The organism is Streptomyces sp. NPDC059679, assembly GCF_042734105.1.
Taxonomy (GTDB): Bacteria; Actinomycetota; Actinomycetes; order Streptomycetales; family Streptomycetaceae; genus Streptomyces.
In genome coordinates this window covers 1-54626 of sequence record NZ_JBHWES010000065.1, presented here as the reverse complement: position 1 = coordinate 54626, position 54626 = coordinate 1, and the positions used below count along the sequence as shown (strand labels likewise).

Sequence of the window (54626 nt, the reverse complement as noted above, 5' to 3'; positions counted from 1 at the left end):
TCGATCGCCACGACGTCCTTGGGCTCCTCGACCACACAGATGACGGCCGGGTCGCGGCGCGGGTCCTGGCACACCCGGCACTGCTCGGCCTCGGCGACGTTCCCGCACACCGCGCAGAACCGCACCTTGTCCTTGACCTCGGTCAGCGCATGCGCGAGGCGGCGGACATCGGCGGGCTCGGCCTGCAGAATGTGGAAGGCGATGCGCTGCGCGCTCTTGGGACCGACGCCGGGCAGCCTGCCCAATTCGTCGATGAGGTCCTGGACCACGCCTTCGTACACGCCGCTTCCAATCTCGCGCTGACGCGCGGTGGCTTCTCTTCTTACAGACTTCGGTATAAGGCCAGGGTCAGGGTCCTGCACAGACCCTGGACAGACCGGCTACTGCGGAACGGACGGAACGGAAGGCCACGCTCAGAACGGCAGACCCGGCATACCGCCCAGGCCCTGGGCGAGCGGACCGAGCTTCTGCTGCTGCAGCTGCTGCGCGGCGTTGTTCGCATCGCGCACGGCCGCCACGACGAGGTCCGCGAGGGTCTCGGTGTCCTCCGGGTCCACCGCCTTCGGATCGATCACCAGGCCCTGAAGCTCACCGGCGCCGGTCACGGTCGCCTTCACCAAGCCGCCGCCGGCCGAGCCTTCGACAGGGGTCCTGGCCAGTTCCTCCTGCGCCGCGGCAAGGTCCTGCTGCATCTTCTGGGCCTGCTGAAGCAGCTGCTGCATATTGGGCTGGCCACCACCGGGGATCACGAGCTCACTCCTGCGCTGTCGACAGAGTTCTTCTTTCCGATAGCCCGAGCCTACGTGCTCACGGGGCGCCCCGCCCTACACCGTAGGGAGGAGGGCGGACGGCCCCGGAGTACTCAACTCAGGCGCCGCACAGGGCGAGCGATGCGCGCAGGTTCCCCACCCGTACGCGGCTCGTCCCCTGCTGCTCCCCTCCTCGCTCCCTCCTCGTCCTCTCCCCGTTCCTACTCGTTCGCGACCTCTTCAATGACCGTCGCGCCGAGCTCGCGCACGATCAGGTCATGGCCGCTGAGCGCGCTCTCGTCGAGGTCCGGGTCGTCCTCGGCAGGCATGTCGTCCTCGGGCGCGACCGGCGGGGGCTCCGGCTCCCGGTACGCCGACGACTGCGCGGCCGGACCCGCCGACTCGGCCGCCGCCCCGGCGGGGGACGACGACGGACCAGGCGCGGCGGGCGCGGCGGCGGACGCCTGGGCCTGCGGCCGGGGGGCGGGCTGCCGCGGCGGGGCCGCCGGGGCGCCACCGCCCCCGAAGCCACCCGCTCCACCGCCACCGCCTCCGCCGCCGAAGCCGGAGCCGCCGGAACCGCTGAAGCCCCCGGAGCCGCCGGAGCCCCCGGGTCCACCGGCACCGCCGAAGCCACCGCCTCCCGCACCGCCGGGCCCGCCCTGCTGCCCGGCGCCGCCCGACGGATCGACGATCGCCTCGATCCGCCACTGCACGCCGATCGCGTCACTGAGCGCCTGGCGCAGCACGTCCTCGCTGCCACCGCTGACGAAGCTGTCGCGCGCGCCGGCGTTGGAGAAGCCGAGCTGGAGGGTGGTGCCGTCGAAGCCGGTGACGGTCGCGTTCTGACTCAGCAGGATCCAGGTGAAGCGGCGGCGGTTCTTGACCGCCTCCAGAATCTCCGGCCACATCTGCCGCACCTGCATGGCGCCCTGCGCCATGCCCGGCGCGGAGGCGGGGGGCGCACCGGCAGAACCGGGAGAAGGCGCGGAAGGACTGGAAGGCCCGGAAGGGTCCGAAACACCAGAAGAACCAGAAGCACCAGAAGCCCCGGAAGAACCGCCCGAAGGCGCCCCACCCTGCCCCGGAGCGGCGGCCGACGGCCAGCTACCGGGCTGCCGCCCCGCGCCCTGGCCGCCCGAACCGGGGGCCGCGGCGCTAGGCCAGGCCCCGGGCCGCGACGCGGCCGAGGCAGGGCCATCCGTACCGCCGCCCTCCGCCTGCCCTCCGGCGGGACCACCAGTGGTCGCACCGGGCCAGGCACCGGGGCGCTGACCACCGCCGTTCGCCCCCGCGGGCTGGGCGCCCCCGGGCCAAGCTCCGGGCTGCTGTCCCCCACCTCCGGCGTCGGCCGGAGCCACATCCGCACCACCGCCACCACCAGCAGAACCACCAGCGGCAGGACCACCACCCGCCGGACCACCCGGACCGGCCCCCGCTGCGGCCGGAGCCCCGCCCTGACCGGACCCAGCTCCGCCCCCGGCCCCACCCCGGCCGGTCACCGCCGCCCGCGCGGCCGCCGGGCCGGAGGGGCCTGCGGCCGGGGCGTGAGCCTCGGGCCCCGGTACGTACCCCATGGCGGGCCCTTGACCCTCCGCCCCACCGGGGCCTCCGGGCAGACCACCGGCCCCCGCCCCGGGGAAGCCTCCACCCAGACCACCCGCCAGAGCCCCCCGCTCCAGCTTCTCCAGCCGCGCCTGCATCGACCGCTCGTCCCCGAACGCCGCGGGCAGCAGCACCCGCGCACAGATCAGCTCCAGCTGCAGCCGCGGCGAGGTGGCACCGCGCATCTCGGTCAGGCCCTCGTTGACCAGGTCGGCGGCGCGGCTGAGCTCGGCGGCACCGAAGACGGACGCCTGGGCCTGCATCCGCTCGATGACATCGGCCGGGGCGTCGATGAGCCCCTTCTCCGCCGCGTCCGGCACGGCGGCGAGAATCACCAGGTCGCGCAGGCGCTCCAGCAGATCGGCGACAAAGCGCCGGGGGTCGTTGCCCCCCTCGATCACACGGTTGACGACCTCGAACGCGGCCGCACCATCGCTCGCCGCGAAGGCGTCCACGGTCGCGTCGAGCAGCGAGCCGTCCGTATAGCCGAGCAGCGACGTCGCCATGGCATACGTCACACCATCCTCGCCCGCACCCGCGAGCAGCTGGTCCATGACCGACATGGAATCCCGGACCGACCCCGCCCCGGCCCGCACCACCAGTGGCAGCACCCCGTCCTCGACCGGGATCGCCTCTCGCCCGCAGACCTCCGCCAGATAGTCGCGCAGCGTCCCGGGAGGCACCAGCCGGAAGGGGTAGTGGTGCGTACGCGACCGGATGGTGCCGATGACCTTCTCGGGCTCCGTGGTCGCGAAGATGAACTTCAAATGCTCCGGAGGCTCCTCGACCACCTTCAGCAGGGCGTTGAACCCCGCCGAGGTGACCATGTGCGCCTCGTCGATGATGTAGATCTTGTACCGACTGGACGCCGGCCCGAAGAACGCCTTCTCCCGCAGCTCACGCGCGTCGTCCACGCCTCCGTGAGACGCGGCGTCGATCTCGATGACATCGATCGAGCCCGGCCCGTTCCGCGCGAGGTCCTGGCAGGACTGACACTCCCCGCACGGCGCCGGGGTCGGCCCCTTCTCACAGTTCAGACAGCGAGCCAGGATGCGCGCGCTGGTCGTCTTGCCACAGCCGCGCGGACCGCTGAAGAGGTACGCGTGATTGACCCGGTTGTTACGCAGCGCCTGCTGCAGCGGGCCGGTGACATGCTCCTGGCCGATGACCTCGGCGAAGGTCTCGGGGCGGTAGCGGCGGTACAGCGCGAGGGACGACACGCTTACGACGATATCGGTGCCCACCGACATCCGAAGCCGCCCCGCACCCCCTCACCCCCGCCCTCCCCACAACGCAAGGGCCCCCCACGTACCCGCCAGAGCCCACTTACCCTTGCTGCCTTCCGGCCCTGGGGGAGTTCGGTGAGATAGCGCCACGTGAGGGGCTGGCCCCCACCCTAGCGGATGGAGGCCGGTGGGAACGAGTTCGCATCCACTGCTTCTGGTCTTGTATTGTTTCCCGCGGAGGATTCGCCTAGAGGCCTAGGGCGCACGCTTGGAAAGCGTGTTGGGGGCAACCCCTCACGAGTTCGAATCTCGTATCCTCCGCACCCGCCCTACCAGGGCGAACGAAGGGCCCTGCTGATCATTAGTAGGGCCCTTCGTCGTGCCACTCAGCCCTCGTTGTCCTGGTTCTGGTCCACAGGGGGTGTTTCCGGAGCTCCCCAGATGGCACCGGCGATCTTCCGCGCCACGTCCTTGAGCTGGACCCCACTGTGCCGCTCACCATGCTCGTCCCGCACACGTCACCTATGCCGGAGCGTGACCACCGCTGCCACGAGCAGGACCGCGAGCACGATGGCATACCAGGTGAAGAATTGCGGGGCACGGTTCGCGGCCTCCACCGCTCGGACCACCGCGCCGAGGACCTCTCCGTGTGCGATGTTCATCGAGATCGCCTTCTTCTGGGAAAGCGGACCGGTCTAAGTACTCTCACCACCGGGAACGGCGTGACCCATCGCTCTCCCCTGATTTCATTGAACACCCCGAGCCGTGCATCGTCAGGGGCGAGCCGCGCCGACGTCGTGCGGGCCGCGGAAGGTGGCCCGGTAGGCGCTCGGGGAAGACCCCAGGGCGGACTGGAAGTGCTGCCGCAGGTTGGCCGCCGTGCCGAGGCCGGCCTGGGCCGCCACCTGGTCCACCGGCAGGTCGGACTCCTCCAGTAGTTCCCTGGCGCGTTCGACGCGCTGCTGGGTCAGCCATGTCATCGGTGTCGTGCCGACCTCGTCGCGGAAGCGCCGATTGAAGTTCCTGATGCTCATGGCCTGCTGGGACGCCAGGTCGCCCAGTGTGAGGGGCTGGTGCAGCCGCTGTAGGGCCCAGTGGCGGGCAGCCGCGGTGGAGGCGGAGGACGGGTCCGGTACGGGGTGGCGTACGTACTGCGCCTGGCCGCCCTCCCGGTGCGGCGGTACGACGGTGCGGCGGGCGACGTCGCCCGCGACCGCTGTCCCGTAGTCGCGCCGGATCATATGAAGGCACAGGTCGATCCCGGAGGCGCAGCCCGCTGAGGTCAGGACGTCGTCGCCGTCGGTGTAGAGCACGTCCGCGTCCACCTCGACTTCTGGGAACAGGCGCGCGAACTGCTCGGTGTAGCGCCAGTGCGTGGTGGCCGCCCGGCCGTCGAGGAGGCCGGCCGAGGCGAGCACGAAGGCGCCTGTGCAGATCGAGGCCATGCGGGTGCCGGGGCGGATCCGGGTGAACGCCTCGGCGAGCGGCGTCGGCAGCCGCGGATCCGTCTGCTCGTAGTCCTCGTACGAGGACAAAACGATCACCGTGTCGGCTTCGGCCAGCGCCTCGGGGCCGTGGGGCACATTGACGGTGAAGTCTCCGTCCGTCCGTACCGCTTCTGCCCGCAGCCCGCAGGTGGCGACCTCATAGAGCGGCTTCCCGTCGGCCGAGGCGCCCTGTCTGGCCTGCCCGAACAGCTGGTGCACGATGCCCAGCTCGATCGGGAGCATCCTCTGGCGGGCGAAGACGGCGACGTGATGGCGGGTGGGATGGGTGAAGACAGCCATGGCCATATTCTTGCGCAACCGGGCCATCTGGCCACTCGTCGCCCCGCTGAGGTGCGCACAGTCTGGAGAACATGGCTCAGCGGACACAGACCCCACCGGCCGTTCCACAGCCCACGTCATGGCGCCGCCCGCACCGCCCGCACCACGCCTGGATCATCGCCGTCGTCGCGGGCGCGGCCATCGTGACGGCCGGCGCCTTCACCACCGTGCCCGGCCTGCTGGTCACCCCGCTGCACGACCAGTACGCCTGGGACCGCGGCCACATCGCGCTCGCCGCCTCGGTCAACATGATCTTCTTCGGCCTCACCGCACCCTTCGCGGCCGCGCTGATGGACCGCGTCGGCATCCGCCGGGTCGCCGCCGGCGCCATGCTGCTCATCGCCACCGGTGCCCTGCTCACCAACATGATGACCTCGGCCTGGCACCTCGTCCTGTACTGGGGTGTGCTGATCGGCCTCGGCAGCGGTTGCCTCACGATGACCTTCGCGGCACAGATCACCGGCCGCTGGTTCGAGCGGCGGCGCGGTCTGGTCACCGGCGCGCTCAGCGCCTCGAGCCACCTGGGCCAGCTGCTCTTCCTGCCCCTGCTCGCCTGGGCGGTCGACCGCTACGGCTGGCGGCCTCCTGTGGTGACCCTGGCGCTGGTGGCTCTGGCGGTGTCCGCGCTGGTGTGGCTGCTGCTGCGCGACCACCCCGCCGACATCGGCGGGGCGCCCTACGGGGCCAAGGAGTTCGTCCCCAAACCCGCTCCGGCGACCGGGGCGGCGCGCCGGACGGTGACGGTTCTCCTCAGCGCCGCGCGGACCGGGACGTTCTGGCTGCTCGCAGGCATGTACGTCATCTGCGGCGCTTCCACCAACGGCATCATGTGGAGCAACTGGGTCCCCGCCCTCCACGACCACGGCATGCACGCCACCATGGCCGCGTCCCTGCTGTCGCTGATCGGTGTCTTCTCATCCCTGGGGGCGCTCGCGTCCGGCTGGCTCACCGACCGCTTCGATCCGCGCCGCCTCCTGTGCCTGTACTTCGCCGTCCGCGCGCTCACCCTCGTGGCACTGCCCATGGTCCTCTCCTCGACGGTCCGTCCCTCCCTGATCGCCTTCGTGATCGTCTACGGACTCGCCGATGTCGCGACCGTCCCTCCGGTGATCGCCCTCAGCCACCGCGTCTACGGCAACGACGGCCCCATCGTTTTCGGCTGGGTCACCTCTGCCCATCAGCTGGGCGCAAGCGCCTCCGCCTTCCTCGGAGCCACGGCCCGCGATGTGTTCGGCGCGTATGACGTGGTGTGGATCGCACTGAGTGCGGTCTGCGTCGTCGCGGCCCTGCTGGCCATGGTCGTAGCACCGAAGGGATCGAGCATGACGAGTCCTGAAGCGCGTTACGAGTCCTGAAGGGCGGCCAGGGAGCACCGGCGGCGAGTACCGGCTGCGGCGCGGCCACGGTTGTCAGCGCGCAGGCGGACCAGGTCGCGGGTCAGGTCCCGTTCGGCGACGCCTCGGCCGGCCCCATGACCGAGATCGTGCCCTGCGCCACCGCGCACAGGGTCGCGGTGCCCTCCTCGTCGACGGTGGACAGGTCGCAGCGGCATACGACGCGGGTGCGGCCGGCGCGTACGACCCGAGCCTCGGCCCGCAGCAACGCTCCGGCGGCGGGGCGCAGATAGTCGATGGTGAATCCGGCGGTGAGCAGCCGGGCGCCGGCCACTGTGCCCGCGGCGAAGGTCAGGGCGTTGTCCGCGGCGTAGCCGAGTACGCCGCCGTGCAGGAAGCCGTGCTGCTGGCGCAGGTCGTCGCGGATGTCCAGTTCCAGGGTCGCCGCACCCTCGCCGAACGCCACCACGCGGGCGCCGAGCAGGTTGCTGAAGGGCTGGGCCGCCAGCAGCTTCCGTGCGACCGCCAAGTCCAGAGTCTCGTCCACCACACCCGCCACCAGCTGCGTACGGTCGCGGACCGGCGCTGTCTGGCCGCCGCCGGGGTCACCACGGCGCAGCTCGGTGCGCTGTTCGCCGTACGCGATCAGCCGGGCATCACCCAGCGGGAGCTCGCGCACGCCCTGGGGCTGCGGGAGTCCGGCGTCACCGCGCTCGTCGCGCGGCTCGCCAAGGCCGGCCTCGTCGCCAGGCGGGCACACCCGCGCGAGCACCGCGCCGTGGTGCTGGAGCTGACCGACGGCGGGGCCGCCGCCCTCCGGGCCGCCCAGCCGGAAATCGAGCGGTTCAACGGCGAGTTGCGGGGTCTGCTCGGCGATCAGGGGTTCGCCCGGACCGCCGCCGCGCTGCACGCACTCGCCCACTGGGAGTCCTGACCGTCCGGGGCCCGAGGCCGTCAGAGGAGGGGTACGGCCACTCCGTTGAACGTCGTCTCCGGGGTCTGGGGCGAGGTGAAGCGGGCGTTGACGAGATAGAGGCGGTCGGCCCAGCGGGCCACGGTGGTGGGGACGTCGAAGCGGGCGTCCGTGACCGTACGACACAAGGTCGCGGCGGGGGCCTTGGCGTCGAGGTCGTAGACGCTGATGAGGTTCAGCCGGTTCTGCACCACGTACAGTGTGCGGCCGATACGGAGGAGGCCGTCGCCGTTCGCGACGTCGGCCGCGCCGGAGAGCGCGATCTCGGTGGCGTGGCCGTCGGCCAGGTCCACGTGGTAGAGCCTGCCGGGCGAGCTGCTGACGACGATCAGTCCTCGGCCGTCCGGGGTGCCGACAATGCCGTTGGCGTTGTTGACGTTGGGCGTCTGTACCCAGTCGCCGGTCAGGGGCAGGCGGCGGACCTCTCCGGCGCGGCCACGCGGTACGCCGTACAGCACGGCGTCGCGCGAGTCGGTGAACCAGGCGCGGTCGCCGAGCAGGATCACGTCGTTGATGAAGTGGCCGGTGGCGTCGGTCAGTTGGTACGCGGTCACCAGTTCACCGGTGCGCGAGTCGACGATCCGCGCCGACCCTCCGCCGCCTCCTGAGACGTACAGCAGGCCGTCCTCGTCCAGCTTGAGCCCGACGGCCACTGTGCCCGTGGCGCCCTCGTGGATGACTCGGCCCTCTCCGGTGCGCAGATCGGTGCGGTAGACGGCGCCGTTGGCGCGTGAGCCCATGTAGGCGTACGGCCTGCGGCCGATGGTGATCCCCTCGGGCATGAAGCCGTCGGGGAGCCGGAACTCGGTCGGCCACGCGGCCGGGGCGGCGGCGTGCGCTGCCCCGACGCCGGCTGCCGTCGTCGTCGTGAGCGCGGTGGCGGCTGCACCGCGGAGAAGGGTGCGGCGGGACGGCTGGGGGTGGTTCCAGGTCATGGTCCGGGCCTCCGGGAAGGGTGGGGGCATCAGTGACTCGTCAGCGTCAGTGACTCCCTGCACTCTGTGCACTTTGAGCGCTCTGCTTCAACGCCGTTTCAGGTCACCTCGTGCGTAAGATCGGGTGAATCAGCAGGGATACCGACGGGCGAACGGAGGGCGGCCGAAAGCCATGGGCACGGGCGAGGGCGGGCACGGCGGACCCGCCGACAAGCTCGGGCGGCCGACGTCGCGGGATGTCGCCCGGCTCGCCGGGGTGTCCCATACCGCCGTCTCCTTCGTGTTCAACGACCGGGCCGAGGGGAACCTCTCGGCCGCCACCCAGGAGCGCATCCGCCAGGCCGCCGCCCGGCTCGGCTACCGCCCCGACCCCGTCGCGCGCGGTCTGCGGCGCCGCCGCACCGCGGTGATCGGGCTGGTCACGGACGAGATCGCCTCGTCGCCGTTCGCGGGGCGGCTGCTACGCGGGGCCATGGAGACCGCCTGGGACAGCGGGCATCTCGTCCTCACCGTCGACTCCGGCGGCGATCCGGCCAAGGAGGACGCGGCGGTCGCCGAGCTCCTGGACCGGCGGGTGGACGGGATCATCTACGCGGCCATGTCGCTGCGCCGGGTCCGCGTCCCCGAGGGCCTGCACCGCACGCGCTCCGTGCTCGCCAACTGTCTGGCCGAGGACGACTCCCTGCCGGCCGTCATCCCCGCCGAGCGCGCCGGGGGACGTACGGCGGCCCGGCTCCTGCTGGACGAGGGGCACCGCAGGGTCGCGATGGTCGGCGGCCAGGACGACATGGCGTCGGTCGAGCGGCTGCGCGGTTTCCGTGACGCCGTGCGCGCCAAGGGGATCATCGTCCCCAAGGAGTGGGTCCTACGCACCGGAGGCGAGATCTCCGGCGGGTACGAGGGCGCGCTGCGGGTGCTCGACGGGGTGCCCGCCGATCGCCGCCCCACCGGCGTCTTCTGCTACAACGACCGGGTCGCGGCGGGCGTTCTGCACGCCGCCGCCCGGCTGGGGATCGCCGTGCCCGGCGACCTGTCGGTGGTCGGCTACGACGACCAGGAGCACATGGCCGAGTTCCTGGCCCCGCCCCTCACCACGGTCGCGCTGCCGCACCGGGCGATGGGCGAGGCCGTCGCCCGGCTGCTGCTGGAGGCCATCGAGACCGGGCGGACACCGCTGGCCACCACCCGGCGCCTCGCCGGCCCGGTGATCAGCCGTGCGTCGGTGGGACCAGCTCCCACCCCGTGACGGCGGCCGCGGACCCCGCCACGACGAGTTCGCGCACATCGTCCGGGCGCCGGTAGACGCGCTCGGTGACCGTGGCCCGGTCGTCGACGAACAGCTCGAACAGCGAACCGTCGACGAGCACGCGCACCTCCCTCCCCGGCGCCCGCACCATGATCGGCCCCGCCCCCCGGGCCCCGGTGCCGGGCGTCCGGGGCCAGTCACCGCGGTCCAGCGTCACGGTGCCCTCATCCGGGTCCATCCGCACCGTCAGCCGCGCACCCGAGGCGGACCGCAGCAGACTCACGGTCGTCAGGCCGCGGGCCGTGACGGTCAGGTCGTACGCCTCCGGGAGCGGAACCCGGCCCGGTTCGGTGACGAACGGTTCGGCCGCGCGCAGCAGTTCGAGCTCCGGGGCCGGTACGACGCGCAGCGCGCCGTCCGGGTGTACGTCAACGACCCTCGGCGCGGTGAGCACACCGGCCCACCCGGCGCGCTCGACCTCGCCGCGCTCACGGGCCTCCCAGGACCAGCCCCACATCAGGGTCCGGTCCGCCTCCTGGAGCACAGCGGGCGCGTAGAAGTCCCGCCCGTGGTCGAGCCGCCCGCCGGTGCGCGCCTCGAAGCGCAGACCGCCTTGGCCGTCCGTGCACAGACGTCCCGTCAGGTAACCGGTGGCGTACGGCTCTCCGTCCCACAGCGACACCGCCAGCACCCACTCCCCGCCCGCCGTCGCGGATATCTGCGGGCATTCCCAGCCGACCGCCTGGTCGCCGAACGCTTCCGCGGCAACCGGCCCTGTGCCATCCACGAGCACACCGGCGAACCGCCAGTCGGCCAGGTCGTCGCAGTCGTAGAGCAGCACCGACGGGGTCCCGTCGGCGTGGCCCGCGCCGACCAGCGCCCACCGCCGCCCGCCGCACCGGAAGACGAACGGGTCGCGGAACATCACCACGTCCAGGCCGGCGGGCGGCCCGGTCACCACAGGGGTGGGCGACGGCTTCCACTCGGCCAGCGCGTCGTCGTCCGGGTCGGCCGCCCGCGCCAGGCAGATGGTGCCGAGCCCGGTGTGGTGGCGGTCGACGCCGGTGTACACGGCCGTGGGCACGCCGTCGTCGTCGACCACGCACCCGGACCAGCAGCCCGCCTCGTCCGGGCCGCCGGGAGTGGGGGCGAGGGCGATCGGATGGTGCTCCCAGCGGACCAGATCGGGGCTGGAGACATGGCCCCAGTGGACGTTGGCGTGGATCGGGGCGTCGGGGTTGTGCTGGTAGAAGAGGTGGTGGCGGCCTCGCCAGCGAAAGGGACCGTTGGGGTCATTGATCCAGTTGGCGGGCGGACGGACCCTGAAGCGCGGAGCGTCCGGGTCCGGGGACTGAGCGGTGGGGCTCAACGGTTGACTCCTGCGGAGGTGATGCCCTCGCGAAGAGGGCGCTGGCCGACGATGAACACGGCGACGGCGGGGATCATGGAGAGGACGACACCGGCGAGCACCACCGAGACGGAGCCGGTGCCGAGGTTGCCCTGGAGCGAGACCAGGCCCAGCGGCAGGGTGTAGTTCTGGCCTGAGGTCTCGAGGATCAGCGGCCGGAAGAATTCGTTCCAGTGGTAGTTGAAGGCCAGCACGCCGACGATGGCGAGGCCGGGGGCGGCCAGCGGGGCGTACACCGACCGGAAGATCCGCCACGGGCCGCAGCCGTCCAGCATCGCGGCCTCGCCCAGGTCCTTCGGCATCCCCAGGAAGTACTGCCGCATCAGGAAGGTCCCGAAGGCGGTCGGAAAGGCCGGAATGATCAGGCCGAGGAGGGTGTCGGTCAGGCCCATCGACTTGAGCACCAGGAACACCGGCACGATGGTGACCTGGAGCGGCACCATCATGGTCGCCAGCACCAGTCCGAACAGCGGCTTCTTGAAACGGAATTCCAGGCGCGCGAACGCGTACCCCGCCAGGCCCGCCGTGATCATCTGCCCCACCGCGATCAGCGCGGTCACCAGCGTCGAGTTGAGGGCGACCAGCCACACATCGATCTGGTCGAAGACCCCGCGGTACGACTCCGTCGTCGGGTGGGTGGGGATGATCTTCGGTGGCAGGTCGAAGGACTCGGCCGGGGTGCGCAGCGAGGTGGAGACGGTCCAGATGACCGGGCCCAGCGTGAGCAGCGCGCATACGGCCAGCCCGGCGATCCGGGCCCAGGGCGCGAGCGCGTACCGCGCACGGCTCGGGTTCATGGGGGCTTGGCCCGGGGTCGGTCGGCTCGGGGTCGATCGGCTCACGGTCGCTTGGCTCAGGTTCGCTTGGCTCATGGGACTCACCCGGCTCACTGGTAGTGGACGAAGCGCCGGCTGAGCCGGAACTGGAGGGCGGTGACCGCCATGATCAGTACGAACAGCAGCACGCCAACCGCGGACGCCGGGCCGAAGCGCAGCTGCTCGAACGCGGTCTCGTAGATGACCATCACGACCGTTCGGGTCGAGTCACCGGGCCCGCCGTTGGTGAGCACGTACGGCTGCTCGAAGACCTGGAGCGCGTTGATGATGCCGACCACCGACGCGACCAGCAGCGTGGGCGACAGCAACGGCAGCGTGACGGCGAGGTGCTTGCGCAGCCCGGTCGCGCCGTCGAGAGAGGCGGCCTCGTGGATCTCCTTGGGGATGTTGTTGAGGCCGCCGACGAACAGCAGGAACGAGAAGCCGAACTGCTGCCAGACATAGACCAGGATGACCGCCGCCATCGCCCCGTGCTCCGACGTCAGCCATGGCACCGGGGCGATCCCGACCAGCCCGAGCAGCCAGTTCACGACCCCGAAGTCCTGGTTGAAGAGGTACTTCATCACCACCGAGATCGACGCGGCGGACAGCACCAGCGGGAAGAAGAACGCCGACCGGAACACCGAGCGCAGCCACATGGGCATCCGCCCGTTCACCGCCAGCGCCAGCGCCAGGGCGATGAGCAACTGCAGCGCGACCGCGAGCACCATGAACACGAGGGTGTTGCGGAAGGAGACCAGCACGGTCGAATCGCTGAACACCTCGCGGTAGTTCGCGGCCCCGGCGAAGCTCGGGTCGTCGATCACGTTCCAGTGGAAGAGGCTGAGGACGACCGAGCCGATGATCGGTACGACCGTGAAGACCACGATGCCGACGACCGTGGGCGCCAGGAACAGCGCGGCGAGCAGCCGGGCGGAGCGGGTGGAGGTGTGGGCGGCGGGGCGCGGGGCGCCGGCGGGCGGTGTCGCGGGCCGTCGCCGTGCGGCCGGGGCCTGAGTGTTCGCCTGCGCGTTCGCCTGCGCGTTCGTCGTCATACGTCACGCTCCATGGCCTTCTCCAGGTCGCCCTGCATCCGGCGCAGCGCGGGGCGCACCGCGCCCCGGGAGGCCAGGGCGGTGCCGGTGTGCTTGAGCAGCACCTGCTCGACCTCGGCGACCTGCGGCGGCGCGGGGATCGGCCCGGTGTCGGGGAACTTGTCGAGGGTGTCGTAGAAGACCTGCCAGTGGCTCGGGCCGGTCTCCCGGTAGCGGGCGGGGTCAAGCATCGAGCGGCGGGCCGGGGTGGTCTGGTTGGTCTTGAACAGCCGCATCAGGGTGTCCCTGCGGGCGGCGTACTTGATGAACTCCCAGGCCTCGTCCTGCTTCTTCGAAGTGCGCAGCAGCGCATAGCCGGCGGCGCCGAACTGCATGCGCTGGGTGCGCCAGCGCGGGAAGTACTGCACGTCGTAGTCCGTCGCCTTCATGCCCGCCAGACTCAGACCGCCCGCCCAGAAGCCGCCCGCGGGCGTGACGCCGACCCGGCCGGTGGAGAAGACGCCGACGAGGTTCTGGCCGTTACCGCCCTCGGGGCGGGTGCACAGGTGCTCCTCGATGAGGGAGGCGAGATAGTCGTACGCCTCCTCCACGCGGGCCTCGGTTGCCTGCGGGGTCGTCCACCGGAAACCGCCCCCGCGCCCTTGCCGTTCGGCGGCCGGGTAGAAGGAGTCCCACAGCCAGGCGCCGCCCGGCGCCTTGGACTCGGCGAGCAGGTTGGTGCCGTTCGCGAACAGCCAGGGCACCACGCCGCCCCACAGCCGGTTGGTCCAGAAGTACGGCGTGAACCGGGAGCCGCTTGCCTTCTTCATGTCCCGCAGCAGCGCGGTGAAGTCGTCGCGGGTCCAGTCGGCGGCCGGGAAGCCCGCGCCGGCCCGCTCCAGCACTTGCCTGTTGAGATACATGTCGGCCGCGTTGAACTCGACCGGCAGCTGGTAGAGGCTCCCCTCGTACATCATCGACTCCACCAGCGAGGGATGGACGTCGGCGAAGTACTCGCGCAGCTCCTCGGCGTCCCGCCGCACCCAGCGGTCCAGCGGGACCCCGAGGCGCCGCGCGAACAGCTGGACGCCCTCGGTGGCGACGTAGACGAGGTCGGGGGCGGTGCCCGCCGCGATCTGGGTGAGGATCTTCGCGAAGAAGTCGGACCAGTCGACGGCCTGCACCGCGTTGATGCGGAGCTTGATGTCGGGGTGCTGCTTCCGGAAGCCCTCGGTGAGCGTGCGTACGGCCGCAGGGCCATAGGCGGGGCCGAGGGTGGCGACGACGAGGGAGCCGTCGTTCCGCCCGGGGATGTCGGCGCCGGTGAGGCGGTCCCAGCTTGCGGCGACACCGCCGAGGGCCGCGGCCCCGGCGCCGTACGTCCCGTACCGCATCAGGCCGCGACGGGAGATGAGCGAGTCGGTCATCGACGAGCCTAACTCGTGTTAGGAAGAAGTGATTCCCCGATGATGAGAACCCTGTTACGGGCTGTCAAGGCGCCCGACAGGGTTGACCTTTAACGAGTTAGGTCTACAGTTCCGGAGCACTGAGCCGCAGCCCCGACGACGACGTCGGGAAAGGAGCCGCACCATGGTCCGTACACCAGGCATGCCAGGCGGTCCTGGCCTGTCCAGGAGGTCGCTCTTCGTCGCCTCGGCCGCGGGCGCGGCCGGTGCGTTACTGCCCGTCGCGGCGAGTCCGGCGGCGAGGCCCAAGAAGGGTGCCGCATGCGGGAGTTACCGCGCCGAGTACCACTTCACCGTCCCCGACCAGTGGAAGAACGACCCGCAGCGCCCGATCTGGATCGACGGCGAATACCACTACTACTACCTGTACAACCCCGACTACCTGACCGGCGGCACGACCGCGGGCACCGCCTGGCGCCTGGCCACCAGCACCGACCTGGTCTCCTTCACCGACCGTGGCATCGCCGTGCCGAAGGACACCACCCCGGCCGGCGACGTGTGGTCCGGCTCGGCGGTGGTCGACACGGACAACACGGCGGGCTTCGGCGCGGGCGCAGTGATCGTCCTGGCCACCATGTCGCCCGACGACAACGCCAGCACCCAGGCGCAATACCTGTTCTACTCCACCGACGGCGGCCGGACCTTCACCCACCACGGCACCGACCCGGTCCTGCCCAACCCCGGCGTCCGCGACTTCCGCGACCCCAAGGTGATCCGCGACGAGGAGCGCGGCCGGTGGGTGATGGCGCTCGCCGAGAACAACAAGGTCGGCTTCTACCACTCGACCGGCCTGAAGTCGTGGACGTACGTCAGCGGATTCATCAAGGACGGCATCGGCGTCCTGGAGTGCCCCGACCTGTTCCGGATCACGGCCGAGGACGGCACCGCCAGGTGGGTGCTGGGCGTGAGCGCCGACGGCAAGGCGTCCGGCCTTCCCAACACCTACGCATACTGGACCGGCGACTTCGACGGCACCACCTTCACGGCGGACGCCTCCGACCCGCAGTGGCTCGACCACGGCTGGGACTGGTACGCGGCCGTCACCTTCGAGAAACGGGACGCGCGCGGCACCCTCGACCCTGCCGCGCGCTACGCCATCGGCTGGCTCAACAACTGGGGCTACGCGAACACCACCCCCACCATCGACTGCGACGGCTTCAACGGCACCGACTCGATCGTCCGCGAGATCACGCTGGGGCGCGCCGCGAGCGGCACGTACTACCTCGCCTCCCGGCCCATCGGCGCCCTCGACGCCCATGTCTCCCGCACGGTGCGCCTCGGCGACCTGGAGGTCGACGGACACCGGGCGCTGGACTACACCGGCACCGCCTACGAGCTGACGACCGAGCTCGCCTGGGACCAGCTCACGGGCGCGGGGCTGCAGTTGCGCCGCTCTCCCGACGGCGTGCGGCACATCGACGCCGGGATCTACGGCGACTACGCCTTCGTCAACCGTGGCTACACGGTGAGCCCGGATTCCTCCGGCCGGTGGCAGGAGAGCAGGAGCCCCTTCGACCCGTCCGCGCGGACGGTCCGGCTGCGGATCCTGATCGACCGCACCTCCGTGGAGATGTTCGTCGACGACGGCCGGTACGTGCACTCCTCCGCGGCCTTCCCGGACCCTGCCGACACGGGGATCGCCCTGTTCACGATCGATGGCCGCGCGGTGTTCAGGAACACCGTGATCCGCGAGTTCAGGCTCTGAGGCACGGCGCACGGGCGAGCGCCGGGCAGGTCACTGCGGCTCGGCTATCAGGCGGTGCGCCAGGCACGCTTTCGAGTGGCCCTCGGGTGGCCGGGTCGTGGGCGCTCCACGCCGAACGGCCGGGTCGGTGAACGATCGGTTGACCAGTCGACTTCGAGGCGACCGAGCCTCCGACCGTTTCGCGAAGGCAGGCCACAGTGATCAACAGGCGGGATGTATTGCGGACGGGCACCCTGGGGGCCCTCGGTGCCGGGGCGGTGGCCATGACGGCGGCGCCCGACGCGGTCGCCGCCGCCGCGGTGACCGAGACGGTGACCGAGACGGCGGAGCGGGTCAGCCAGCGGGACTGGAAGCGGCTGGCCGCGTCGCTCTCCCCCGGTGCCACCCTCTACCGGCCCGCGAACTCCGGCTACCCGCCGCTGGCGATCCCGTTCAACCACCGGTACGCCGGAATCCACCCCGCCGGCATCGTCGCCTGCGCCACCACGAGGGACGTACGCGAGTCGATCCGCTGGGCCCGCGCGGTGGGACTGCCCGCGGTGCCGCGCTCCGGTCTCGGCCACAACTACGCCGGCTACTCCGCCACCACGGGCCTGCTGCTCAACATGAGCCGGATGAAGAACATCGTCACCACCCCGCTGCGTGGCGCCGCCCGCTCCCGGGCCTACGGGCCGATCAAGGTCGTCCACGGCGCGGGCACCGTCACCGTCGGGGCCGGGGTCACCAACGGCGACCTGCACCCGCTCCTCGAGGAACAGGGCATCTTCGTACCGACCGGCCGCTGTCCCACCGTCGGGGTCGCCGGTCTTGTGCTGGGCGGCGGTATCGGCTTCAGCGACAAGATGTTCGGCCTGACCTGCGACCGGCTGGTCGCCACGACCGTCGTACTCGCCAGCGGCCGGGTGGTCGAGGCCAGCGCGGCCTCGGAGCCCGATCTGTTCTGGGCCTGCCGGGGCGGCGCGGGCAACAACTTCGGCGTGCACACCTCGTTCACGTTCCAGTACGAGCGGTTCCAGGGCGATGTGGGGTTCTACCGGCTCGGCTGGAGCCTGGACTCCGTCCTGCCGGTGATGGCGACCGCGCAACGGATCGCCCAGGAGACCTCGGACAACAAGCGGTTCCACCTCCGCCTCGGCATCGGCACCCACGGGCGCACCCGGAACCAGATCCGCACCAACGCGGGCGTCAACGCGATCGGCCAGTACTACGGACCCCTCGACGAACTGCGGGCCGTCCTCGCCCCGCTGCTCGCCATCGGCACGGCCGACGAACGCGCCCGCAACTGCGCCGCCCTCCGCGAGGTCACCCCGGCCGAGGCGAGCACCCTGCTGAGCGCCACCACCCCGGTGGAGAAATTCGCCTCCAAGTCAGCGGTCCTGAACTCCCGGACAACCCTCACCGAGCGGCAGGTCAGCGCCGCGGCCCAGCAGCTGCTCGACTGGCCGGGCAGCGGCAACCCGGAGGGGGCCGGGTTCGCGATGTTCGCCCTCGGCGGGGAGATCAACCGGGTCCCGAGGCGGGCGACCGCCTTCGTGCACCGCGACGACCTGTTCATCCTGGCCGCCGAGACCTCCTGGGCGGACTACGACTCCCCCGAGGTCGCCGCCGCGAACCTGCACTGGCTCCACGACTTCTACGACGCCCTCTTCCCCGGGGCGCCCCCTGAGCACTCCTACCAGAACTTCCCCGACCCCAAGCTGAGGGACTGGCGGGAGGCCTACTACGGCGTCAACTACCCCCGGCTCGTCCGCGTCAAGCGGAAGTACGACCCGACCGGCTTCTTCCGCTACCCCCAGGCAATCGGCTCCTGACCGCTCTCACCATGCCGCCCGGCCCGGCCCCGCCAGGCCGGGCCGGGCCCGGGGGAGAGGCCAGGCCTGGCCGGGAGGGGTCCCCGCAGGGGCGTGCCAGGCTCCGCCGCATGAAACGCTGGAAGTCCGCGATCGGGCTCGTCATCTGTCTTGGTGTGACGCAGCAGGCCAACACGCCGGGCGCGCTTTACTATTCGGCCGTATGGCAGGACCTCGGCCTGATCGGAACCGTCGTCTTCCTGGTCGTGCTGTGCATCGGCCCGAGAAAGAACGGCCGAGAAAAATAACGCCGCGCCGGCCGCAGGCCATGCCGGCCCGACGGCCACGGCGACGGTCCCCGGATCTGCCTACCGATCACAAGGGCGGCTGCGGTAAGCAGCAAGAAGCCCCGCCCATGCGCCACGGGGACGACACACGGACGGGGTCGGTTCACTCAGCCACGGGCGTGCCAGGGGCTTGCTTGCCGCCCTGCTCGCCGCCCTGCGGTGCGGGATCGCGGGGCGCCTCCGGGGGCAGGGGCCCGCCGTCGTGCTTCCCGCCGTCGTCCTGGGCGACCACCGTCAGGTCATGGGGGCGCCGGAACGGGACTCCGCGCCAGCCTTCGGCGTCAGGCGTGCGCGTCTCATACGTCTCGACGGCTGCGGCGCTCATCTATCAACCTCCTCCTTCCTCAGGGGCCGTGCCGTCCTACCGTCGAGAGCACAGCCCGTAGCCCGCAGAAAGCTCTGCGATGGGGCGCCCGCCCCGGCGCTCACCTGTCCAGGGTTTCCGTCGCCGAGGCGGGAATCTCACACTCCGTGTGGTGCTGACGACGCTAGAAGCTGGCTCCTTCCGAGCTCCACAAACTTGCATGAGCTTGCACATCAATTCACCTGACCGGATCCTGGTATTGACGTCGTCTTCCCTGTTCAACAAGGCTTGTGCAAACACAAGCAACTACCCGGAGCAGGGAGGAAACCATGGCTGTGGAGTTCGTCGGCATCGATCCCGACACCGACCGGGATCACTGCCCCACGGTGTGGGTGGACGTGAAAGCTCAGGAGATCTTGTTGCAGGGGTGGAAGCCAGGCGCCGAGACTCAGGCCCAATGCGAGGAAAGCAGCCCCGCGAACGGCCCGGTGCCCGACAGTGAAGCGATCGTCAGGATCCCGGCACGGATGATCCCGATGGTCAGGGAGGCGTGCGATGCCGTCGAGCGTGCCCAGCTTCGCTGAGCTGCTTGGCCGGACTGAGCGGTCGGCCGTCCATCTGGAGCTGCGAGACTCCTACGCTCCTACGGAACGGTTCGAGGCATGGCGGCGCGGTGAGCGCATCAACTGGGACGATCGCGAGTCCTGGTGGCATCCCTACGATCAATTGATCGCGGACACCGTAGCCCGGGGTGTGGCGATCCGCCGGGCCCGAGTCGTCTCCGAGCCGGTATCGGAGTACATCCGGTGGGAGCACTACGTCACCCACGCCAACGTCACGGCGGGTGAGGAGGTACGGTGGCTGCCCCGGCGTCTGACCACGAACATTCCTCTGCCTGGGAACGACTTCTGGTTGTTCGATGGCGAGTTGCTCAGAGTGCACCACTTCTCGGGCGACGGTGAGGTGGTGGAGGACGAGATCACAGCAGACCCGAAGACCGTGAAGCTATGCCTCAACGCCTTCGAGGCGGTTTGGAAACGAGCAATTCCGCACCACCTGTATGAGATCTGACGAAAGCCGGCTCCATGCCCCCACACCCCTCTTCGAGCGTTCAGAAGGCTCGCGAAGATCTCGCCGGTCGCCTGCGCGAGATCCGAAGGGACGCGGGGATCACCGGGCGGGAGCTGGCCGTCAGGTGCGGCTGGTCGGAGTCGAAGTCATCCCGCATAGAGAACGCCAAGACGCCACCCTCTGATGCGGACATCAGAGCATGGTGCCGAGCCTGCGGCGCAGACGACCAGATCTCTGACCTGATCGCGGCCAACAGGCAATCCGCTGATGCTCATGTTGAGTGGAGACGACTCCAGCGGAGCGGCCTTCGCCGCCTGCAAGAGTCCACGGGGCGCCTGTATCAGCAGACGGGGTTGTTCCGCGTCTACGTCTCCGACGTGATCCCCGGGTTCCTCCAAACGCCCGGATACGCCGCTGCCCTGCTGTCGTCCATCGCGGACTTCCGAGGAACCCCGGACGACGTGAGTGATGCCGTGGCGGCACGCATAAGGCGGAACGCGGTACTCAGAAATGGCGCCCGCCGGTTCTCCTTCGTACTGGAGGAGTCGGTATTGCGGTACCGGATATGCGGCGCCGACACCATGTCGGCCCAACTTGGCCACCTTCTGGGGGTGATGGACCTCCAGAACGTCGCCGTGGGCATCATCCCCTTCTCGGCAGAACGAACCGTGTGGCCCATGCCCACCTTCACGATCTTCGACGACACCAGGGTTCACGCGGACACGCTGGATGCCGCCCTGACGCTCATACAGCCCAGCCAAGTCGAGTTGTACGCTCAAGCCTTTGACCGGCTTTCGCAGGGGGCTGTGCGGGGAGCCGCGGCGCGTTCTCTTGTGGTGAGTGCGTTGGCTTCGCTGGACTGAACAGCCGACCGGCCACACAAGGCGCCGCTCAAGAGTGCGAGAACTCGTACTGCAGCTCATAAAGATGACCTGCCTTGGCCATCACCGTAGCCTCGATGGGCCGTTCACCATCGCTGTACACGACCCGCAACGTCCGCAGGACGGGCAGATTTCCTGGCAAGCCGAGCACGGTGTACTGCTCCTGCGTGGGTACCCGGGCGGACACCTTGTCCACGCTGAGCCGTGGCGGGTATCCCAGCTCCGCCAGCAACGCCGGGGTACCGCCCTTGATCTTGCGGCGATCCATCATCGCCGTCCCGCGAGCGAGCTCCAGCGGATAGTAGGACTTCACCAGCTCCACCGGCTCGTCATCCAGCGACAACACCTGAGCCCGCAGCAGCGCCGTCCCGCCCTCCGGAAGCCTCAGCGCCTCCGCCACATCGGCGGGCGGCCTCACCTCGGCGACTTCCAGAAGGCGGCTACTCCCGCGCGCCTGGTGCCCGGCGGCCGCCTCGCTGATCCACCGATACGGCTCCCCCGGCGCGGCCGGCGCCATGTACGCGGCGGGCCGCATGGTGCGCTGCCGGTGTTCCCGTACGGTAACGGCCGCCCCGGCGCGGCCGACCGTGAGGCCCTCGTCCTTGAGCAGTTGCAGCGCCTTCTGCACGGTCGCGTTCGACGCACTGAACCGCTCCTTGAGCTGCGCAGTCGAGGGAAGCCCGGCGCCCGGCCGGAGCTCGCCCGACATGATCTCGTCCCGCAGATCCGCGGCGATTCGCTCATGCAGCGACCGCCGGTCGATCGCGTCCTGATCGGCCTTGGGCACGGTCATCCCAACCCAACTCCAGTTCGGGGTCTGCGGCAGCGTGCGGATGGCGATCCCGCCGTAGACGAATATCGACAGGTCGGCGACGGCCCCCGCCGGGTGACGGGAGCCGATCACCGTTCCCCTGAGTCTGACCAGGGGTACCGTTCTGGTGTCGATGCAGAACGGAGACCAGTATGCCCCCGAACATTGACGAGCACACGGGTGCACGCATTGCGCACGCGCGCAAAGTCCGCCGATTGACACAACGCGAGTTGGCCGACCTCTCGCACGTCTCCTACAGCACTCTGACCAAAGTGGAACAGGGTGTCTTGCCCGCGAGTCCATCCGTGATCGGCGCGCTCGCTCGTGCCCTTTCCGTTCCGGTTACCGAACTGACCGGTCAGCCTTACCTTGAAGAGCTGCGACAGGACCAGCTGGACGGCCTGATCAACCCCATCCGTGAGGCCCTGAACCTCTACGACCTCGGCCCCGACCCGGACGTGACCCCGCGCCCGGTAGAGGAATTGGAGGCGCACGCGGAGAAGCTGTGCGCCATGGTCCGCGCGACGAACATCAAGCAGGTCGCCGCCGACCTTCCCGGCCTGATCCATGAGGCGACGACGACGGCGCACACCAACCCAGTCGACTCCAACTGGCGCTTGTTGGCGAGCACATACCGGACCGCGTACGACGTGACGACGAAGCTAGGGTTTCCCGACCTGTCCACGGTGGCGCTGGACCGAATGGACTGGGCAGCGCAGCGAGCCTCCGACCCGGTGCTGGGCGGGATGCGTCAGTACATGCGGGCGCTCGCCGATCTCCGGGCAGGCGACTACCGGACGGGCAAGCGGCTTGTCGGGTTGGCGATGGCCACCTTGGAGCAGGCCGAGCCGGGGCGCGCGGCCGACGTCGTCATGGGACAACTCCACCTCGGGGCCGCCGTGCTGGCGGGGCGTAGCAAGGACAAGGTCGCCGCAGAGGGACACCTCAGTGCGGCAGAGCGAATTGCGGAGGGGACGGGCCCCGCCGAGAAGGTCCACTGGCTGTCTTTTGGACCGGCCAACGTAGGTGTACACCGAGTCAGCGTGCTGGCCGAGCTCGACCTGTACGCCGAGGCTGTCCACTATGAGCAAGAGGTCGCTATCCCGGACGGGTGGCCCCCGTCCCGGCTCGCGCACCACCACGCCGAGGTCGCTCGAGCGCAGATGTGGACGGGTCGCACGGACGCAGCGTTCAAGAGCTTGTTGAAGGCACGCAAGCTCGCACCACAGCAGACGCGGTACCACCCCACAGTGCGGGAGACATACGCAGGGCTGGAGGCAGCGAAGCGCAGGATGCCGGACACCTTCAGCAACTACGGCTCATGGTTGGGCACGGCGTGACACAGAATCAACCAGTGGCCGGGGCTATCAGCGACGTCTGATAGTTCCGGCCACTGCGTATGGGCACGATGCGAGGGTCAGAAGACCCCCGCGACCGTGCGACCGGCCCGGGGGCAGCGGCCCACAACCCCTGGGAGGTTGATGAGCATGGTCTACGTTATCGCGTGGATCTTCGAAGCACTGCTACGGCTGGTGTTACCGCCGTCAGGCCGTCACCGCGCGGCCGACGGCCGTCCCGCCGTGCAGCACCGGCAGGCGCCGACGATGCGCGCAGCGCGGGTACCCGACACACTCGCCCGGCCCGTGGCGGCGGAGTGCGTGAATGCCTCCGCCGTCGAGTTCCGCCCGGTTTCCGGGTCGCCGGATGGCCACGGGGCCGCCATGATCCGGCCCTACGTCGTCGCCCACGAGCAACTGGAGCGCGCGGAGCGTCGACTGCGGCGGCAGCGTCGGCGGGCGCTGTGGCTGGCCGTGCACGGGATCGATGTCAGGCCGCGCCTGATCCACGGCGTGAAGGTGGCGGCGTAGATGGGTACCCCGACCACGCCCCCGTCGCCGCAGGCACAGGACGACGGACAGAGCGGGCAGCAGCAGGGGCAACATGGCAGCGACGACCGCCCGACCCTTGAGGAACTGCGGCGGCAATCCGCCGCGCTGAGCGAGCAGATCACTCAGCATCTGGGGCGGGGGTCCAAGTGACTCAGGGGCGAGCAGTGAAGGGCGAGGACTGGACCAAGGTCCTGCCCAGTCTCGCGATCGGCATGGTGGTCTACGACCGGCGTTACGAGATGCCCGGGACCATCGCCGACTTCGACGGGCCGATGGTGTGCCTCACTCGCCCCACCGGCCTCGCGTGGCGGTCGCACAGCGTCTCGGTGCGCCCCGCTACCGCGTACGAGCGGCGGCAACTGCGGGCCCTCGCCCGGCTGCACGCCCAGCGCCAACGAGGCATCGCCCCCGCATAGACCGCCACCGGCCACCAGCACCACGGTTTGCGGTGAGTATGGGACGGCGACACGCCGACGTCACGGCGTGTCGGTGTCTCATACTCACCGCAAAGTCGCCAGGAGCACTTCGCCAGATCGGTGATCAACCATGACAGACAGGCCCTGGCACGCCGAATGGACGTTCATCAGCGCATCCGGGGTCACCACGGGAGCAGTCGACCATGCACGGTATTTCGATATCCGCACGGCCGTACTCAAGGCCGCCGACAAGTCGCGACGAGATCTTTCCCGTGGGGGAACCGCCAAGAGAAGCACGCCCTGGAGGCTTCTCGTCGGAGCCCTCTACTCCGAAGCGATGCTGTCCGCAGACGAAACCAGCACATGGCACTACGTGAGCCCGGACGGCTGGGCGAACGTCACCATTCGCTTCACCCCGTAGCGGCACCACCAGGCCCCAGGGCACCGTGCCACCGGCGCACGGGATATCCCCACCCGGCGCCTGGCGGCCCGCATGGCCACATGCCCCACATACGGAGATATACTTGATGCGTAACTTGATATCTTGGAGGGTGGACATGACTCGGACTGTGATTGACCTCGATGATGACCTGGTCGCCGACGTCGCAAAGGCCCTCGGCACCAGATCCAAGAAGGAGACGGTGAACACCGCCCTGCGTGAGGTGCTGGAGAACCGGCGACGCGCGCTGGCTCTCACCCGCTTGCGCGCCGCGGCCGAGGACGGAGCCCTCGATCTGGAGATCTTCGAGGACAAGAGGAACTATCGGCGGTGAACGCGGCACAATTCCTGATCGACACCAGCGCGCTGGCTCGCTTCTTGCGCGGCGACGCGGAGCAGTACGGCTGGGACCGGGCCGCCGCGGCCGGACTCATTGCCACCTGTCCCATCACCGAGCTCGAATTCCTCTACAGCGCGCGCTCCACGGCAGATCGCACGCGGGCCATCGATGATCTGCGGCTGCTGTTCGGCTGGGTGCCCGTCGACGACCGCGCCTACGATCGCGCGTGGCAGGTCCAGGAAGCGCTGACCAAGCGTGGACAGCACCGTAGCGCCGGAGCCGTGGACCTGGTCGTCGCCGCTACGGCGGAACTGCAAGGGCTGACTCTGCTGCACCGCGACCGGGACTTCGAATGCATCGCAACGGTGACGGGCCAAGCACTCCAGTGGTACGGCCCCGAAGCCGGCAAGTGAACGGGGCGGCGAGCGTCACCGCGCTGAGCGCGCGCCGCCGCGACGGGCGACCCGGCCCCGGATTCCCGGGCCGGCGGGGCCGCCCGGCTGGTCGCCGCGCGGGGTCACGCCGAGGCCCTTGAGGCGTTCGAAGTCCGCCGCGTCGATCTTCTCCAGGACCTGCAGCTGCCGCTCCAGCGCATCGGACTGCGAGCCGAAGTCCTCGTGTCTGCGCAGCGCGTTCGCGGTGGTGACGTGGTAGCGGGCGAGGGCGACCTTCAGGCTGCGGCTCTCCAGGACCATGCGGTAGATCGTCTCCTCCGCCAGGGCGTCCTGGACGGATCTGACCGGCCGGGTGAAGAAGAGCGTGACGATCTGGCCGGCGCCCAGGGCGCCGAGGACGGCGGGGCTCTGCCAGCCGACCCGGCCGGGGAAGAAGACGCCCAGGAGGGACAGCAGCAGGGCGGTCAGCAGCAGACAGGTGCCGAGGCCCAGCAGGAACTTAGCTGCGAAGCCGACGGTGCGCTGGGCCTGTCTGAGGCGTTCGGAGGTCTGGATGCGGTAGTCGCGCAGCCGGGCGTCCTCGTACGAGAGGATGCCCTGCTTGTCCTGGATGTACGAGGAGTAGCCGGCGAACTCCGCGTCCCCGCCCCCGCCCCGGGTGAGCCGCCGGTCGTCGTCCGGGCGGGAACCGAGGAAGCGGGCCAGTTCCGCGAGCCCGGTCATCACCTCGGTGCGCAGCACGCGCTGGCAGAAGTCCAGGGCGGTGAGGTGGCGTTCCAGGGTGCGGCTGGCGGCGAGGGCGTCGGAGACGACGAGTTGCCGGACGTCGTAGCGGGAGCGGATGCCGGTCAGCAGGAGCTGGATCTTGATGTCGGTGAGCACGCCGATGACGACGACGTGGGTCGTCTCGTGCCTGCCGTCGGCCAGGAGCTCGTCCAGCAGCGCGGCCAGCGGGGACGGTTCGCGGGTGGCAGGGGTGTCCTGGAAGTCGTAGAGGGTGTTGGAGCGCACGTGGTGGACGCGCAGTCTGCCGCCCCAGTCGTCCTCGGGGCGGCAGTCGGGCGGCGGTTCCGGGGCCAGCAGGTCGGTGAGGCCGTCGACGTACGCCGCTCCCCAGGTGTCCGCTTCGCAGTGCGCGCCGTACTGCCTGCGTTCGAGGTCGTACGCCTCCCCCGGGACATGCCAGTCCCGGACGTTGATCAGGTGGAGCACCCCGTCGCCGTGGCCCCGCATACGCGAGCCCACCGTGGCGTCGAGGAAGCGGGCGAGGGGCGAGTGGCGCAGCTCCGCCTCGGGCAGCACCCGGCGGTGGCCCTCCGTACGAAGGGCCTCACCGCCCTCGCTGTCCAGCAGCAGCTTGGACACCGCGCCCTCCGGCAGCGACAGCTGACAGTCCAGATTGAGGAAGAAGTCGTTCTGCAGGCACTGCGTGATGAGGATGTACTGCTCCTCGCCCGCCGGTTCCATCGGTCATCAACCCCCTCAGCGCGGCAGCAGCGGCCACTGCTGCGACAGCCGCTTGGCGGCCTCGGTGACCGCCGAGTCCGCGCACTTCCCCGCGAGGCCGTCCAGATAGGCGTGGGCCGCGGCCTCGTACAGGGCGTCGACGGCGTACAGCCGCGCCTCATGGGCCGTCCGGCGGGCTCCAGCGCGGGCTTCCAGGGTTTCCATGGCCTCCCTGGCGCGCTCCCGACCGGCGGTGTCCGCCTCGGTCTGCTCCTCCAGCTCCCGCAGCTGCTCGGCGGTGGTGCGGTACGCCGCGAGATACGGGTGTTCCTCGCCGAGCCCGAGCAGGAAGGCGATGCCTCCGGAGAGCAGCAGCAGCGCGACGAACATCAAGGAGACGCTGTGCGGGTCCAGATTCAGGGACTCGATGAGGCTCGGCTGGTTGCCGATGCTGTCCCTGACGTCCTGGGGCACATCGGCCGGCAGTTCCAGCGGGGGCTCTTCCTGGAACGCCACCTTGGCCCGCAGATCGCCCAGCGCCCAGGCCCCGTACGCCCATACGCCGATCAGCGCGAGGGCGGGCACGGCCGACAGCCGGACCGCGCCGGTGACGGACCGGCGCCGCAGGATCCGGCCGCCGATGTGCGGGGCGAGGATCATCGCCACGGCGACGGCCACGGTGAGGCTGACGGAGAGCAGGTTGGCGAAGGCCCCGACGCCGTGCAGATTCTCGAACACGGTGTAGTAGACGGGGAACTCGACCGCGATCAGCAGCCCCAGCACCCCGATCTTGATCCAGCGGGGCATACCGGGGCGGGCCGCCGCGCCCTCCCAGGCCGCCCTGTTGGACAGGGCCCGGTCGCGGTCGAACCCGTCGGCCTCCTCCGCCGCCGGGTCGCGCTCCGATATGGCCTGCCAGCGGGCGTGGCTCCGGCCGCCCTCCGGCTCGTCGTCGCGGTACTGGGCGGCGGCTCGGCGGTCGGCGGCGGGGCCCTGGGGTCCGTTCCCGTCACTGGTGGCGTCGGTGCCGTCGGACCAGTCGGGGGGCATACGGTTGCGCAGCCAGCGCCGTTCGAAGCTGCCCCGCACGGTGTCGCGGAAGGTCTGCCACCGGTCGGCCCGCCGCGCCAGCCGGTCCAGCTGCGCGGTGGTGACCATCTGCTGCCGCTCCAGGACGGTGCGCCGCCGGTTCGCCCGCTCCAGCCGCTCACCCGCGGCGGTGGCCGCCGCCCGCACCCGGCCGGCCTCCAGCGCGCCGTCCTCCTCGGCCCGCGCCGACTCCTCGGTGAGCCGGTGCTTGACACCGTCGCGCAGGCTGGCCAGTTCGGCGAAGTACGGGATCCGGTCGGGGCTCGCCAGCACCCAGGGGTCGTAGACCTGCCCGGCCCCGGCCGCCGCGCCGTGCTTACGGGCCCGGTCACGCAGCCAGGTGCTGTCACCGGCGCGGATGAGATCCGACTCGACGGGCTCCGGCTGCGGCAGGGCCCCGTCCGGGAAGTGGCGCGCGGCGACACGGCCCCGGCGGCGCCCGCCGTCGGGGCCGGGCCTGTGGCGGCGCAGTCTCAGCCGCCGCGGCTCGTCCTCGTCGTCGCCGCTAACGGTATGTGGTGTGGACATGTGCCTTCACCCTCCCCTCCAGGAGCTCCGTCCAGAAGGAGTTGAACTGGTCGTACCGTGCGGTGTCGGTGTGGTACTTCATGCCGTAACCCACCGGATAGATATCGGCGCCGGACAGCTCCGGCTCGTGGTGGGACTTGAGGAAGGCGTCGATGGTCTTCGCCCGGCTCGCGGCGGTGGACAGGTCCTGCCGCCCCAGCCGGAAGTCCGGGTCGCCCTGGTCGAAGTCGCTCACCACCAGCACATCGAACGAGTCGTCGCCGCCGGACGGCTTGGTCAGCGCGATACGCGACAGGCCGCCCAGCACATCGGAGCCCGGCTCCTCGTTCTGCGCGCACTCCAGCAGTTTCCGCGCGCTGGAGAGGGCGACCGCCCGCATGGCTTTACGGGTCCGGTCGCGGTCGGCCGTCTTCGAGGTGTCCGGGTCCAGGTCGAGCGGGCTGACCTGGCACTTGGACGCCTGGGAGACCTTGGTGATCGGGGCGAAGGACGTCTTGCGGCACTTGTTGTCCGACAGAAAGGTGTTCAGCACCGCGTTGAGCTTGGCCTTCGCGTCGAAGCCGGTCTTGTTGGCGGCGGCCGAACCCGAGCCGTCGACCACCACACCGCAGGCCTGCGAGTAGCGCTTCGGCTCGTTGGACACCGCGTCGCAGGCGGTGGCGGCGGTCGCCGCGATGGTCAGCACCAGGGCGGCGGTCAGCGCGCGGCGGGGGGCTCGGCGGGGGGCCGGGCTCTGTCGGCGGCGCGGGAGTTTGGGTTCGGGGGTTGGGCTGGTGACGGTCATCGCGTACTCCTCCCGCCGACGCGGTGGGTGTTGTGGGTGTTCTGCCGCTCGAGTATCTGGAGCGCCCGGGACGTGGCCGTCCGGGCGTCCTCGTCGTCGGCCAGCAGCCAGACGTCCGGCCGGTGCCAGGACGGGTCCAGCTCCACCCGGCCGGGCAGCCAGTCGCCGGGCGGGCGCCCGGCGAGGCGGATGAACTGGGGGTGAGTGGCGCGCACCGCGTCCCAGTAGCAGGCGAGTTGCTGGTTGGCCTGGTCGGCGACGGCCTGCGCATGGGAGCGGCAGCGGTCGACGGTCGTACGCCACTGGCCCACCCACTGGCCGTACCGCGCGAGCGCGGCGGGCCTGGGGTCCTCGCGGACGTCGTACTGGGTGACCACGCGCACCGACTCGGCGCGCAACTTGCTGATGAGGGCGTGTTCCTGCCCGATCATCGAGGAGCGCATCTGCTCCATGGCCCGGCGGGCGGTGGTCCGTACCTCCATGACGTACGCGGGGAGCGGCAGTTCGTCCGGGTCCGGAGGCTCGAACAGCTCCGGCGGTGCGCTCTGCCGCCCCTCGAAATACCGGACGGGGATGCGCGGCACGCCCCGCTCGCCGTCGCGCTTCCCTCGCCACTTGGCCCTGAAGCGCGCGATACGGCCGAGGTGTCCTCGCCGCACCACGCCGTTGACGCTGTCGGATCTGATCATGGATTTCTCTCCCCCGATTTCCCTCGGCGCGGAATTCGGCTCCGGATGGCCGCATCCGCATCACGGGAGCGGCATTCCGCTTCCCTTCCCGAAGCGGCACGGCAATCGAGCCGAATACCTGTTCAGACCGTAGCGGTCAGCTCATACCCGGGAATGCCCTCCGACCGTGCCACTCCCGAAAACGCCCGGAAGCTGCCCGGAGAACGCCCCCTTAGTCGCCTGACGCCGGGTCATACTGGAGTGGTTCCGAGGACTTCATGTCATCGATCACGGCGATCATGGAATATCGATCATGGAATTGGGCACGGTTTTGGCCGAGCCGGACGGGAAAGGAGGCGGGCCGGTGGAAAACGCCCCCATGGGCCGGGAGCCGGTGCCGGTTCCGGAGCTGCTCCGGGTCAGTCAGACGCACTACCCGGTCGAGACCCTGGGCCCCGGGCGGCGGCTGGGCATCTGGCTACAGGGGTGCGGGCTGGCCTGCGCCGGGTGCATGTCCCGGCACACCTGGGACCCGCGGGGCGGCCCCTCCCGTACGGTCGCGTCCCTGCTCGACCTGTGGCGCGCGGCGCTGGCGGATGGGGCCGACGGGCTGACCGTCAGCGGCGGCGAACCGCTCGACCAACCGGCTGGGCTGGCCGCCCTGCTGGCCGGGGCGGCGGCGGTGCGCGCGGAGGCGGTGGCGCCTGGCGGCGCGGCGTCCGGCCGCGAGGTCGATTTCCTCCTCTACACGGGATACGAGGAGGAAGAAGTGGAGCGCGACCCGGCGCGCTCCGCCGCCGTCCACCACGCCGACGTCGTGGTGACCGGACGCTTCCGGGTGGCCGAGCCCACCGAACTGGTCTGGCGCGGCTCGGCCAACCAGCGCATGCTGCCGCGTACGGCACTGGGGCGGGCGCGCTACCAGGCGCATCTGGCCCGGACGGCGAGCGGATCCCGTCTGCAAGTGGTCGAGGGGGAGGGCGATGTGCGGCTCTACGGAGTGCCGCGACGCGGCGAACTGGCGGCGCTGGAGCGCCGGCTGCGGCGGGTGGGAATCCGCCTCACGGGGCCCAGCTGGCGGCCTTGAGTGGTGGCGGGGGTGGGCGTCCGCACGGCCGGAGTCAGCACGGTCGGTCTGGCGGCAGCGGGAGTTGGCACGGCCGGAGTCGCTGCGACCGACGTCAGCACGATCGGAGTCCGCACGACCGGCCACCCCACGGCCGGAATCCACCCGACCGGCCACGCCACGGCCGAAACCCGCGCGTCCGGCGTGGCGGCTACAGCGCCCCCACGGCCTCGGCTATCTCCCGGCTCCTGACTACCAGATGTACCCGCCAGCGCGCGTCCCGGGCGAGTTCGTCGCGGATCGCCCAGCGCAGCCAGGTCGCGCTGACCGCCGGTGGCAGACCGCCGCGGCCTGCGCCCAGCAGTGGGAAGCAGATGGACGACAGGGCCGGCTGGTAGCGGTCGCGCTCCGCCCGGGCGAGGGCGAAGCAGGCGCTGACCGCGCGGGCGATGCTCTCCGGGCGTACGTGGTACGTGTCCTCCTCCGGCGTGGCCACCGCGGCGTGGTAGATCCGCCGGACGCCGCGCGCGGCGAGCGCCCCCGACGAGGTGGGCACCACGGTGCCCGGCCGGACCGGCAGGCCGGGCCGGCCGTGGGCGCGCAGCCACGCCGCGAGTTCGCGTGCGAGTACGTCGTCGACGATCTCCCCGGCGGGGTCGCGTACGGCGGCGGCGAGGCGCAGCGCGCCGGAGACGGTGGGGCGGAAGGTCTTCGACATCTCCAGGTAGACATTCTCCGAGGAGACCAGCACCTCGATGTCCCGCAGCAGTTCGATGGGCGACACATGCACGGTGAAGGTGCTACGCGCGTCCACCACCGGCACGCCGTCGACCCTCAGCGGAGGCCCCTGACCCGCCCGGCCGCCCGGTCCATCCGTTACGCCCGGTCCGGCCATCAACTCACCCAACCCGCCCGGCGGCTGTGCTCCGGAGAACACCAGCCGTTCCCGCAGTACGGTCAGCACGGCCTCGGCCAGCTGCTCCATCACCTCCCGTTCCTGCCGCTTGCGGAACCCCTCCGTGCTGACCCCGTACACCGCGGCGGCCAGCTTGCGGCGGTCGGAGGCGGGGTCGCCGCGGCGGTCGGGGAGCAGCCCGAAGGTATGGGCCGCGGCGCGGCCGAGCACACCGTTCTCGCCGAGCCGCCGGACGGCGTCCTTGAGCAGGGCCTCGATACCGGCCGGGGCGTCGTCGGGGCCGTCGCAGAAGCCACCCGCCACGGCCGCCGCGCGCAGCGCCGGCCGATCGGTTCTGCGCAGGTCGGCCAGGCCCGGTCTGCGGATGTCTTTCAGTTCATTCAGGAGTTGATCGTATGTGGGCAGATCTGACGGCCATGTCTCCTGACTCATGGTCACCAGGCTAGCGAGGGCCGCCGGAAGAGGAAATCGTTGTCGCCCTTTGCCGTACCCGGTAATTCCCGGCCACACGGGAACACATTTCCGATTTCCGGGGCCGTGAATTCCTTGATCCACAAAGACAGCGCCCGCCCACACACGAGGTGACCTACATGACCCAGCCCCTCGAGGACCCGCCCGCCACGGAATACGAAGAGCAAGAGGAACACCGCACGCTCGACGAATACCAGGAATACGGCGCCAGCCCCCCACCCACCGAACACGAAGAGCCACCACCTCCGCCACCCCCACCGACCGCCTCGCCCAACGCCGCGGCGGCCGGGGCGCTCACCGAGGACGAGCTCCCCGGGGCCGGGCCCGCGCAGGTCGCGCACGGGGGACGCGACCTGCGCGGGGACACCGCCCTGCTGCCGCTCTCGCTGCGCGACCGGTTCCGGCTGCGGGCCGTGCTGCGCCGCCCCGAGCATCCGTACCAGGCGGCCGTCTACCGCGTCGAGGACGACCGCGGCACCCACATCCTCAAGTGGTACCACCGCGGCCACGGCCCGGACCGCACGGTGTGGGAGCTGCTGCGCGACCGCCCGCGCCGCCACCTCACCCAGTTCACCGAGACCGACGAAACCGGGGCGGACGGCCATCCGTACGACCTGGTCCCGTCCTACGGCGAGACCGACCTGGCGAGATACCTCAGGGACAACCCTGGCCCCGTCGACCCCGGGCTCATCCAGCGCGTCGTAGGGCAGCTGCACGAAGCCCTCACCACGCTGCACGAGCTGAACATCGTGCACCGGGACCTCAGCCCGGCCAACGTCGTGCTCGGCAGCCTCGACCCGGACGCCCCGAACGCCCCGGACCTCACCCTCGTCGACTTCGCCGTCTCCGCCTACGAGCCCGCCGAGCGCTACACCCGCAACGAGCGCTGGGTCGGCACCGCGCTCTACATGTCACCGCAGGCGTCGCTGCGCAACCAGCTCATCCACCCGCCCGCCGACTGGTGGTCGCTCGGGATGATCGTGGCCGAGATGGCCGGCGGCCGGCACCCCGTCCCGTTCACCGACAACGACTTCGTACGGGAGGAGATCAGCTCCCGCGCCCCGGACCTCGCGCTGGTCACCGACGCCCGGCTGCGGCTGCTCTGCATGGGCCTGCTCACCCGCGACCCCGAACACCGCTGGGGCACCGACGAGGTGGCGCAGTGGCTGGTCGGCGGCAGGCCACCGATCGCCCCCTGGGAGGAGGGCACCGCCCCCGGTGCGTCGGACCCGGCCGAGGACCCGGGCATCGAGCCGTATCCGTTCCTCGGCGAGCAGTACACCCGGCCGAAGCAGCTGGCCAAGGCGTTCAGCGACAACTGGCGGCAGACCCAGCACACCCTGGCCCGGCGGCGCCCCCGAGGGGAGTTCACCCGCTGGCTGCGCCAGTTCGAGAACAGGCCGGGCTTCGACGCCGACGAACTGGCCGCGCTGCTCGCCCTCCTGGAAACCGAGCCCAGGCCCGCCACGCTGGTCCGGCTGATCTCCTGGCTCGGCCCCACCCTCGACGCCTCCTACCGCGGGTGGCCACTCGACCCCGAAGGGTTGGGCGGGTTGCTGCGGACGGCCGGGCGCGGCGACGAGTTCGCCCTCTCCCTCGTCAAGGACCTACAGGACCACACCATCCTGCCGCTGCTGGAGCAACGGCCCGGCGGTGAAGGGCTCGCCAAGGTGCACGAGCGCTGGCTGACGGCCCGGTCCCGCTGGGAGCACACCGTCGAGCAGGTGGTCACGGAGTCGCCCCTGCTGCGCGCCGCGCGCGCCGAGGTACGCGCCGCCACCCGGCTCGACCGCACCCGGCTCACCGCGCTTCTGTCGCAGGCCGCGGCCCCCGAGGCGCGGGGGCCGCAGCTCCGGGACCGGACCGCCCGCATCCAGGCCGCGCTGGAGCAGCCGGTGGCCTGGTACGACCGGCTGCTGCGCGACCCGGACGACCTGGTGCGGCTACAGCTGGCCGAGTGGCTGGCCGGATACGCCACGCAGGAGTCGGCCGAGGCGCAGCGCCGGATCGACGAACAGCGTGCCGCCCTGCGCGCCGAGCGCGCCGCCCTGCGCACCGAGCGCGACCTGGACGTGGCCACGCTGTGGGTGCGCAGAGCGGACATGCTGCCCACGCTCGGCTGGGCCCTCGGCGGCGCCATGGCCGTGGTCTGCCCCTGGATTCTCCTGATCGGCCTGGCCGACCTCGCGGGATGGGCCGCGCAGAGCACCGTACTGACGGCCTGGATGCTGGCCCTCCCGGCGGCCACCACCGTTCCGGCGCTGGAGCTGTGGGCGGCGTACCGCATCGGCAGCCCCTTCTACCACCCGCGCCGCTCCCTGGCCGGGCTGCTGATCCGCCGCGCGCTGCCCGCCGCCCGCTTCATACACACCCCCGGCGCCCGCTTCCCGGTCCGCGGCCTGCTGATCCTGCTGCCGCTCGGCCTGATGTGGCTCACCGTGGTCTACGCCGCCTGGGTGTGGCCGCTGGCCACCGTGGCCGCCCTCGGCTGGTGGACCTGGCACCGGCTGCGCGGCTGGCGGCGCTACGTCGCGGAGCTGCGCGGCCGTGGCAATCGGGCCTACCCCGGCCGCTGGACGACGGCGGCCACCATGCCACGGACGGGACACCACATATGAGTTCAGGAGTAGCCGTCACCGGCGTCGACGACGTGATCCCGACGTTCTTGTCGCAGCCCCCTCCGGAGGTGCCGCAGCACATCGCAGGCAACCTCGACATAGGTATCAGCGACCATGTGGGCGACGCGGTCCACACCGCCGCCAGTCACGCGATGGACTCGGCCATGGACCAGCTGCACGACATGGTCGTGCCCGCCCTGATCGGCCTGAGCGCGCTCGGCGGCGCCCTGCTCGTCGGCCGCGCCGCCATGGCCACCGCGCAGCTGCTCTCGAAGGCCGTCATCCGCGCCGCCGCGAACCAGGCCGAGCTGGAGCAGCGGCAGCTGGACGCCTGCCAGGCCGCGGCGTGCTGGAAGGAAGCCGCCTTCGCCGCGGCCCGGCTCAACGCCCGTATCGACTCACTGCACGCCCGGTTCCGGCGCACAGGCCCGACCACCGGCCCCGACGGCCCGCCCGACCTGCCCGACCTGCCGCCACCGCTGGACCTGAACGGTCCGAGCCTGGAGCAGATGTGGCGCCGACTGGCCGCGACCGACCGCCAACTGCGCTGCGCCGAGGCCGCGTACGCACGGGCGACGATGGCGGCCGCCGCCGGCCCGGTGTCCGTAGACCATCCCGACACCGACGACGGCTGGCACGCCAAGCTGCGCGACCGGCGCCGGCGGGCGCTGGAGGAGTACGAGCAGGCCGCCACCGGGGCCGAGGCACCGCCGACCGCCGCTGTACGGCCGCAGCCCACCGTGGCGGCGGGCGCGCTCACCGAGGACGAGGTGGTACGGCGGGGCGCCGAGCTGCTGGCCACCCTCCCGCACCACATATCCGCGGCGGACTACCGGCTGGTGGAGGATCAGATCGCCAGTGCGGCGGAGGTCGTCGCCCGGCGGCCCTCCACCGCCAAGCTCCATCTGCGGCAGGCCGCCCACTTCGCCAAGCAGAAGACACACGAGGCCGAGCAGCGGCGGGAGCACGAGGAGTGGGCGGCCCAGCAGCTGGCCTTCCTCCGGGACGTCCCGCCCGGCATTCCCGGCCCGCTGCCGGACGCCACGGCGGAGATAGCGATCCTGGAGGGAATCCTGGACAAGGGCGGCGCGCTGGTGGACGCCGAGCGCAAACGGGTCGAGGACCGCGTCAAGGAGCGGGTCAAGGAACGGGTCGGCGCGTACGAGCGCGCGTACGCCGCGGAGGTGATCCGCGCGGCGGTCGAGCACGTGGAGCACGAGACGTGCACGCACTCCACGTCCGGAACGGTCCGGGTGCTCGACTGGACTCCGCCCGACTGGGGCGACGACCACTGGCTCCGCGTCAGCGTGGACGTACACGGCTCCGCCCGGGTCGCCACCATGCACCGCAAACGCGACCCGGCCGAGGAGACCGACGCCGCCCGCGCCCTCGACCGGAAGCGCTGCGCCGAGGCGTCCCAGCACCTGGAGGCGTTGGGGCGGCTGACCAAACAGGCGGGGCTCAGCCTGACGTTCGACCTCGGGCAGCCGCCCGAGGAGTCGGCCAGGCCCACGAAGAGCCAGCCGGCCCGTATCGACCGGCCCGCGCCCAAAGCCCGCACCCGCGACGACCAGGAACGGCGCCGATGACCATGACCGAGACAGGAAAGCCACCCGCGTCCCCGGCGGCCGGCCGCCGGGAGCGCGTCCTCCCGGCCTTCGCCGAGGAACTGGTCGGCACCCTCAGCGTGCACTCCCAGTACGTGCTGCACGGCAGCATCCGGGACATCCATCTCGTCCGGCACGACAAAGACCCCGACGAGGGCGGCGCGGAGCGGCAGTACGACGACCACCACACCCTCACCGAGGTGCTGTGGAACGCCCTGCGGGAGGAGGGCTACGAGGTGCTGATCCGCTTCGACATCGCGGACGGCTTCACCGTCGTGACCGGCCGCGCGCCCAAAGACGATCCCGTGGCCAAGGAGGTGCGCGAACTGCTGCACGGCCGGGACGCCCCCAGGGCCGCCCGCGCCCAGCGCGCCGACACCCCCACACACCTGGCCGAGGCCGAACGCACCCTGCACTCGATCGTCACCGGTTGGAAGCAGCAGGTGCAGCGGGCGAAGAAGACACCCGAGGTCCGTCCGCGCCCCGAGCCGCCCCAGCGGCAGCACCCGTACCGCGTGGTGCTCCTGATCGACTACGCCGCCCGTATCCCCACCGATGTCACCCGCCTCAGCGACCCGGAGCGGGACTTCTTCCTCAACTGCCTCAAACTCGCGGAGGACGCACGGCCGATCCCGGACCCGGACAGCGGGCGGCGGCTGTTCAACCCCGTGATCTGGCTCGCCGACGGCGAACGCGACCTGCCCACCTGGCTGGTGGCCGGCAGCGAACGGGTCCGTACGATCGGCATCCCGCTGCCCGACCTGGGCAGTAGGCGGCGCATGGCCCAGCTGCTCGCGGCCGAGCACATCGCCAAGTCCGGGGGCAGCAAGGACACGGACGGCCAGGTACGGCTCGACAAGAAACAACTCGGCGGAGGACTACTCGGCGGAGGACTACTCGACGAAGAAAGGCGGCCGGACGAACACGACGTCGACACCTTCGCCCGGGCCACCGCCGGGCTGACGCTGCGCGCAATGCGGGAGAGCGCCCATATGGCTCTCGACCGCGGACTGTCGTTCGCCGAGATGCGCGACGCCGTACGGATCTACCAGCTCGGCGTCAAGGACAACCCCTGGCAGGCCGATTACGTCCGCGAGCAGATCAGGAAGGGCGAGTCGTACATCCGCTCGCGGGTGAAGGGCCAGGAGAAGGCGGTCGGCAAGACCCTGGACATCCTCAAACGCGCCGCCCTCGGCCTCTCCGGCGCCCAGGCCTCCCACCCCGGCAGCCGCCCGCGCGGCGTCCTCTTCTTCGCGGGCCCGACCGGCACCGGAAAGACGGAGCTGGCCAAGTCGGTGGCCACGGTGCTGTTCGGCACCGAGGACGCCTGTCTGCGCTTCGACATGAGCGAGTTCTCCGCCCCGCACTCGGTGGACCGGTTGCTCGGCGCGCCACCGGGATACGTGGGCTACGAGGCGGGCGGCGAGCTGACCACGGCGGTGCGCAACGACCCTTTCCGGGTCGTGCTGTTCGACGAGATCGACAAGGCCGACAAGGGCGTGCTCGACAAGTTCCTTCAGGTGCTGGAGGACGGGCGGCTCACGGATGGGCAGGGGGTTACGACGTACTTCAGCGAATGCGTGCTGATCTTCACCTCCAACCTCGGGGTCAGGAAACGGACGGGTGAGGGCCGGCGCGAGGGGCGGGTGGCCGAGCCGGGCATGCCGTACCACCAGCTGGAAGAGATCATTCTGACCAACGTCAAGGAACACTTTGTCGAGGAGATCGGCCGCCCGGAGCTGATGAACCGGCTCGGCGGCAATGTGGTGGTCTTCGACTACATCGACGCGAAGGTGGCCGCCGAGATCTTCAACTCGCAGGTCGGCAACATCCAGCGGGTGCTGCGGGAGGAGCAGGGCGTGCATCTGCGCCTGTCCGACGATGCGCATCAGGCGCTCTCCGCCCACTGCACGGCCGACGTCGACAACGGCGGCCGTGGCATCGGCATGCTGCTGGAGACCCATCTGATCAACCCGCTGGCCCGCGCGCTCTTCGACCAAAAGGAGCTGGCGGGCACGGCGGTCACGGTCACCGGCGTACGACCGGCCGGGGACGGAACGGTGGCCCTGGACCTGCGGGTGGTACGGGGTGGCGGCCGGTGAGCGGGGACGGCTGGGTGCGCATTACCGATGACGAGGACGATGAGGCAGAGGAGCCGGGAGGGGTAACGGGGACGAAGGCCCCACGGGAACCGGAGCCTGAACCGCCAACCGAGTGGGTGGGCCTTGAATGTGCCGCACCCCCCGGTCCCCCCTTCACTCCCGATGACACCTGGGACGTGGTGTCGAAACCCTGCTGGAACTGCCGTGAGCAGGTCGCCCCTCGGGACCCCCGCTGCACCGCCTGCGGCAGCACGCGCACCCATGTGCTGCTGATCTGCTCCGATCCCTGCCTGGAGCTCAGACACGGCCCCGGCGCACCGCTCACCCTGGGCCGTCACCCGGACTGGGCACCGGAAACCGCCGCCGTCTTCGCCGACCGGCCGAAGGTCTCCCGCCGCCATGTGTCGATCACGGTGGAGCCGGACGGGCGCGCCTGGGCCGAGGAGCCGCCCGAGGGCAGCCACAACGGCACGTTCATCAACGGCGCCAAGCTCATGCCGGGCGTCCGCACCCCCCTGCGCGACGAAGACCAACTCCGGCTCGGCCTGCGGATCAGCATTACCGTACGGCTGTACGGCCCAAACCCGGGCCCCGGCTGACCCCGGCGCGGGGCGGCAACCCCCGTGCCGCCCCGCGCGCTCACATCCGCATGCCGGGCGGCACGATGACCGCCCGCAGCGGAGCCAGGAGTTCGTTGGCCACGCTCGCCCCCTCGAAAGTCCCCAGGTTGTGGGCGTAGTCCGGCACCGCCTTCAGCGGCTCGGCCCCGCAGCGGTCGCCGAACAGCACCAGCGCCCGGCGGTCCCGGTGCCGCCGCGACTCCCATATCAGCCCCTGGGCCTCCGGCGCCTGGCGCCGGATCTCCCGCGCCCAGGCACGGGTCTGCGCATAGCCCGGCCCGTCGGTCTCCAGCAGCCAGGAGTTCTGGAACACCCCGGCCAGGTCCTCCTCCTTGACCAGCCGCACCAGCGTGAGGTCTTCGGTCACCCGCAGCTTGGAGAGCGACCGGATCGCGGCCTTCGCCCACGGCACCTGGCGCATCCCGGCGGGCCAGGTGAACTCCATGTCGCGCAGCAGCACCTCGGCCAGGGTGGTGGCCGATTCCAGGGCCGCGTACAGATACGGATACGGGTCCTCGGCCGTGCCGTCGAAGCGGCTGCCGCCGAAGTGGGAGTGCGCGGTGACCGGGTTGAACTCGGTGCAGCAGTACGCCGTTTCATGGCACCGCCACAGCTCGGTGCCCGCCTCCAGACCGACCAGGGTCGGGCTCATCCGCGCGTCCTCGCAGGGAGCCTGCTCTACCATCGCCCGTCCCCCACCAACACGGCGGCGGCCTCGGTCAGCAGCGCGTCCGGCACCCGTCCGACCAGGGCGGCGGGCGTGTCACGCAGCCAGGAGTTGCCCGCGAGCCACCAGTCAGCCGCGCCCCAGGGGTCCTGGTCGGACAGCAGCAGCCTGTTGATCCGCTGCACGACCGGATGGGGCTCGCCGGTATCCGGATCGAACTGGAAGTCCGGGTAGCGGTCCCCCAGCTCGGGGTCGGTCAGCCGGATGAGCCCGGCCCTGGCCGGGTCCTCGGCGGCGGTGCCCGTGAGCTCTTCCGGCCCGCGCGCGGGAGCGGTCAGCAGCCGCCGTCTGACCCCCCGGGCGATCTCGGCGCTCGCGGGGTCGAGCGTCGGCCAGTCCACCGACTCCAGCAGCCTTATCAGCTCGTCCAGTTGCGCCGCGTCCGGCAGGACCGCCGCAGGCGCGGCGCCCGCCGACCGGAACTGGTCGAGCCGCCTGCGCAGTTCGTTCTCGCGCGGCAGGGGCAGCAGACACAGCCGCACCTCGCGCAGCGCGAGGCGCATCGCCCGCCCGTCGTCCCCGACCTCCGCGAGCCGTCGCACGCTGTCCTGGAAGCGGGCGAACTGCGCGGCGGTGAGCGAGGCGCGGATCTCCGGCAGATACCGGCGCAGCAGTTCCATCAGATCGTTGGTGGTCATGCCCGTCCTCCCGCCACGGCGGCCTGGGCCGCCGGATTGCCCTGGTGAATGAACCCGGCCCAGGACACCACCCGGGCCAGCCCCCGCACATTGCCCACGGTCTCCGCCAGTAACTCGTCCGTCAGCCCGGGCACGGGACGGCGGTCGATGTTGAGCATCCACAGCTGCGCGGCACGCAACGCATCCGGCGGCGCCAGCCCCATCACGGTCAGATGGTGGTGGAAGACCACCATCAACGCGGCGGACGCACTGTCCGACACCTTCCACCGCGAACCCACCACATCCGTGGCCCCACGCGCCAACAGCGCCGTGGTCGGGGTCAGCGCCTCGTCGTGATCACGACTGCTGAGGTCCGTCTCACAGGCACTGAGCACGACCAACGGCCCGACCGCGGTTCGTTCCTCAGCGGACACGACCGGTACGTCGAGGATGCGGTTGACCGTCAGCCGCCCCTCGGCGAGATGGAGAGCCGAGTCGGTGGGCCGCAGCCCGGCCAGACCATGCACCACAAGATGCAGCAACGAGGCGGGCGTTGGACTGCCGGGAAGGTGGGACAACACATCCTCGGGCGTGCCCGCCCCTTCGGGCACGGTCTCGTGCCACCCGTACAACAGAGCATCGGGATAGTACGCGGCCCGCAGAGCCGCCACCTCGTCCTGCGCCCACATCAAATCCCCACTGGGATCGTCCACCAACACCGCACGCTCACCGACCGCCACGCGACCACGCCGCACCGCCCGCAGAAACTCCCCACCCGACGCGGCATACGACACGACCACGCCCTCGCACACATACCTGTACGCCGATGGCGCGGGGAGTCGCGCCGCGTGCCAGGGAACCGCACCGAGATTGCCGCACGGCACGAGTACGAGCCGGACAGGGGCCTGCTCATCCGGCCCCTCCGCCGTACGGACCCCCAGTGCGTCCAGCACCGGACCGAGCACGGCCTCGCCCGCCCAGTCGCACAGCCCCTCCAGCGCGGCTTCCCACTGCCGTTGAGCCTCGTCGTACGCGTCCAAGTCGCCCTCAGGCACCGCCGAACGCCGAGCGCCCGCATCCAGATAGCGCTCCAACGGCTCCCGCCCGGGCGCGCCGAGGTTCGGCAGCTCCAGCGCCGTCGGCCGGCCCGTACGCGGTACCAGCACGGCCACACCGTCGGCCGTGTCCTGCCCGGGCACCAGGTAGACGAGGGCGTCGGACCCGGCGGCCCGCAGGCCCTCCCGCAGCTCCGTGACCCCAGGGGCGCCGAGCAGTCCGCGCAACCCCTCCGCCCCGCCGCCGTCGGGCCGACGGAGCGCGTCCAGGGCGCGGCGGCGGAGGGTGCTGGGGATGGTGAGGCCGGGGGCGGGCTCGGTGGCCGGCATGATGCGGGCGAGCGCGGTCCGGACGTCTTCCGGGGTGCCGGTGCCGACACCCCCGGACGCCGGCGCGGCCTGGGGCGGGAGGTCCCGTACGGCGTTCCGCCACTGCTCGGCCAGCTCCGCCTCGCCCCGCGCGGCCAACTGCTCGGGAACCCCCGCCGCGGCCGCCGCCGCGCGCAGCACCAGCCCCCGCCCGTTCTCCAGCGCCTCCACCGCCTCGGCGACCCGCCCGTCCACAGCTGCCCACTGAGCGGCGAGCAAGCCGCGGCTGGCCCCCGCCCTCGCCACCTCAAGACCATGTTCCGCGCCGAGCTGCAACAACACATCCTCGGCGAGCATCCGCAGCGACTCCTGTGCGGTGGTGACGGCGGCGGCGCGGTCGTCGCGCTCCTGGTCGCCGCGCAGGTGGTACGCCTCGGCCAGGTCCCACAGCACCTTCTGGCCGATCTCCGGGCCGGTGCGGTCGGTGAGGTCGCGGCGGGCCTGTTCCAGCTCGCCGATGGCCTCGTCCAGGACGGAACGATCACCGGTCGACCTGTGGACGGCCAGCAGCGCGTAGACGAGGGCCTGCCGGATACGGACGTGCCAGTCGGCCGTCGACGCCGGGCCCTCCAGGGCCCGCCGGGCCCTGGCCACGGCTTCCCTGACCCGCACGGGGTCGGGTTCGACCAGGGAGAACAGGGTCAGCGCGGGGGCCCAGGCCGCGTCCATCATGGGCCGGGCGAAGGCCGGGACCTTCGGGTCCCGCGTCGCCTCCTCGAGATAGGCGACGGCGGTGCGCAGGGCGGTGACCCCGCCGTCCAGCATGGCCAGGCTCAGCTGGACCTGGCCGAGCAGGAAGAGCACCAGGAACCGCCATTCGCCGCGGTCGTCGGTCTCCTCCAGCAGGTCGAGCAGTTCGCCGAGCAGGTCCTCGAGCTTTTCGCCGTCCTGCTCGTCCAGGGCCTGGTTCGTACGCATATGCAGATGCATGCACTGGTTGCAGATCCGCAGCCCCGCCGCGCCTGGTCCGGTGGCGTGTGCCGAGTCGAATACCGGGGAGGCGGGGTCGAAGAGCTGGTCGAGTTGGGCGCGCGCCTGGTCGCGGTCCTTGAGGTTGCCGCCCAGTGTGGTGGCCGCGGCCAGCAGACCGGGGGAGATGAGGTCGGCCATCCAGCCCACCCGGCCGGATCCCCCGTCGCCCACCACCCCGTTGATCAGCTCCGCCGCCTGGGCCAGCCGGTCGGCGTCGCCCGTGCGTACACCGTGGGCCATGCTGCTCAGCGCGGCCCGCATCGCGGTCTCCGCCTCTTCGCCGTCCGGGCCCTGGCTCACCGCGTCGACCAGGCTGCCCAGGTCTTCCGGCCGGATGGTGCCGGGGACTTGGAGCTCCATCACAAGGGCCAATTGGGCGAACGTGAGAGCGGCCTCTTCTTCGGTGAAGTCCGTCGGCGGCTCGGTCCCACCATCCTCGCCCGCTCCGTCCGCGGCGAATTCGGCAGCCATGTCGCCCAGCGTCCGCAGCAGCTCGGAGTGGCCGTCCGGCAACCGCCGCGACATCTGGTGGGCCATGTCGGCCACTTGCTCGAGGTCCCCGGAGTGCGCGACGGCTTGGGACCGCTCAAGGGTCTCGGCGATCCACGACATGGGCTCGCCGACCTTCTCGGGCAGCGCCGACGACAGTTCGGTCAGCAGTCCGGCCAGCTCCGCGAGGTCGCCGGTGAGTTCCGGGTCACCCGCCGGTATCCGGCGGCCCAGCTTCAAGGACTCCATGAACTGGGACAGCGTGCCGTCCCACCCGGTCACCATGGCGGGCGTCAGCATCAGCTGCGTCTGGTCGAGGGTGGCGAAGGTCTGGTCCCGTGGGCCGAGCGCCCCGGTGGCGCGGGCCGCGCGCAGCAGCCGCAGCCCCCGGGCCCGGTCCTCGTCCGTGGGGGCGCGCTGGTAGCGATCGGCGTACAGGCCGCCGAGTCGGGCCCGTACGGTGCACAGCAGGGGGTCGGTGTCCGGGACGGCGGCGGCCAGCTCCGCTTCGAGTGCGTCCAGTTCGGACCGTACGCGGTCGGCTCGTGCGGGGTCGGGTGGTGCGGGGTCGGGTGGTGCGGAGTCTGCTGGTGCATCGGGGAGGCGGTTCGACGCGGTGCAGGCCAGGGCCTCGGTCGCGGCCCGTTCGGCCCTGTCGCGTAGCGCCGCGACGTCCTTCTCGTGCATGAGCCCGTCCCCCTTCGCCTCGTGAGGCTTCGTCCATCATCTGCCCACAGGCTCGGACGCAGGAGGGGATTGATCGGCTCTGCCGGAAACCGACCGGAAGACGTCCGCGAATCACCCGGAGTGCTTCTCGCGCAGGACGTACAGGCCCGCGGCCGACGCGAGCACCACGACGCCCGTGCCGACGCTGACGAGCATCTGCGTGACCCCGCTGAGCGTGATGCTGGTGAGGACGTTGGCGGCGAGGGCGATGGTCAGGAGGGCCCAGAGCAGAGACTTCATGGTGAGTTCCTTCGGTGAGCGGTTCCGGTGAGCGGTTCCGGTGAGCTTGTGTGATCCACAATGCCCGCTCGGCATGGGGGAGTTCGAGGGAGCGCCCTCCCGAAGTCATGGTGTAGCGCGCTACACCAACGGCTGGGGTGCACGATCGCCCGCGCCCCCGCGACCGGTCGCCTAGCCTGAGGGCATGCGCGAGACGGTGGACCAGGCGGGGCGGGCCACGGCCCAGTTGATGCGGGCGGCCGCGCTGGCCCTGGTGTCGTATCTCTACATCGCGCTGCTGCTGTTCACCGCCGTCGCGACGGTCCTGGTGGTCGGCGCGGCCGTGTTGCCGGAGACGGTGCTGCTGCTGCGCAGGATGGCCGGGTTCAAGCGGCGGGAGGTGGGGGCCTGGTCGGGGAAGCCGGTCCCCGAGGCGTATGTGCCGCTCACCGGCGAGCTGTCCGAGCGGGTGCGCGCGGCGACCCGGGACCCGAGCACCTACCGGGATCTGCGCTGGCTCTTCGCGCACTTCGGCTACGGCCTCATCCTCGCCTACGTCTCGCTGATCGTCTGGTCCGTGGGGGTGTTCGTCGACGGGGTGTGGTGCGGGCTGCTCAGGCGCCCCGCCGTGGTACTGCCGCTGCTCTCGCGCCTCGCCGACGTCGACGCCATGTGGTCGGCCGCGCTGCTGACCCCCTCCCCCGAGGCCCGGCGCAGCGCCGACCTCGCCGAGCGGGTTGAGGAGCTGACCGTCACCCGCGCGGGCGCCGTCGCCGCGCACGGCGCCGAGCTGCGGCGCATCGAGCGCGATCTGCACGACGGCGCCCAGGCGCGTCTTGTGGCCCTGTCGATGCGGGTCGGACTGGCCAAGCGGGCGTACGACAAGGACCCCGACGCGGCGCGCCGGCTCCTCGACGACGCGCAGGACCAGGCCGAGGAGGCGCTCACCGAGCTGCGCCACGTCGTCCGCGGCATCCACCCCCCGATCCTCACCGACCGCGGCCTCGTCGGCGCCGTGCGCGCGCTCGCGGCCAGCAGCGGGCTCGATGTGGCCGTGGACGCGGAGGGGGTCGAGGGGAAGGGTGTCGAGGGAGAGGACCTGCCGCGCGCCCCCGCCGCGGTCGAGGCCGCCGCGTACTTCGTGATCGCGGAGGCGCTGACCAACGCCGCGAAGCACAGCGGGTCCCAGCGCGCCCGGGTGCAGCTGATCCGTACGGCCGGGCGGCTGCGGATCGTGGTGCGCGACGAGGGCCGGGGCGGCGCCGAAACCCCGGCCGCGGCCCCCGGCGGAGGCATGGGCGGCAGCGGATTGCTCGGGATGCGGCGCCGGGTGGCGGCGCTTGACGGGACCATGGAGGTGAACAGCCCCGTCGGGGGGCCGACCGTGATCGAAGTGGAGCTGCCGTGCGCGTGGTGATCGCCGAGGACAACGCCCTGCTGAGGGAGGGGATGGTCCTGCTGCTGAGCTCCGCGGGCCACGAGGTGGTCGCGGTCGCCGGCAGCGGCCCCGAGGTTCTGCCCGCCCTCCTCGAACACCGCCCGGACGTCGCCGTCCTCGATGTGCGCATGCCGCCCGGCTTCCGCGACGAGGGCCTGCGCGCGGCGCTCGCGGCGCGCAAGGAGATCCCCGATCTGCCGGTGCTGGTGCTGTCCCAGTACGTCGAGGAGACGTACGCCGCGGAGCTGCTGGGCGGGGGCGCGAACGGGGTCGGCTATCTGCTGAAGGACCGGGTCGGCCGGGTCGACGAGTTCCTGGACGCCCTGGAACGGGTCGCGGCGGGCGGCACGGCGCTGGACCCGGAGGTGGTCACGGAGCTGATGACCCGGCGCCGCGACGACCCCCTGGACTCCCTGACCCCGCGCGAACGCGAGGTGCTGCATCTGATGGCGGAGGGCCGCGACAACGCCACCATCGCGAAGACGCTGGTCGTGTCCGACCGCGCGGTCAGCAAACACATCGGCAACGTCTTCGCGAAGCTGAGCCTGCCGCCGAGCGACAGCGGGCACCGCCGGGTGCTGGCGGTGCTGGCGTATCTGAACAAGGGGTGACGGCGAAACCGGCCCCTCAGCCGTCGGCCGGGCCCGCCTCCGGGTAGCGGCCCCGTAGCGCGGCGCGGGCCGGGGGCAGGGTGCCCGCGGCCGCGGTCACCGCGACCACGGCGACGATCACCAGCGCCTGGACCGGCGGCAGATAGGGCACCGTACGGGCCATCGCCACGCTGAACGCGAGCAGCGGCACCGACGCCACCACCGCGCCCACCGCCAGGCCCGTCAGCGCGGTGGCCCCCGCCTCGAGCCGCAGCATGCGGCGCAGTTGGCGGCGGCCGGCGCCGGCGAGGCGCAGGAGGCGGAGTTCGGGGCGGCGGCCGATGGTGATGAGCGAGAGGGTGCTGAGGACGGCGATCACCGTGTAGGCCCCGATCGCGGAGACCGCGGCGACCGTGACCACCTCGACCAGCTCCTGGTCCTCCGGCTCGACCTGGATCGGGGTGGGGTCGGGCTTTATGCGGGCCCCGGGAACCGCCGCGGCCAGGGCTTTCGCGAGCGCCCTGCGGTCGGTGCCGGATGCGGCCGTGACCAGGACCCGGCCCGGGCCGGGCATCGAGGTGTGGGCCAGCAGTTCGTCGCGCGAAAGGAGGAAGTCGCCCAGCGCGAGGGAGCGTTCGTAGACCCCCACGACCCGCAGCTTCGCCTCCACACCGTCCCCGAAGCGGAGCGTCACCGTGGAGCCGGGGTGCGCGTCGAGGGAGCGCGCCCGGTCGCCGCCGACGGCGACGGTGCCGGGACGCAGCGCGCTCAGCGTGCCGTTCCGCAGCTCGGGGTCGAGGGTGTGCGGCAGGCCCTCCGGGGTGACGCCGAGGACCGGCAGCCGGTCGAGCCGGGGCTCGCCGGTCTCCCGCCGGGCCAGCACCACCGTGCCGCGTACGACATCGGTGGCCGACCGCACCCCGGGCACGTCCCGGATCCGCTCCACCGCGCCGCTCGGCAAGCCGCCGTCCGCGCGCACCGCGAAGTCGGCGCGCATCGCCTCGCGGGCCTGGCCCTGGCCGGCATGGGTGAGGGTGGCGCCGCCCGAGAGCTGTACGGCGGTGAAGGCGGTGACCAGGATGATCGGGGTGAGGGCCGCGCCCAGGCGGGTGGCGGCGGCCGTGCAGTTGGCGGCGGCGAGGCGGCCGCCGGGCCCGCCGAAGCGGCGCAGCGGAGCGCCGAGGATCCGCATCGCGCCCGTGGCGATCCACGGCCCGAGCAGGGCGCACCCGATGACCATCGTCACCGCGGCCGCCCCCGCCGCCATCGCGGCGGCCTGGCCGGACTGCAGGACCGCCGTCCCCGCCGAGCTCACGCCCAGGGCCAGCAGCACAAGCCCGGCGACCCGGCGCGGTGTGCCGGGAGCCGATTCGCGCAGCGCCTCCGCGGGGCGGAGCTTCGCGGCCCGGGCACCGGCGATCCACGCCGCGACGCGCGCGATCAGGACCGTGATCCCCGCGGTGACCAGGGGTGCGGGCCACAGCCAGGGCGGGAAGGGGAGTTCGAGGCCGGGCGGCAGCGCGCCGCGCGTGTCCAGCAGTCCGCGCAGCCCTGCGTACGCGGGGAGCGCGGCCACGGCGCCCAGCAGCGCCGCGCGGGCCGCGACCCGCCCCACCTCCCGGCCGACCGCGCCGCGCAGCTGCCGCGGCGTCGCGCCGACCGCGCGCAACAGCCCGATCTCGTGGGCGCGTTGCCGCAGCGCCTGTACGACCGTCGAGGACACGACGAGCAGCGCGATGAGGACGACGGTGGCGGCCACGGACGCCAGCAGTTCCAGCATGCCCTTGCGGGCCGGCGCGGCGGCCAGGAACTCGGGGCCGCCGCGCCCGTCCCCGGTCTCCACCTGGACCTCGGCCACGTCGCCGGCCGCGCGCCGCCCCACGCTGTGGAGCTCCGCCGCGTCCAGCGCGTGCCGTATCCGGGAGTGCAACTCGCCGGTCCCCACGCCGGATTCGGCGATCACCCCGATGGCGTCCAGGGTGTCCGGGTGCCCGGCCAGGCGCCGCGCCTCGGCCGCCGCGAAGTAGACCGCGGCGGCCGGGCCGTCGGCGACGCCGACGACGGTGTACGCCGCGTCGGCACCGGCCACGCGCAGCGTGACCCGCTCACCGATACGGGCCCCGCCGCCCACCACGACCTCGCCCGCCCGGCGCGGGGCGCGCCCGTCGCGCAGCTCGTACGGCGCGAGCCGGGCCGCGTCCCAGGCCCGACCGGTGACGGCTCGGCCCGCGCGCCCGACCTGGAACACATCGTCGGCGACGGCCGCCCGTACACCGGGCACCTTCCGCACCACGCCCAGCGCACCCGCCGGCACCCGCACCCGCTCGGTGAGCCCGGCCCGCGCGGTCTGGGGGTCGCTGCCCCAGGGCTTGGCGGTGAAGCGGGTCTCCTGGTCGCCGGTGACGACGAGGTCGGCCGCGGCGTACCGCTCCACCCGGGCGTGTCCGAGCCCGGTCGAGGCGAGGGCGAGCACGAAGGAGCCGAGCAGCAGGGAGGTGAGCGCGAGCGCGGCGAACACGGCGGCCCACGCCTTGCGGTGCGTACGGGCGGCACGGGAGGCCAGCAGCTTGGTCACGCTCATGCCGTACACCCCTCCTCACGTACGGTCGCCGCGCCCCGCCCCAGGTCCCGCATCACGCGGCGCACTTCGTCGGCCCCGGGCCGGTCCAGCCGGCCGACGGCCCGCCCCCGTGCCAGAAACAGGGCCTCGTCCGCCCAGGCTGCGGCGACCGGGTCGTGGGTGACCATCACCACCGTGTGGCCGTCGCGGTCGACGGCCTGCCGCAGCAGTGCGAGCACGCCGTGTGCGGTGGCCGGGTCGAGCGCGCCCGTGGGCTCGTCGGCGAAGACGATGTCGGGCTCGGTGACCAGCGCGCGGGCGATCGCCACCCGCTGGGCCTGTCCGCCCGACAGCTCCGCCGGCCGGTCCGCGCCCCGCTCGGCGAGCCCCACCGCCTCCAGCGCCCGCACGGCCCGCCCGTCGGACGGCGCGCCGCCGAGCAGCAGGGGCAGGGCGACGTTCTCCGCGACGCTCAGCGACGGCACGAGGTTGTGGGCCTGGAAGACGAACCCGATCCGCTCCCGCCGCAGCCGCGTCAGCGCCGTCTCCTTGAGCGAGGCCAGCTCCGTACCCCCGATGCGCACCGCCCCCGCCGTCGGCCGGTCGAGCCCGGCGGCGCACTGGAGCAGGGTCGATTTCCCGGACCCGGACGGCCCCATCACGGCGAGAAACCGCCCCCGGGGGACGGCGAGATCGAGGGGGTGCAGCGCGACGGTGCCCCGCCGGTACTCCCTGCTCACCCCGTCCAGCGCGAGCGCGTCGGCCACCGGCCCCGCCCCCACCGCGCTCACCGTCCCCGAACCGCCCCGCTGCCTGCGCATCTGTACGCCCCTCCCCAGTGATCGGCGGACTCGCCTTGTCCGCTCACGAGGCTAGGAACGGGCGGGGGGCGGGGGCAGAGAGCACGCTCCCGATCCGGGGGTGTAGCGGGCTACACCCTTCGAGAATGCGCTGGTATCAACGCGGATAGCATCGCTGGCGATATGTCCAGGCTGGAGGCCATTCTGACCGCGACGTCCGCCTGGCCGCACGCCGCGTGGGTCTCTCTTCAGAGGAGCGACTTCTCCACACCATCATGGGGACCGAACCACCGAGCCCGTCCAGCCGGCACGCCCCCGAGATCCCCTGACCCGTCGTTCGCCAGCGTCAGCGAGCCACCTTTTCGCTCGCCGAAGTGGCGAGGCGGGGTAGCCGACCGCCAGCAGCGCCGATAGCGTCACCGCGTGGATCAGGACGAACGGCTACGTCACGCCTCGTCATTCGGCGCGGCGGCGGTCGCATACGCCGAGCACCGCCCGGACTACGCGCAGGCCGCGGTGCGCTGGGCGCTCGAGCCCGCGCCCGGCCCGCGCGTACTCGACCTCGGCGCCGGAACCGGCAAGCTGACCGCCACGCTGATCGCGCTGGGTGCGCAGTCGAGCCCGACCCGGCGATGCTGACCGAGCTGCGCCGCTCGCTGCCGGCTGTCCGTGCCCTGCCGGGTAGCGCCGAGGCGATACCACTGCCGGACGCTTCTGTCGATGCCGTGCTGGCCGGCAACGCCATGCACTGGTTCGACATGGCCGTCGCGGGACCCGAGATCGCCAGGGTCCTCGCACCCATCGGCATCCTGGCCGGCCTGTGGAAGTCGACAGCGGTCGATGACACGCCGCAGGCCGTCTCACGACCCGACGGAGACCCCGAAGAGCCTCCGCCTGATCATTCTCTCTCGCACTTGCTTCTCAGGTTCGAGCACGTTTCCACTCAGCGAATGGGACGCCCGCCGCCACCGCGATATCACGCCATCGGAGATACTGCCCGATATCCGGGTCCTGTAGTAGCTCCCGGTTGATCTGCGTTCCGTCCGGGCGGTAGTTCAGGTGGACGACAGTGGACTCGTCGAAAAGCCAGAAATCCTGTTTCGGCAGGTCTGGCTCGCCGTCCGTTACGTCGACGATACGGTAATCTTCCCCGGCCTCGACGTTCCCGGGAATGCACCACTCGAAGAGGTACCGGCTGTAGTCCGTCAGAGGCAGACGTACGAGTTTGGCCCGCTGGAACGTCCTGCCAGCCGCCGCATGCCCCCTGATCGTCTGACCCCAGTCGGCGTTGAATCCGTCCGGCTTTTCTTCTCCGGCAAGGAAACTGTGCAGCGTCTCTGCCTCGAATGGCATCGTGTAGACCTGGTGCACTTCCAGCCGGAAGGCAGAGCGCTTGAAGTTTCGGAAATACGACTGCCACTCGTCACCATCGAGTGTCTTGCTAACCGATACCGAGGGCACGCGCCGCCTCCTTGAGAATCTCCTCGGGGATCATGCCCATGCCTTCCCTACCGGGTTGGTCGGTGATGAACACGATTGACGCGGTGGCCTGAGACCCGCGAACGCGGGGCTGCTGCCGGAGTTCCGCATGCGTCAGGTGGCGGGAAACTCCCCGCGCTTGACGGCCGAGACGAACGATGACCAGCCACCCGCCGAGAAGACCAGCGCAGGGCCGTGCGGGTCCTTGCTGTCGCGGACGGGGGCAAGGCCGGACGCGGCGAAGCTCCGGGAGAACTCCACGCACTCACCGCCGGACGATGAGCTGTAGGACGACTTGATCCAGACGGCAGATGTGAGGTCATGGCTCATGGCATGTACTCCTTGCGCACAGTCTCGACAAAGGTCAGCGACTCGTCAGGGGGCAGCGCGTGCGCCCGTAGCCGATCGTAGTTTTGCATGACTGACGCCACTGTCGCTGCCGTGCGGCAGAGCCTGCCTCCTCGCGGATCATCCGAGTACAGCACCGTGGGCGAGTCCTTGAAGGTGAGCAGCGTGAACGACACCGAGTGCGCGGCTGAGGCCCCCGCCGTGAAAGGGATCACCTGAAGGTCAATGCCGGGACGAGCGGCCGACTTCACCAAGAAGTCAAGCTGACCGGCCATGACTGACGGGCCGCCCACATTCGTCCGCAGGCACGCTTCATGAAACACAGCCCACAGCCTCGGCGGCCTGTCCTGGTTCAAGACCTCGCGTCGCCTTATACGCGCCGCCACCTTGCCCTGGATCATCTCGTCCGACTCGAAGGGGTGTCCGGCGCGGAAGATGGCCTGTGCGTAGTCCTCCGTCTGGAGCATGCCCATGATGATGGTCGTGGAGAAGTTGAGGATGTGGGACGCCTTCTGCTCCAACTGAACGTAGGGCACGAAATGCGTGGGGTGGTCCCCCTCCTCCAGCCGGTGGAGCATGCCCGTGAACAGTCCGTTCGTCCCGAACACCCGGTCGCAGCCGGTGGCGAACTTCTCGCTCGGGAGCAGCTTCCCGGACTCCACCCCACTGACGTACGACACGGAGTAGCCCGTACCTGTGGCCAGGTGCTTCTGCATGAGGCTACGTCCCAGGCGTACGCGTCTCACATCCGCGCCGTAGCGCTGGAGTGGGCTCAGAGAGGGATTACTGAAGTCCTCGGATGAGATCGACTCGTCCAACACGGTGACCTCCCAACTCGCGCCCACCACCAGGGGCACGGCAAGGCAGCGGATTACAGCGCTTGCTGCTGAACTGTTCCCATCCTACGAGGCGTTGCGTTGTTCTGGTGACCGATCGACTACACCCGGTACACATCCGGGCGGTCAGACCGCCAGACCACACGCCACACACAAGACCCCCGCGACGCAGCGAACGTCCGGGGGCGTGGCCATCAACCCCACGGAGGTTGACAACATGCGCAAACATAGCGCGAGGGTCTTCGAAAAGCTGTTGCAGTTGTTACTTCCCGGCCAAGGCCGTCACCGTGCCGAGCGCCCCGTCGCTCGGCACTGGGTGGATGTCGGACCCCGCTGGATTCACGGCGTCCGGGTGGTGGCGTAGATGACCACTCCGACGACGCCCCCGCCGCAGCAAGGGCAGAGCGACGGGCAGCAGCAGGGCAGCGACGACCGGCCCAGTCTTGAGGAGCTGCGACAGCAATCGGCGGAGCTGAGCGAGGCCATCCTCAAGCATCTGGGAAGGTGGTCGAATTGAGCCCAGCTGAGGGGACCAAGACGGCGGACACCGCCGACCCCTTCGCGGGCACCCCGTACGAAGTTTCCCCCGAAGGATGGTGGACGCGGTACGGCGGTGCGCTGGACGTGCGTTCCGGCGTCGTGTTCATCCCGCCCAGGGCCGCCGCGCCACCCCGCCCGTTCCCGTGCGCCCGATGCCGTGAGAGGGGCAAGCAGTGAAGGGCTCGGACTGGACCAGGATCTTGCCCCGTCTCGCGATCGGCATGGTGGTCTACGACCGGCGTTACGAGATGCCCGGGACCATCACCGACTTCGACGGACCGATGGTCTGCCTCATCCGCCCCACCGGCCTCGAATGGCGGACGCACTGTGCCACCGTGCGCCCCGCAACCGACTACGAGCGGCGGCAGCTGCAGGCCATCGCCCGACTTCACACCCAGCGCCAACGCGGCACAGCGCCCGCATAGACACCGCCCCTGCGCGACCCGAGTTTGCGGTGAGTATGAGTCAGCGACACGCCGACGCCACGGCGTGTCCGTGTCTTATATCCACCACAAAGTCACTGGGGCGGGCCCCTCGCACTACGCCGGATCGGATCACCCATGACAGACGGACCCTGGTACGCCGAGTGGACGTTCATCAGCGCATCCGGCATCACCACAGGAACAGCCGACAAGACACGGTACTTCGATATCCGCACAGCCATATTCAAGGCGGCCGAGGCGTCTCTAAGTAATCTGTCGGACGAAGAGACAGCCGCAAGAGGTGAGCCATGGAAACTCCTCGTCGGATCCCTGTACTCCGAGGCGATGCTGTCGGCTGACGAAGTCGGCACATGGCAGCACGTGAGTCCGGACGGCTGGGCGAACGTAACGGTCCGTTTCTCGCCGTAGCCGCCGCCTGGCGGGCCGGAGACCCGGCCCGCGCGTCACCGCGCGGGTGGATGGGCTACTGTCACGGAGGCACATCCATTTCTCTGTCTCATGCGTCTCTTGAGCAAGCGGCACTCTCATATAGCCGCCCCGCAGGGGCATTTGGAGTATCAGTCTTGAAAACCGGCATCAAGGGCATTCGTCGCGTATCCGCCGTGGCCGTCATCGCCGCGGGAGCCGTTCTGTCCGCCGGGGCGCTCGCCCCCGTGCAGGCTGCAACGGTCGCGACCCCCACGATCACCGCCAAGGGCGGGTTCGTGATGAACAACGGCACGGGGAAGTCCCTCTACACCAAGGCAGCGGACACCCGCCTCTCCACCGGCTCCACCACCAAGATCATGACGGCCCGGGTGGTACTCGCCCAGCCGAATCTCAACCTGGACGCCAAGGTCACCGTCCAGAAGGCGTACAGCGACTACATCGTCGACAACAACTGGGCCTCCTCGGCCAAGCTCATCGTCGGCGACAAGGTCACCGTCCGCCAGCTGCTGTACGGGATGATGCTCCCGTCCGGCTGTGACGCGGCGTACGCGCTGGCCGACAAGTTCGGCACCGGGTCGACGCGGGCCGCGCGGGTGAAGTCGTTCATCGGCAAGATGAACACGACCGCCAAGAGCCTGGGCCTCACGAACACGCACTTCGACTCGTTCGACGGCATAGGGCACGGCGCGAACTACTCGACGCCGCGCGATCTGACCAAGCTGGCCAGCAGCGCGATGAAGTACTCCACGTTCCGTACGGTCGTGAAGACGAAGTCGACGAAGCAGAAGGTCACCACCAAGAGCGGTGGCTACCGCTACATGGACTGGACGAACACCAACCCGCTGCTCGGCACCTACTCGGGCGCCATCGGCGTCAAGACCGGCTCGGGCCCGGAGGCCAAGTACTGCCTGGTCTTCGCCGCCACCCGGAACAGCAAGACGGTGATCGGCACGGTCCTCGCCTCCTCCTCGGTGGACAACCGCACGGCGGACGCGAAGAAGCTGCTGAACTACGGCTTCGCGAAGTAACACCGACAGGCATCGGGCCCGCCCGCGACCGGAGCACACCG

The 54626-nt window shown here is 71.0% G+C and carries 57 protein-coding genes, 1 tRNA gene and 1 other RNA gene (1 of these 59 running past the window's edge); 30 read left to right on the top strand and 29 right to left on the bottom strand.

All coding sequences use genetic code 11. The features are described from left to right. The 4 genes from recR to ffs form a co-directional block, all read right to left on the bottom strand. Positions 1 to 281, bottom strand: the beginning of a protein-coding gene (gene recR, locus ACFV2X_RS43840) for a recombination mediator RecR (protein ID WP_385627169.1). It extends 319 nt beyond the left edge of the window; the window shows 281 of its 600 coding nt (coding positions 1-281); its start codon is at positions 279 to 281; the stop codon falls past the left edge of the window. A 132-nt stretch (positions 282 to 413) separates the two neighbouring features. Continuing rightward, positions 414 to 749, bottom strand: coding sequence for a YbaB/EbfC family nucleoid-associated protein (locus ACFV2X_RS43835; protein ID WP_014177713.1), 336 nt, complete (start codon positions 747 to 749; stop codon positions 414 to 416). A gap of 221 nt (positions 750 to 970) precedes the next feature. After that, positions 971 to 3574: a DNA polymerase III subunit gamma and tau gene (locus ACFV2X_RS43830; protein WP_385627167.1), complete on the bottom strand. Its 2604-nt coding sequence runs from the start codon at positions 3572 to 3574 to the stop codon at positions 971 to 973. 72 nt (positions 3575 to 3646) lie between these two features. Further along, an RNA gene (gene ffs, locus ACFV2X_RS43825) (signal recognition particle sRNA small type) lies at positions 3647 to 3743 on the bottom strand. Between the two features lie 73 nt (positions 3744 to 3816). Here ffs and ACFV2X_RS43820 point away from each other — a divergent pair. Beyond that, positions 3817 to 3901, top strand: a tRNA-Ser gene (locus ACFV2X_RS43820). A gap of 65 nt (positions 3902 to 3966) precedes the next feature. Here ACFV2X_RS43820 and ACFV2X_RS43815 read toward each other — a convergent pair. From ACFV2X_RS43815 to ACFV2X_RS43805, 3 genes are all read right to left on the bottom strand, one after another. Further along, the gene (locus ACFV2X_RS43815; protein ID WP_385627166.1) at positions 3967 to 4095 is read right to left on the bottom strand and encodes a hypothetical protein; all 129 of its coding nucleotides are present in this window, start codon (positions 4093 to 4095) and stop codon (positions 3967 to 3969) included. A 3-nt stretch (positions 4096 to 4098) separates the two neighbouring features. Continuing rightward, entirely contained in the window at positions 4099 to 4242 is a 144-nt protein-coding gene (locus ACFV2X_RS43810; protein ID WP_385627164.1) for a hypothetical protein, read from the bottom strand. Positions 4243 to 4353: 111 nt separating this feature from the next. After that, positions 4354 to 5373 carry a GlxA family transcriptional regulator gene (locus ACFV2X_RS43805; RefSeq protein ID WP_385627198.1) on the bottom strand — a complete coding sequence of 340 codons (1020 nt, stop codon included), beginning with the start codon at positions 5371 to 5373 and terminating at the stop codon, positions 4354 to 4356. A 65-nt stretch (positions 5374 to 5438) separates the two neighbouring features. Here ACFV2X_RS43805 and ACFV2X_RS43800 point away from each other — a divergent pair, with 65 nt between their 5' ends. Continuing rightward, positions 5439 to 6761 carry an MFS transporter gene (locus ACFV2X_RS43800; RefSeq protein WP_385627162.1) on the top strand — a complete coding sequence of 441 codons (1323 nt, stop codon included), beginning with the start codon at positions 5439 to 5441 and terminating at the stop codon, positions 6759 to 6761. An 82-nt stretch (positions 6762 to 6843) separates the two neighbouring features. On the opposite strand, the gene ACFV2X_RS43795 is transcribed toward ACFV2X_RS43800, so the two are convergent. After that, on the bottom strand, positions 6844 to 7287 hold the full coding sequence (locus ACFV2X_RS43795) for a PaaI family thioesterase (RefSeq protein WP_385627160.1): 444 nt from the start codon (positions 7285 to 7287) through the stop codon (positions 6844 to 6846). Here ACFV2X_RS43795 and ACFV2X_RS43790 point away from each other — a divergent pair. Beyond that, positions 7237 to 7674: a MarR family winged helix-turn-helix transcriptional regulator gene (locus tag ACFV2X_RS43790; RefSeq protein ID WP_385627197.1), complete on the top strand. Its 438-nt coding sequence runs from the start codon at positions 7237 to 7239 to the stop codon at positions 7672 to 7674. The two genes, ACFV2X_RS43795 and ACFV2X_RS43790, sit on opposite strands and share 51 nt — an antisense overlap. A 20-nt stretch (positions 7675 to 7694) precedes the next feature. Here ACFV2X_RS43790 and ACFV2X_RS43785 read toward each other — a convergent pair whose 3' ends face one another. Beyond that, on the bottom strand, positions 7695 to 8648 hold the full coding sequence (locus ACFV2X_RS43785; RefSeq protein WP_385627195.1) for an SMP-30/gluconolactonase/LRE family protein: 954 nt from the start codon (positions 8646 to 8648) through the stop codon (positions 7695 to 7697). 172 nt (positions 8649 to 8820) lie between these two features. Between ACFV2X_RS43785 and ACFV2X_RS43780 the strand changes: the two genes are divergently transcribed. Further along, positions 8821 to 9894 (top strand): LacI family DNA-binding transcriptional regulator, encoded by a 1074-nt coding sequence (locus ACFV2X_RS43780; RefSeq protein ID WP_385627159.1) that lies wholly within the window; start codon positions 8821 to 8823, stop codon positions 9892 to 9894. On the opposite strand, the gene ACFV2X_RS43775 is transcribed toward ACFV2X_RS43780, so the two are convergent. The 4 genes from ACFV2X_RS43775 to ACFV2X_RS43760 form a co-directional block, all read right to left on the bottom strand. After that, positions 9857 to 11263 (bottom strand): glycoside hydrolase family 32 protein, encoded by a 1407-nt coding sequence (locus ACFV2X_RS43775; RefSeq protein WP_385627158.1) that lies wholly within the window; start codon positions 11261 to 11263, stop codon positions 9857 to 9859. The two genes, ACFV2X_RS43780 and ACFV2X_RS43775, sit on opposite strands and share 38 nt — an antisense overlap. Next, positions 11260 to 12099: a carbohydrate ABC transporter permease gene (locus ACFV2X_RS43770; protein ID WP_385627156.1), complete on the bottom strand. Its 840-nt coding sequence runs from the start codon at positions 12097 to 12099 to the stop codon at positions 11260 to 11262. Before ACFV2X_RS43770 ends, ACFV2X_RS43775 begins: the two co-directional genes overlap by 4 nt. Positions 12100 to 12188: 89 nt before the next feature. After that, positions 12189 to 13172 carry a carbohydrate ABC transporter permease gene (locus ACFV2X_RS43765; protein WP_385627154.1) on the bottom strand — a complete coding sequence of 328 codons (984 nt, stop codon included), beginning with the start codon at positions 13170 to 13172 and terminating at the stop codon, positions 12189 to 12191. Then, entirely contained in the window at positions 13169 to 14578 is a 1410-nt protein-coding gene (locus ACFV2X_RS43760) for an extracellular solute-binding protein (protein ID WP_385627152.1), read from the bottom strand. Before ACFV2X_RS43760 ends, ACFV2X_RS43765 begins: the two co-directional genes overlap by 4 nt. A 181-nt stretch (positions 14579 to 14759) precedes the next feature. Here ACFV2X_RS43760 and ACFV2X_RS43755 point away from each other — a divergent pair, with 181 nt between their 5' ends. The 3 genes from ACFV2X_RS43755 to ACFV2X_RS43745 all read left to right on the top strand — a co-directional run bounded on the left by ACFV2X_RS43755 (position 14760) and on the right by ACFV2X_RS43745 (position 18420). Next, the gene (locus tag ACFV2X_RS43755; RefSeq protein WP_385627193.1) at positions 14760 to 16322 is read left to right on the top strand and encodes a glycoside hydrolase family 32 protein; all 1563 of its coding nucleotides are present in this window, start codon (positions 14760 to 14762) and stop codon (positions 16320 to 16322) included. 218 nt (positions 16323 to 16540) lie between these two features. After that, complete coding sequence (locus ACFV2X_RS43750; RefSeq protein ID WP_385627151.1) at positions 16541 to 18133, top strand: FAD-binding oxidoreductase; 1593 nt, start codon at positions 16541 to 16543, stop codon at positions 18131 to 18133. Positions 18134 to 18243: 110 nt separating this feature from the next. Beyond that, complete coding sequence (locus ACFV2X_RS43745) at positions 18244 to 18420, top strand: hypothetical protein (RefSeq protein WP_385627149.1); 177 nt, start codon at positions 18244 to 18246, stop codon at positions 18418 to 18420. Positions 18421 to 18562: 142 nt separating this feature from the next. Here ACFV2X_RS43745 and ACFV2X_RS43740 read toward each other — a convergent pair whose 3' ends face one another. Continuing rightward, the gene (locus ACFV2X_RS43740; RefSeq protein ID WP_385627147.1) at positions 18563 to 18784 is read right to left on the bottom strand and encodes a hypothetical protein; all 222 of its coding nucleotides are present in this window, start codon (positions 18782 to 18784) and stop codon (positions 18563 to 18565) included. A gap of 308 nt (positions 18785 to 19092) precedes the next feature. On the opposite strand from ACFV2X_RS43740, the gene ACFV2X_RS43735 reads away from it, so the two are divergent. Genes ACFV2X_RS43735 through ACFV2X_RS43725 form a run of 3 tightly spaced genes read left to right on the top strand, consistent with a single transcriptional unit; the run spans position 19093 to position 20697 of the window. Beyond that, a complete protein-coding gene (locus ACFV2X_RS43735) occupies positions 19093 to 19347 on the top strand; it encodes a hypothetical protein (protein WP_385627145.1) in 255 nt (84 codons plus the stop codon). Further along, positions 19319 to 19834 (top strand): DUF6879 family protein, encoded by a 516-nt coding sequence (locus tag ACFV2X_RS43730; RefSeq protein ID WP_385627144.1) that lies wholly within the window; start codon positions 19319 to 19321, stop codon positions 19832 to 19834. Before ACFV2X_RS43735 ends, ACFV2X_RS43730 begins: the two co-directional genes overlap by 29 nt. Before the next feature lie 14 nt (positions 19835 to 19848). Beyond that, complete coding sequence (locus ACFV2X_RS43725; RefSeq protein ID WP_385627142.1) at positions 19849 to 20697, top strand: helix-turn-helix domain-containing protein; 849 nt, start codon at positions 19849 to 19851, stop codon at positions 20695 to 20697. A 28-nt stretch (positions 20698 to 20725) separates the two neighbouring features. Here ACFV2X_RS43725 and ACFV2X_RS43720 read toward each other — a convergent pair whose 3' ends face one another. Further along, entirely contained in the window at positions 20726 to 21508 is a 783-nt protein-coding gene (locus ACFV2X_RS43720; RefSeq protein ID WP_385627192.1) for a GntR family transcriptional regulator, read from the bottom strand. A 170-nt stretch (positions 21509 to 21678) separates the two neighbouring features. Between ACFV2X_RS43720 and ACFV2X_RS43715 the strand changes: the two genes are divergently transcribed. The 7 genes from ACFV2X_RS43715 (at position 21679) to ACFV2X_RS43685 (ending at position 25023) form a co-directional block, all read left to right on the top strand. Beyond that, a complete protein-coding gene (locus ACFV2X_RS43715; RefSeq protein ID WP_385627141.1) occupies positions 21679 to 22866 on the top strand; it encodes a helix-turn-helix domain-containing protein in 1188 nt (395 codons plus the stop codon). A 147-nt stretch (positions 22867 to 23013) separates the two neighbouring features. After that, entirely contained in the window at positions 23014 to 23394 is a 381-nt protein-coding gene (locus ACFV2X_RS43710; protein ID WP_385627140.1) for a hypothetical protein, read from the top strand. Beyond that, positions 23395 to 23565 (top strand): hypothetical protein, encoded by a 171-nt coding sequence (locus ACFV2X_RS43705; RefSeq protein ID WP_385627138.1) that lies wholly within the window; start codon positions 23395 to 23397, stop codon positions 23563 to 23565. A 14-nt stretch (positions 23566 to 23579) separates the two neighbouring features. Next, on the top strand, positions 23580 to 23831 hold the full coding sequence (locus ACFV2X_RS43700; protein WP_385627137.1) for a hypothetical protein: 252 nt from the start codon (positions 23580 to 23582) through the stop codon (positions 23829 to 23831). A 130-nt stretch (positions 23832 to 23961) separates the two neighbouring features. Further along, positions 23962 to 24252 carry a hypothetical protein gene (locus ACFV2X_RS43695; protein ID WP_385627136.1) on the top strand — a complete coding sequence of 97 codons (291 nt, stop codon included), beginning with the start codon at positions 23962 to 23964 and terminating at the stop codon, positions 24250 to 24252. A gap of 136 nt (positions 24253 to 24388) precedes the next feature. Further along, complete coding sequence (locus tag ACFV2X_RS43690) at positions 24389 to 24604, top strand: type II toxin-antitoxin system VapB family antitoxin (RefSeq protein WP_385627134.1); 216 nt, start codon at positions 24389 to 24391, stop codon at positions 24602 to 24604. Further along, positions 24601 to 25023, top strand: coding sequence for a PIN domain nuclease (locus tag ACFV2X_RS43685; protein ID WP_385627132.1), 423 nt, complete (start codon positions 24601 to 24603; stop codon positions 25021 to 25023). Before ACFV2X_RS43690 ends, ACFV2X_RS43685 begins: the two co-directional genes overlap by 4 nt. 15 nt (positions 25024 to 25038) lie before the next feature. Here the strand turns inward: ACFV2X_RS43685 and ACFV2X_RS43680 are convergent, their stop codons facing one another. Genes ACFV2X_RS43680 through ACFV2X_RS43665 form a run of 4 tightly spaced genes read right to left on the bottom strand, consistent with a single transcriptional unit; the run spans position 25039 to position 29541 of the window. Next, entirely contained in the window at positions 25039 to 26472 is a 1434-nt protein-coding gene (locus ACFV2X_RS43680) for a hypothetical protein (RefSeq protein ID WP_385627130.1), read from the bottom strand. A 15-nt stretch (positions 26473 to 26487) separates the two neighbouring features. After that, entirely contained in the window at positions 26488 to 28068 is a 1581-nt protein-coding gene (locus tag ACFV2X_RS43675; protein ID WP_385627128.1) for a hypothetical protein, read from the bottom strand. Next, positions 28046 to 28852, bottom strand: coding sequence for a hypothetical protein (locus tag ACFV2X_RS43670; protein ID WP_385627126.1), 807 nt, complete (start codon positions 28850 to 28852; stop codon positions 28046 to 28048). The genes ACFV2X_RS43675 and ACFV2X_RS43670 overlap by 23 nt, the downstream gene beginning before the upstream one ends. Beyond that, a complete protein-coding gene (locus ACFV2X_RS43665) occupies positions 28849 to 29541 on the bottom strand; it encodes a hypothetical protein (protein ID WP_385627124.1) in 693 nt (230 codons plus the stop codon). The genes ACFV2X_RS43670 and ACFV2X_RS43665 overlap by 4 nt, the downstream gene beginning before the upstream one ends. A gap of 343 nt (positions 29542 to 29884) precedes the next feature. Here ACFV2X_RS43665 and ACFV2X_RS43660 point away from each other — a divergent pair, with 343 nt between their 5' ends. Further along, positions 29885 to 30607 carry a 4Fe-4S cluster-binding domain-containing protein gene (locus tag ACFV2X_RS43660; protein ID WP_385627122.1) on the top strand — a complete coding sequence of 241 codons (723 nt, stop codon included), beginning with the start codon at positions 29885 to 29887 and terminating at the stop codon, positions 30605 to 30607. 190 nt (positions 30608 to 30797) lie between these two features. On the opposite strand, the gene ACFV2X_RS43655 is transcribed toward ACFV2X_RS43660, so the two are convergent. Next, a complete protein-coding gene (locus ACFV2X_RS43655; RefSeq protein ID WP_385627120.1) occupies positions 30798 to 31934 on the bottom strand; it encodes a macro domain-containing protein in 1137 nt (378 codons plus the stop codon). Between the two features lie 158 nt (positions 31935 to 32092). Here ACFV2X_RS43655 and ACFV2X_RS43650 point away from each other — a divergent pair, with 158 nt between their 5' ends. The 4 genes from ACFV2X_RS43650 to ACFV2X_RS43635 all read left to right on the top strand — a co-directional run bounded on the left by ACFV2X_RS43650 (position 32093) and on the right by ACFV2X_RS43635 (position 38899). Further along, positions 32093 to 34591: a protein kinase gene (locus ACFV2X_RS43650; RefSeq protein WP_385627119.1), complete on the top strand. Its 2499-nt coding sequence runs from the start codon at positions 32093 to 32095 to the stop codon at positions 34589 to 34591. Then, positions 34588 to 36180, top strand: coding sequence for a hypothetical protein (locus ACFV2X_RS43645; protein ID WP_385627117.1), 1593 nt, complete (start codon positions 34588 to 34590; stop codon positions 36178 to 36180). The genes ACFV2X_RS43650 and ACFV2X_RS43645 overlap by 4 nt, the downstream gene beginning before the upstream one ends. Continuing rightward, positions 36177 to 38300, top strand: a complete 2124-nt coding sequence (locus tag ACFV2X_RS43640; RefSeq protein ID WP_385627115.1) for an AAA family ATPase — start codon at positions 36177 to 36179, stop codon at positions 38298 to 38300. Before ACFV2X_RS43645 ends, ACFV2X_RS43640 begins: the two co-directional genes overlap by 4 nt. Before the next feature lie 176 nt (positions 38301 to 38476). After that, positions 38477 to 38899, top strand: coding sequence for an FHA domain-containing protein (locus ACFV2X_RS43635; protein ID WP_385627113.1), 423 nt, complete (start codon positions 38477 to 38479; stop codon positions 38897 to 38899). Positions 38900 to 38939: 40 nt separating this feature from the next. On the opposite strand, the gene ACFV2X_RS43630 is transcribed toward ACFV2X_RS43635, so the two are convergent. From ACFV2X_RS43630 to ACFV2X_RS43615, 4 genes are all read right to left on the bottom strand, one after another. Next, entirely contained in the window at positions 38940 to 39572 is a 633-nt protein-coding gene (locus ACFV2X_RS43630) for an RES family NAD+ phosphorylase (protein ID WP_385627111.1), read from the bottom strand. Between the two features lie 26 nt (positions 39573 to 39598). Beyond that, positions 39599 to 40285, bottom strand: a complete 687-nt coding sequence (locus ACFV2X_RS43625) for a hypothetical protein (protein ID WP_385627110.1) — start codon at positions 40283 to 40285, stop codon at positions 39599 to 39601. Then, on the bottom strand, positions 40282 to 43836 hold the full coding sequence (locus tag ACFV2X_RS43620; protein WP_385627109.1) for a CHAT domain-containing protein: 3555 nt from the start codon (positions 43834 to 43836) through the stop codon (positions 40282 to 40284). Before ACFV2X_RS43620 ends, ACFV2X_RS43625 begins: the two co-directional genes overlap by 4 nt. Before the next feature lie 111 nt (positions 43837 to 43947). Next, positions 43948 to 44115 (bottom strand): hypothetical protein, encoded by a 168-nt coding sequence (locus ACFV2X_RS43615; protein ID WP_385627107.1) that lies wholly within the window; start codon positions 44113 to 44115, stop codon positions 43948 to 43950. A 184-nt stretch (positions 44116 to 44299) separates the two neighbouring features. Here ACFV2X_RS43615 and ACFV2X_RS43610 point away from each other — a divergent pair, with 184 nt between their 5' ends. After that, positions 44300 to 45511 carry a sensor histidine kinase gene (locus tag ACFV2X_RS43610; protein ID WP_385627105.1) on the top strand — a complete coding sequence of 404 codons (1212 nt, stop codon included), beginning with the start codon at positions 44300 to 44302 and terminating at the stop codon, positions 45509 to 45511. After that, positions 45499 to 46143, top strand: coding sequence for a response regulator (locus ACFV2X_RS43605; protein WP_385627103.1), 645 nt, complete (start codon positions 45499 to 45501; stop codon positions 46141 to 46143). Before ACFV2X_RS43610 ends, ACFV2X_RS43605 begins: the two co-directional genes overlap by 13 nt. A gap of 16 nt (positions 46144 to 46159) precedes the next feature. Here ACFV2X_RS43605 and ACFV2X_RS43600 read toward each other — a convergent pair whose 3' ends face one another. Both ACFV2X_RS43600 and ACFV2X_RS43595 read right to left on the bottom strand, forming a co-directional pair. Continuing rightward, entirely contained in the window at positions 46160 to 48703 is a 2544-nt protein-coding gene (locus ACFV2X_RS43600) for an FtsX-like permease family protein (protein ID WP_385627101.1), read from the bottom strand. Next, positions 48700 to 49503, bottom strand: a complete 804-nt coding sequence (locus tag ACFV2X_RS43595) for an ABC transporter ATP-binding protein (protein WP_385627100.1) — start codon at positions 49501 to 49503, stop codon at positions 48700 to 48702. Before ACFV2X_RS43595 ends, ACFV2X_RS43600 begins: the two co-directional genes overlap by 4 nt. 402 nt (positions 49504 to 49905) lie before the next feature. Here ACFV2X_RS43595 and ACFV2X_RS43590 point away from each other — a divergent pair, with 402 nt between their 5' ends. Together ACFV2X_RS43590 and ACFV2X_RS43585 are read left to right on the top strand one after the other, a co-directional pair. Continuing rightward, positions 49906 to 50121 (top strand): hypothetical protein, encoded by a 216-nt coding sequence (locus ACFV2X_RS43590; protein ID WP_385627099.1) that lies wholly within the window; start codon positions 49906 to 49908, stop codon positions 50119 to 50121. After that, positions 50115 to 50513: a class I SAM-dependent methyltransferase gene (locus ACFV2X_RS43585; RefSeq protein ID WP_385627098.1), complete on the top strand. Its 399-nt coding sequence runs from the start codon at positions 50115 to 50117 to the stop codon at positions 50511 to 50513. Before ACFV2X_RS43590 ends, ACFV2X_RS43585 begins: the two co-directional genes overlap by 7 nt. On the opposite strand, the gene ACFV2X_RS43580 is transcribed toward ACFV2X_RS43585, so the two are convergent. The 3 genes from ACFV2X_RS43580 to ACFV2X_RS43570 form a co-directional block, all read right to left on the bottom strand. Beyond that, positions 50404 to 50943 carry a DUF6879 family protein gene (locus ACFV2X_RS43580; RefSeq protein ID WP_385627097.1) on the bottom strand — a complete coding sequence of 180 codons (540 nt, stop codon included), beginning with the start codon at positions 50941 to 50943 and terminating at the stop codon, positions 50404 to 50406. The two genes, ACFV2X_RS43585 and ACFV2X_RS43580, sit on opposite strands and share 110 nt — an antisense overlap. A 132-nt stretch (positions 50944 to 51075) precedes the next feature. Further along, positions 51076 to 51291: a DUF397 domain-containing protein gene (locus ACFV2X_RS43575; protein ID WP_385627095.1), complete on the bottom strand. Its 216-nt coding sequence runs from the start codon at positions 51289 to 51291 to the stop codon at positions 51076 to 51078. Further along, on the bottom strand, positions 51288 to 52166 hold the full coding sequence (locus ACFV2X_RS43570) for a Scr1 family TA system antitoxin-like transcriptional regulator (protein WP_385627094.1): 879 nt from the start codon (positions 52164 to 52166) through the stop codon (positions 51288 to 51290). Before ACFV2X_RS43570 ends, ACFV2X_RS43575 begins: the two co-directional genes overlap by 4 nt. A 343-nt stretch (positions 52167 to 52509) precedes the next feature. On the opposite strand from ACFV2X_RS43570, the gene ACFV2X_RS43565 reads away from it, so the two are divergent. The 4 genes from ACFV2X_RS43565 (at position 52510) to ACFV2X_RS43550 (ending at position 54585) form a co-directional block, all read left to right on the top strand. Further along, positions 52510 to 52662 carry a hypothetical protein gene (locus ACFV2X_RS43565; protein WP_385627092.1) on the top strand — a complete coding sequence of 51 codons (153 nt, stop codon included), beginning with the start codon at positions 52510 to 52512 and terminating at the stop codon, positions 52660 to 52662. Between the two features lie 223 nt (positions 52663 to 52885). Continuing rightward, the gene (locus ACFV2X_RS43560; protein WP_385627090.1) at positions 52886 to 53110 is read left to right on the top strand and encodes a hypothetical protein; all 225 of its coding nucleotides are present in this window, start codon (positions 52886 to 52888) and stop codon (positions 53108 to 53110) included. A gap of 135 nt (positions 53111 to 53245) precedes the next feature. Beyond that, the gene (locus ACFV2X_RS43555; RefSeq protein ID WP_385627089.1) at positions 53246 to 53536 is read left to right on the top strand and encodes a hypothetical protein; all 291 of its coding nucleotides are present in this window, start codon (positions 53246 to 53248) and stop codon (positions 53534 to 53536) included. A gap of 155 nt (positions 53537 to 53691) precedes the next feature. Next, entirely contained in the window at positions 53692 to 54585 is an 894-nt protein-coding gene (locus tag ACFV2X_RS43550) for a D-alanyl-D-alanine carboxypeptidase family protein (RefSeq protein ID WP_385627087.1), read from the top strand. The last annotated feature ends 41 nt before the right edge of the window (positions 54586 to 54626 follow it).

Coding starts and splice junctions, on each gene's coding strand:
- ACFV2X_RS43675 (WP_385627128.1), bottom strand. CDS start 28,068: ATGTCCACACCACATACCGTTAGCGGCGACGACGAGGACGAGCCGCGG.
- ACFV2X_RS43730 (WP_385627144.1), top strand. CDS start 19,319: ATGCCGTCGAGCGTGCCCAGCTTCGCTGAGCTGCTTGGCCGGACTGAG.
- ACFV2X_RS43665 (WP_385627124.1), bottom strand. CDS start 29,541: ATGATCAGATCCGACAGCGTCAACGGCGTGGTGCGGCGAGGACACCTC.
- ACFV2X_RS43720 (WP_385627192.1), bottom strand. CDS start 21,508: ATGACCGTGCCCAAGGCCGATCAGGACGCGATCGACCGGCGGTCGCTG.
- ACFV2X_RS43770 (WP_385627156.1), bottom strand. CDS start 12,099: ATGAACCCGAGCCGTGCGCGGTACGCGCTCGCGCCCTGGGCCCGGATC.
- ACFV2X_RS43575 (WP_385627095.1), bottom strand. CDS start 51,291: ATGAGCCATGACCTCACATCTGCCGTCTGGATCAAGTCGTCCTACAGC.
- ACFV2X_RS43640 (WP_385627115.1), top strand. CDS start 36,177: ATGACCATGACCGAGACAGGAAAGCCACCCGCGTCCCCGGCGGCCGGC.
- ACFV2X_RS43800 (WP_385627162.1), top strand. CDS start 5,439: ATGGCTCAGCGGACACAGACCCCACCGGCCGTTCCACAGCCCACGTCA.
- ACFV2X_RS43670 (WP_385627126.1), bottom strand. CDS start 28,852: ATGACCGTCACCAGCCCAACCCCCGAACCCAAACTCCCGCGCCGCCGA.
- ACFV2X_RS43630 (WP_385627111.1), bottom strand. CDS start 39,572: ATGAGCCCGACCCTGGTCGGTCTGGAGGCGGGCACCGAGCTGTGGCGG.
- ACFV2X_RS43760 (WP_385627152.1), bottom strand. CDS start 14,578: ATGACCGACTCGCTCATCTCCCGTCGCGGCCTGATGCGGTACGGGACG.
- ACFV2X_RS43785 (WP_385627195.1), bottom strand. CDS start 8,648: ATGACCTGGAACCACCCCCAGCCGTCCCGCCGCACCCTTCTCCGCGGT.
- ACFV2X_RS43755 (WP_385627193.1), top strand. CDS start 14,760: ATGCCAGGCGGTCCTGGCCTGTCCAGGAGGTCGCTCTTCGTCGCCTCG.
- ACFV2X_RS43745 (WP_385627149.1), top strand. CDS start 18,244: ATGAAACGCTGGAAGTCCGCGATCGGGCTCGTCATCTGTCTTGGTGTG.
- ACFV2X_RS43695 (WP_385627136.1), top strand. CDS start 23,962: ATGACAGACAGGCCCTGGCACGCCGAATGGACGTTCATCAGCGCATCC.
- ACFV2X_RS43600 (WP_385627101.1), bottom strand. CDS start 48,703: ATGAGCGTGACCAAGCTGCTGGCCTCCCGTGCCGCCCGTACGCACCGC.
- ACFV2X_RS43710 (WP_385627140.1), top strand. CDS start 23,014: ATGGTCTACGTTATCGCGTGGATCTTCGAAGCACTGCTACGGCTGGTG.
- ACFV2X_RS43645 (WP_385627117.1), top strand. CDS start 34,588: ATGAGTTCAGGAGTAGCCGTCACCGGCGTCGACGACGTGATCCCGACG.
- ACFV2X_RS43690 (WP_385627134.1), top strand. CDS start 24,389: ATGACTCGGACTGTGATTGACCTCGATGATGACCTGGTCGCCGACGTC.
- ACFV2X_RS43565 (WP_385627092.1), top strand. CDS start 52,510: ATGACCACTCCGACGACGCCCCCGCCGCAGCAAGGGCAGAGCGACGGG.
- ACFV2X_RS43805 (WP_385627198.1), bottom strand. CDS start 5,373: ATGGCCATGGCTGTCTTCACCCATCCCACCCGCCATCACGTCGCCGTC.
- ACFV2X_RS43620 (WP_385627109.1), bottom strand. CDS start 43,836: ATGCACGAGAAGGACGTCGCGGCGCTACGCGACAGGGCCGAACGGGCC.
- ACFV2X_RS43650 (WP_385627119.1), top strand. CDS start 32,093: ATGACCCAGCCCCTCGAGGACCCGCCCGCCACGGAATACGAAGAGCAA.
- ACFV2X_RS43705 (WP_385627138.1), top strand. CDS start 23,395: ATGGGTACCCCGACCACGCCCCCGTCGCCGCAGGCACAGGACGACGGA.
- ACFV2X_RS43555 (WP_385627089.1), top strand. CDS start 53,246: ATGACAGACGGACCCTGGTACGCCGAGTGGACGTTCATCAGCGCATCC.
- ACFV2X_RS43810 (WP_385627164.1), bottom strand. CDS start 4,242: ATGAACATCGCACACGGAGAGGTCCTCGGCGCGGTGGTCCGAGCGGTG.
- ACFV2X_RS43725 (WP_385627142.1), top strand. CDS start 19,849: ATGCCCCCACACCCCTCTTCGAGCGTTCAGAAGGCTCGCGAAGATCTC.
- ACFV2X_RS43735 (WP_385627145.1), top strand. CDS start 19,093: ATGGCTGTGGAGTTCGTCGGCATCGATCCCGACACCGACCGGGATCAC.
- ACFV2X_RS43765 (WP_385627154.1), bottom strand. CDS start 13,172: ATGACGACGAACGCGCAGGCGAACGCGCAGGCGAACACTCAGGCCCCG.
- ACFV2X_RS43625 (WP_385627110.1), bottom strand. CDS start 40,285: ATGACCACCAACGATCTGATGGAACTGCTGCGCCGGTATCTGCCGGAG.
- ACFV2X_RS43610 (WP_385627105.1), top strand. CDS start 44,300: ATGCGCGAGACGGTGGACCAGGCGGGGCGGGCCACGGCCCAGTTGATG.
- ACFV2X_RS43715 (WP_385627141.1), top strand. CDS start 21,679: ATGCCCCCGAACATTGACGAGCACACGGGTGCACGCATTGCGCACGCG.
- ACFV2X_RS43680 (WP_385627130.1), bottom strand. CDS start 26,472: ATGGAACCGGCGGGCGAGGAGCAGTACATCCTCATCACGCAGTGCCTG.
- ACFV2X_RS43595 (WP_385627100.1), bottom strand. CDS start 49,503: ATGCGCAGGCAGCGGGGCGGTTCGGGGACGGTGAGCGCGGTGGGGGCG.
- ACFV2X_RS43615 (WP_385627107.1), bottom strand. CDS start 44,115: ATGAAGTCTCTGCTCTGGGCCCTCCTGACCATCGCCCTCGCCGCCAAC.
- ACFV2X_RS43585 (WP_385627098.1), top strand. CDS start 50,115: ATGCTGACCGAGCTGCGCCGCTCGCTGCCGGCTGTCCGTGCCCTGCCG.
- ACFV2X_RS43740 (WP_385627147.1), bottom strand. CDS start 18,784: ATGAGCGCCGCAGCCGTCGAGACGTATGAGACGCGCACGCCTGACGCC.
- ACFV2X_RS43780 (WP_385627159.1), top strand. CDS start 8,821: ATGGGCACGGGCGAGGGCGGGCACGGCGGACCCGCCGACAAGCTCGGG.
- ACFV2X_RS43655 (WP_385627120.1), bottom strand. CDS start 31,934: ATGAGTCAGGAGACATGGCCGTCAGATCTGCCCACATACGATCAACTC.